This window comes from Paraburkholderia sp. SIMBA_054, assembly GCF_046534875.1.
Taxonomy (GTDB): Bacteria; Pseudomonadota; Gammaproteobacteria; order Burkholderiales; family Burkholderiaceae; genus Paraburkholderia; species Paraburkholderia hospita.
Map to the genome: position 1 here is coordinate 57,312 of NZ_JAWRXV010000019.1, position 57,671 is coordinate 114,982.

Consider the following 57,671-nt stretch of genomic DNA (forward strand, 5'->3'; position numbering starts at 1 on the left):
ATAAAGCGCCCGAAGCAAAGGAGACGATCGTCCTGCAACGAGCGCCCGTCTTGCAAACCGATCGCGAGTTGGGCATGGGAATCGCCGAATTTCCGCCCAATGCATCCAAGCCGCGCCACAAGGCGACGGGGCCGGAACTCTGCTACGTGCTCGAAGGCGAGGTCACCGTGCAGATCGACGGCAAGGCGGCGCATGTGTATCGCGCGGGAGAGTCGTTCGCGCTGGCGGCCAATCTCGTGCATGTCACGAAGGCCGGCCCGTCCGGCGCGAAGGTGCTCGCAAGCTGGGTCCATACGCCGGGCAAGCCATTCAACGTCCCGGCACCGGATTGACCGATCGATACGATGGGCGTAGCGGTTATCGCGTGCACACCGTATCGATTGCTTCGAGCATCTTGCCGAAGAACGCATCCGCGAACTTCGAATCGAGCCAGCGCACGATCAACGCGATCCGCCGCTCCGGCTCGATCCACATGAACGAGCTGCCCGCACCGACGCCGAAGTAGCTCGTTTCCGGCACGCCCGGAAACACGCGGCGACCCGTGTTGAGCCACACCAGATAGCCGTAGTACGGCGCGAGCGCGCAGGGCGTTTGCATCCGCGAAATCCATTCCGTCGACAGCACGCGGCGTCCGTTGGCGACGCCGCCGTCGAGCAGCATCTGCGCGACTTTCAGCTGATCGCTCGCGCTCACCGACATGCCGCCGCCCCAGTGCGAACCACCCGGCACCGACTGCACGCGCGTGCCGTTGATGTCGATCCACGCGTCGTCATAGCCGACCCATTGCCAGTTCCCGCTCGCACCGACGGGCCGCATGATGGTCTCGCGAAACACCTCGGGCAAGGGCTTGCCGAACAGATGCAGCAGCGCGAGCGACAACTGGTTGATACGCACGTCGTTGTATTCCCAGTACGTGCCGGGCTGCTGCAACGGGCGCAGATCGCCCTTCTTGCCATTGGGCGGATCGCCGAAGGTCACGGCGCGATAGTGATCGGCCTGATCGGTCAGGCTGAAGCACTTGCCTTGCCATTCGCTCGTCTGTTGCAACAGCTGCGTCCAGGTGATGGACGCGTTGTGCGAGTCGTCGAAGCCGATACCGGGCACACGCACGAGTACCGCCTCGTCGGGATCGGGCAGCAGGCCGCGATCGTGCGCGACGCCCGCCAGCAGCGCGAGATAGGTCTTCGCGATGCTGAACGTCAGGTCGGCGCGATCCGGCTCGCCCCATGTCGCGAGCAGCCGGCCATCGACGGCCACGGCACCCGACACCGGCCCGCGGTCATGAATCGGCCCGAGCAGCCGGTTCCACGGCGGCGGATCGTTCACATGCACGCCGAACTTGCCGTCGGCGTTGCGATCCCACTGCGATTCGTGGTCGATCGAAAACTGGATAGCCTCGCGGAGTTCCTGCGGCAAATCGTGTTGCATAGGTGCCTGTTCCTTGCTTGTGAATTCGATTCAATGTGATTCGATTCAATGTGCGTTCAGCCGCGCCCGCGCCCAGACCAGGGTCAGCAGGCTCAATACGGCGGCCATCATCAGATAGAGGCCCGGCGCGAGGTTGTTGCCCGTCGCCGCGATCAGCGATGCCACCGCGAGCGGCGTGAAGCCGCCGAAAATCGTCGTGCCGATGTTGTAGCCGAACGCCATGCCCGTGGTGCGCGTGCGGGGCGGAAACAGCTCGGCCATCAGCGCGGGGATTGGCGCGAAGTAGGTGGCCTTCAGCAGCGCGACCCAAGTAACGGCGGCGAGCAGCGTCGGCAGGGACGGGTGGGCGTTCATGAACATGAACGCCGGATAAACCGTCAGGAAAAACAGCGCGCCTGCGCCGAGCATGATGCGCGTGCGGCCCACCTTGTCCGACCAGTGTCCGACGATGGGCGTGAGCACCGTGACGATCAGCCCCGCGATCAGCGTCGCGATGAAGCCGGACGAAGGCGCCAGACCGAGTTGCCGCGCTGCGTAGGTCGGCATGTAGAGAATCATGTAGTTGGCCGTCGTGGTCAGCACCAGTACGCCGATCGACGCCAGCACGCGCGACTTCTGCGTCGCGAGCATTTCGCGCACGGGAGAATGGGCTTTTTCGATGCGCTCGAATTCGGGCGTCTCGTCGATGCGCCGGCGGATGTACAGCCCGACAGGCCCGATCAGCATGCCGAACAGGAACGGAATGCGCCAGCCCCAGCCTTCCAGTTGCGGCTGCGTCAACATGCCCGTCAGCACCGCGCCGAACGCCGACGCGAGCAGCGTGCTGGCGCCCTGGCTGGAGAACTGCCAGCTCGACATGAAGCCGCTGCGCTCTGGCGCGTGTTCGATCAGGAACGCCGTTGAGCTGCCGAACTCGCCGCCCGCCGAAAAGCCTTGCAACAGCCGCGACACGAAAATGCCGATGGGCGCGAGTAGTCCGATCGTCGCGTAGGTGGGCATCAGCGCGACCATCCCGGTGCCGACGGTCATCATCGCAATGGACAGCGTCAGCGATGCCTTGCGGCCCTTGCGGTCGCTGTACGAGCCGAGCACGAGCGCGCCGACGGGCCGCGCGAGGTACGACAGCGCGAAGGTGCCGAGCGTCAGCAGCAGGGAGATCGTCGCGTTGTGCGCCGGAAAGAACAGCTTCGACAGCGTGGTCGCGAAGTAGCCGTAGGCGATCAGGTCGTAGAACTCGAGCGCATTGCCGATCGATGTCGCGATGATCAGGCGCGAGACGCTCTTGCCCGAAATCGGCTGCGTAACCGCTTCATGCGACGAATGACCCGGATGATGCGCGGTGACGGAATCCATGTTCATTGCGACTTCCTTATGCAAGGGTTGTCGAAGCATGCGGTGCGGGATTGGTTGCGGTGGTGTCCTGCGCGCCGAGATCCCAGAAGAGTCCAGCCATGATGCGGAGTCCGTCGCGCACGACGGGACCAAGCAGATGCTCGTTCGGCGCGTGCTGCGAGCAGCCGGGATACGAGTGCGGCACCCATAGCGTCGGCATGCCGAGCACGTCGGCAAAGACGTCGTTGGGTAGCGTGCCGCCCAGGTTCGGCAGCAGCACGGGTTCGTCGCCCGTTGTCTGACGCAGCGAGCGCAGCGCCCACTGGACCCATGCGTTGTCGGGATCGACGCGCGTCGCGGGCGCGCCGCGCTCAACCTCCAGGTCGACCATGGCGAAGCCGTGTCGGTCCAGATGCTCGCGGACGACGGGTTCCAGCTTCTGCCAGTCCGTGCCGACCACGAAGCGGATCTGCATGAACGCGACGGCCGACGGCGGAATCGCGTTGACGGGCTTCTCCGGGTTCCCCGTGCGAAACGCGAGCACTTCGAGATTGTTCCAGCCGAACACGCGCTCGGTCGGCGTGAGGCCGGGCTCGCCGTAGTCGGTATCGACGGTGGGTTCGCCGGGATTGCCGCCCACGGCGATGCCGGCGAGCGCGCGCCGCACCGAGTCGGGAATGGGCGGCGGGCGCAGCCCTTCGACGAGTATCTTGCCGTTCGCATCGACCATCGACGCAATCGCATTCGCGAGCACCACGCCTGGATTGCGCAGCAGGCCGCCCCAGTTACCCGAATGATGGCCGCCATCGCGCAGCGTCAGTTCGAGCTTGAAATTGACGAGGCCGCGCGAGCCGAGAAAGAGCGTCGGACGATGCGCGGACAGGCGTGGGCCGTCGGAGGCGATCAGCACGTCGGCGGCGAGTTCGTCGCGCAGTTGCGTGCACAGTACGTGCAGACCGGGCGAGCCGACTTCTTCACCCGTTTCGAACAGCAGCTTCAGGTTGAAGCCGAGCTTGCCGCCGCGCGCGTCGAGCACGGCCTTCAACGCGGCGAGATTGATGCTGTGCTGGCCTTTGTTGTCGGCGGTGCCGCGGCCGTACCAGCGCTCGCCGTCGACGGTCACGTCCCACGGCGTGAGGCCGTCGCGCCATTGCGCGTCGTAGCCGCGTACGACGTCGCCGTGGCCGTAGCTGAGCACCGTCGGTAGCGCGTCGTCTTCGTGGCGATGCGCGATCAGGAACGGGCCCGCGCCCTTCGCCGGGTTGTCGACGACGCGGCAGGTGAAGTCCCATTGCGTGAGCAGCGGCGTCAGTTCGTCGTCGAGATAGCCGCGCAGGCGCGCGCCGCTGTCGGTTTCCTGGCTCTCCGTGCGATACGCGACGCGGCGCCGCAGGTCGTCGAGGAATCGGCCGGAATCGTACTGGCTGGCCGCGTTTTGAATGGCGATGTCACGAGTCAACTGAGCACCTATTCCTCGCGCGCGGTGGTATGCGCGCATTCGTGGGGTAGTAGTCGAATCGATCGTGCGGTCGCCGATATTTCTGCACAATTACAATATTTGCCACGAATCGTTGCCGAAACGGCAAAGCGGACATGGACAACACTGCACTGCGTTACTTTCTGGAAGTGGCCCGCAGTGGGTCGCTGAGCAAGGCTTCGGAGCGGCTCTTCGTCGCTGTGTCGGCGTTGAGCCGGCAGATCGGCAAGCTCGAAGAGGAACTGGGCACCCCGTTATTCGAGCGGCGGCCGCGCGGCATGGTGCTGAGCGATGCGGGACGGCTGCTGGCCGACTATGCGCGGCGCAGCCTGCTCGAAACCGAGCGTGTGGTCGGCGAGATTCGCGGGCTGGCCGAGGAGGGCCGCGCGACGATACGCGTCGCCAGTTCCGAAGGCGTCGCGCCGCATTTTCTGCCGCAGGTGTTTGCGCATTTTCTGAAGACATATCCGTCGACGCATTTTCAGCTCGACGTCTCCGCGCCTTCCGTGGCGACGCAGCGAGTGAGGGAGGGGACGACCGATATCGCCGTGTGTTTCAGCCTCGCGCCGGAGAAGGAGATCAACGTCCACTATTCGCAGCGCGCGCCGATTTTCGCGCTGGTGCGGCGCGGTCATCCGCTTGCCGCGCGCGAGTCGGTGTCGTTGAAGGATCTCATGCCGTGGCCGCTTGCCATGGACAACCAGGGCGTGACGATCCGGCAACTGTTCGATATTTCATGCAGCCTCGAAGGGCTGATCTTCGAGCCGGTGTTCGTCAGCAACTATCACGCGGCACTGCAGAGCTTCGTGCGGCACACGGATGCCGTGACGCTGACGGGCTATCTGACGGTGCGCAGCCGGCTCGACGTCGATGGGCTTGCCGCTGTGCCGATTACGAATGCGGAATTGCATCAGCGGACGCTGCAGGTTCAGACGATGGCGGGCCGTACGCTGCCGCATACGATGCAGGCGTTTCTCGAGCTGTTGATGCGGGCGATCGAGGCGCCGGAGGTGGTGGATTGAGCCATCGCGTCAGCTCAACACACCCCACAACACCAGCGTCCCCACCAGCCCAACCACCGACACGATAGTCTGCAAAATCGACCACACGAACACCGTCTGCTTCAGTTGCAGCCCGAAGTATTCGCGGACCATCCAGAAGCCCGCGTCGTTGACGTGGCAGAAGAACACCGAACCCGCACCAATGGCGAGCGCCATCAACGAATTGTGCGTCGCCGACAGCCCCACCACGACGGGCGCCACGATGCCCGCCGTCGTCGTAGTGGCGACCGTGGCCGAGCCCGTCGCCTGACGCAGCGCGACGGCAATCAGCCACGCGAGCAACAGCAGCGGCATGTGCGCGCCGACGGCGATCTTGCCGATCGTCGTGCTGATGCCCGCGGCGACGAGCGTCTGCTTCAGGCCGCCGCCCGCGCCGATGGTCAGCAACAGCGCCGCGATGGGCGGCAGGCTCTTGCGCAAGATGCCGCCAACACGATCGCGCGACATCCCGCGTGACCAGCCGAGCGCAACGATCGCGAAAATCACCGTCAACCCAAGCGCGATGATCGGCTCGCCGAGAAAGTCGAGCGTGTCGAACAGCAGCGTGTCTTTTGCAAGCGCGAGTTTCGCCACCGTGCGCCCGAGCATCAGCACGACAGGCATCAGAATCGTCACCAGCGATATGGCAAAGCCGGGCAGTTCGGTTTGCGTCGACCCTGCGCGAAACAGCTTGCCCATTTCTTCCGGTTCGGCGATCTGCATGCGCTTCGACAGCGCGATGCCATAGAGCGGACCCGCGAGGATCACCGCGGGAATCGCGACGATCAGCCCAAGGCCGAGCGTGATGCCGAGATCGGCATGCAGCGCGCTCACGGCGATCAGCGGACCCGGATGCGGCGGCAATAGCGCATGCAGTGTGGTCATGCCGGCGAGCGCGGGAATCGCGATACGCAGGATCGGCTGCTGCGAGCGGCGTGCCATCACGAAGATGATGGGCACCATCATCACGAGACCGACTTCGAAGAACAGCGGCAAGCCGATGATGATCGCGACGAGCGCCATCAACCAGGGCAGGCGACGCGGCGTCGAGTGTTCGAGGATCGTCGACACGAGCCGGTCGGCCGCGCCCGAATCGGCCATCAGCGCGCCCAGCATCGCACCGAGTGCAATGATGATGCCGACGTCGCCGAGCAGCGCGCCTGCGCCTTTGCTGAAAGAGCTCGCGACGACTTCGAGCGGCAGTTGCGCGGCGAAGCCCGCGGCGAACGTGCCGATCAGGATAGACAGGAACGGCGCTAGCTTGAGCGCGCTGATGAAGACGATGATGAGCGCAAGGCCGAGCGCGCACGAGAGAATGAGGCGTGTGTCGTGGGCGGACCACGGAGTCAGGGCAGCGGTGGGATGCACGGGATGTCTCTTTCTGGTCGAGCGTAGGTGATGTTGTTAGCGGAATCGAAGGTGCGTGCTGGAAGCACGGCGGCTGGCGCAGAGCGACCGATGGTAACAGCGGCTGCTTTCAGATGCCTGCTGGCGGGCAAAGGCGTTAAGTATCGATGAGCGCAATGTCTTGATGCCAGGAAAAAATCAATACGTGGATTTATCAATTATTTATTGACCGATTTAAACTGGATTGAAATGTGGCGATCCAATTGCATTGTCTTACCATTATAAGAATGGGAAAGATAAATATGCAACTCACAGCTTGCGACTTTAACAGTTGATCCCATAAAATCCGCAGGCCTGTATTCCGAGAACAGCTAGAATTGGGCACTTGGGGTGCATCCGCGAGAGGGATGCGCCCCATTTCATATGAAGTACTGCATCATCAAAATTACCAATGCCATTACAGGGAAGATTGAGAAAGCATTTAAAGGGTGGTTTAAACACAACGACAAAGTCGCAAAGCCGATTCAATCAGATATTCTCCGCGCCACGATAGCATTCGTTATCGAAAAATGGAGAAAAGATGAAAAAGCTCGTACTCTCGACCCTCTCGCTCGCATTGTTCGGCACGGCCGGTGCCGCGCACGCTCAAAATTCCGTCACGCTCTACGGCCTGCTCGATACGGGCCTGACGTACTCCAGCAATTCCGGCGGTCATAGCAACATCCAGCAGGCCAGTGGCATCCTGAACGGCAACCGCTGGGGCCTGCGTGGCTCGGAAGATCTCGGCAACGGTCTGAAGGCGATCTTCACTCTGGAAAGCGGCTTCAATCTGTCGACTGGCAACATGGGCCAGAACAGCCGCCTGTTCGGCCGTCAGGCATTCGTTGGCCTCGCGAGCAACCAGTACGGCTCGGTTACGCTCGGCCGCCAGTACGACAATCTCGTCGACAACCTGGGCCCGCTGTCGCTGAACGGCACGCAATACGGCGGCACGCTCGCTTCGCACCCGTACGACAACGACAACCTGAACAACTCGTTCCGCGTCAGCAACTCGGTCAAGTATCAGAGCGTCGATTACGCGGGCTTGAAGGTCGGCGCGATGTATGGCTTCTCGAACGAAGCGGACGGCTTCTCGGACAACCGTGCGTATAGCGTCGGCGCGACGTATACGTTCGGTGGCCTGAAGGTTGCGGCGGCTTACCTGCAACTGAACGGCGCAGGCACGAGCAACTCGAGCGGCGCCGTCAGCAGCGACGCGACCTTCACGGCTTCGCGTCAACGCACGTATGGCGCGGGCGTCAGCTACGCGTTCGGCCCGGCTAACGTCGGCTTCGTGTTCACGCAGACGCAGCTCGCGAATGCGACGTCGATCGGCGCAACGGCGTCGGGCACGTCGAGCGGCTTCACGCTGAACGGCACGGGCGCGCACTTCACCAACTTCGAAGTGAACGGCCGTTACGCGCTCACGCCGGCATTGACGCTGTCGGGTGCGTACACGTACACCGATGCAAGCCTGCAAGGCGTCGATCCGAAGTACCACCAGCTCACGCTGCAAACGGATTACGCACTGTCCAAGCGCACCGATGTGTATGCTGAAGCGGCGTATCAGCACGTCGGCAGCACGGGCAATTCGGGCATTACCGCGCATATCGTCGGCGTGAGCGCTTCGTCGACGGATTCGCAAGTGGTTGGCACCGTCGGCATCCGTCACCGCTTCTAAGGAGCAACGTCCAGGCGAGATTCGCTGCGCGCGATGCACGGGACGCCGTGATATTGCGCGCCGGGTTTCGCCGGCCGATCTGCGAACGCGCGTCCCGTGTAGAGTGGGGCGCGCGTTCTTGCATGTTGGGTGGGCAGCCGAACGGATCTGCGATTGCTCAGGGCACGCAGCTATAATCGCGCTCGACCGTCGCAAAGGAAGCCCCGCTCGTGAAAAAAATCCATGTCGTTGCGCTCGCCGCGCTCGTGCTCGCAGGATGCTCGTCTGCCGAAAAGGAGGCGCGCCAGGCCCAGGAGTACTCGCACAACGAAACCAGCCTTGCCGCTGCGCAGCGCAATGCGGCCGTCAATTGCGACGGCGCGCAGTGCGACACCGCGTGGGTGGCGACGAAGCGCTACGTCGAGCAGCATTCCGATACATCCGTCACGCGCGCGGACGCCGTGGCGATCGAAACCGATGTGCCCTACAGTTCGGGCAAGGTGTCGTTCTCGGCGACGCGCGTCGCGAGACCGGGTGGTGCGACGCTCACGCTGTTTGCGCAGTGTCGCGGGATGTATGGTCCGGACAACGCGAAGGGCTCGGACTATGACGACTGCGCAACCAAGATCCTGAAAACGCAGAATGGGTATGTCGCGTTTATCAGGAAGCAGCTGTCGGGGCAGTAAGTCGCGCTGATCCGGCGGCGCGCGCAGGCAGCTGCGGCATGTCGTCGAGCTCGGCAGGGCAGGTAAGCGGACAGCGCACGCGTCGCACTCACAGTTCTTCGCTGTCGCCGAAAAGTTTGTGGCGCATCGCATAGCGCACCAGCGCCGCGGCGTGCGGCATGCGCATCTTCTCCAGGATACGCGCCTTGTAGGTGCTGACGGTCTTCGTGCTCACGCATAGCTGGGCTGCAATCTCACCGATCGTTTCGCCCGCCGTGATGCGCCGGAATACGTCGAGTTCGCGGTCGCTCAAACACTGATGCGGCAGCGTATCGGGTGGCTCATGAAGATTGAGTGCAAACCGCTCGGCCATCGCGAGACTCATGTATACGCCGCCGTGCGCGATCTTGGTCAATGCGCTCACGAGTTCGCCGCTCGCGCTTTCCTTGGTGAGGTAGCCGGATGCGCCGGCCTTGAACGCGCGGACCGCGTACTGGTGCTCGCCGTGCATCGTCAGCACGAGAATGCGCAGCGTGGGTTCGATGTCCTTGATAACGCGGATCACCTCGATGCCATTGCGGTCCGGCATCGACAGGTCGAGTATCAGGATCTGCGCTTGCGTCGAACGCACCAGCTCGATCGTGCCGGCGGCATTGGCCGCTTCGCCGACAACTTCGAAGCTCGAACAGCTGTTCAGGATCTGGCGAAGGGCTTCGCGTATCAGCGCGTGATCGTCGGCGAGGAGGATGCGGATCATGGTGCGCCTCATCGGATTGCAATGCGATCGGAGTGTTGCACTGCCGCCGGGCCTGGCAATGTCATAGCGGGGCGTCGTCGGGCACGGTTGCGAGCGTTGCCTCCCACTCTTCGCGGGACAGTGCCGGGGTCACGGTAAATCGGACGAGATTGCCATATCTGGCGATCTGCACCGCGATATCGCGCGCGTCATCGGCTTCCACGATTCCGACGCCTTCGGGTTCACCAACCGCATACCATGCGTAAAGTACCTTCAACCCGGCGGGACGTTGCGCCGCGACTTCCTTTCTTCGTTGGTCTGATTCGAACAGTGTCACACCCGGATTTCTGACCCAATGCACGATGAATTTCATGGCGTCGCTCCTGGTCGGTGTCCGCGTCATGTGGCGCGGCGCGCGCGTTGTTTCCTTTACTTTAGTACTTCGCGCGGCGCAGATCGACGGGATGCCAGTTCAGACGCTACCTCACCAGGATCTGACCGCCGGACGATGACCACGCACGCCAATGGTGAGTGCCCGGCGGCCGCTTCGAACCGCTCGTCAGTTCCCCTTGCCCAGATCACGCAGACGCTTGCCGGCCATCAGGTCGTTACCCAGCTTCTCGAGCGAGACACCGCGAGTCTCGGGCACATAAAAGAACACCACGATCGCGAAGATCACGTTGAGGACGGCATACAGCACGAAGGTGTTCGCTTCGCCAACCGTGGACAACAAGCTGAGAAACGTGGCCGCGACGGCCATGTTGGCCACCCAGTTGACCAGGGTTGAGACAGCGATGCCGAAGTCCCGTCCCTGCTGGGGTTGAATCTCCGAGCAGAGAATCCACACGAGAGGACCAGCGGACATGGCGAAGCCTGCGATGAAAAGCAGCAGCGCCGCGACGGCCAGAATCTGTGCCGTGAGACCCGCCACACCGGCATGCAACAGAAACCCGAGAGAGCACATTCCGAATGCCATGACCGCGCATCCCGCATAGAGAATCGGCTTGCGGCCCCAACGATCGACGAAGGCGATCGCGCCAAACGTTGCCACGACGTTGACAAGGCCGACGATGACGGTAGCCCACAATTGCTGCTCATGAGTGCCGAAACCGGCCAGTTCGAAAATGCGCGGCGCGTAGTACATCACGACGTTGATGCCGGTGAGCTGCTGGAAGACCTGCAGCACGATGCCGAGCAGCACGGAACGACGAAAGTTCGGGTTCTTCCGCAGCAGGTTCCATCCCCGCTGGGGTCGCGTGTTGTCCTCGGTGACCTGTTCGAGTTCGGCTTGAACGTCAGCCGGATTGCCGTGGAGGCGCTCAAGGACGGCGCGAGCTTCCGCTGCCCGGTTGCGCTGAAGCAGCCAGCGCGGACTGTCGGGGAGGGCGAGAACGCCGGCCAGGAAGAACGCGGCGGGGATCGCGATAACGCCCAGCATCCAGCGCCAGTCGGCCACGTAAGAAAGCCCGATGTTCGACAGGAAGGCCGCCAGAATCCCGACTGTAATCATCAGTTGATAGGTGGAGATCATGGCCCCGCGCACCTGTCGAGGCGCCACCTCCGAAAGGTATAGCGGCGCCGTGAAGGACGCCATGCCGACCGCAAGGCCCAGCAGCAAGCGCGCTCCGATCAGATCGGTCGGGCTGCCCGCGAACCCCGACCATAGCGAGCCCACGATGAACAGTATTGCCGCCAGCGCAAGCGCGTAGCGGCGGCCGAGGCGCCACGACAGCCAGCCCGCACCCAGCGCGCCGATCGCCGCGCCGACCATCATCGAACTGACGATCCATTCCTGCGAACGGTCGTTCAGAACGAAATGCTTCGCGATAAAGGGCAGGGCGCCTGAAATCACGCCGATGTCGAGACCGAACAGCAGGCCGGCGAGCGCTGCCATGAGGCAGACGAAGAGGCCATAGCGTTTGGATCTCGAATGGGTGGGGGCGATGCTGTCAGCGAGAGTGCTCATTTGATGTGTCTCCAGGGTGCTTCTCATACCAGTCACGGTCACGGTCGGGCGCTTTCGCATCAATCGCCCATCTGTGTCCATGATCGAGTATGAGAATTAGCGCTGGATGAGGGCGCTGAATCCTTTCCGTCCTTCGCAATGCTCATTCGAAGCTAATTCACGGGACTTAATCTGCTTCACATCAGCGGTGCATGTGAAGCGGGTTCACCCACCCCATGTCATGTGCGCTGTGTCGGGTGGTGACGCAATACGGCGAACGCCGCCTTTTACACGACAAGGAGCACATCATGTTTGCACGTCTTTCCCACTTCCTCGGAAAAATGGTTCCCGGCCACGACGTTTCTTCGCACAGCGACTATCTCGCGTCGTCGAGCGATCTGGCTGATCTCGAACGCCGCATGCGGCAGGTCGATGAGGAAGACCACGCGTACCGCATGCCGTTTTGCGGAGCGGTATCTCGCGATCAGAATTCGTTTGGTTCGAAGCATTGAGGGCTGGAAATAGCGCATTTCCGTGCTTGCGGGAATCATTCGGTGCGTGCGGTTGCATGCGCTTGGCCAACTGCGACTGCACGTCGACGATGGCAGCTCATTGAGTCGTTGAAGTATCGCGGCTAATGCGGCTGAGAGGCAGGTCGAATCGTCCTCACGGCCGCGCCTCGTTAGCGAAGTTCGACGCGCGCTCCAGCGATGTGGTGTGGCGTTTGAGCGGGCAGCGTAGGGACGTCATCGCGAATCAATCGCTACGCCCAATCCGCTGCGCGTCAAGCGACGGTATTCGCACATGTTTGCTTCACGTTTTCTCGCGGCACGAGAAGGCGCGTCGCGAGCCAGCAGCCGATGCCCATCAACGCAATGACGTACGCCATCGGGCGGGGCGTGCCGTCCGCGAGGAAACCGATCAACGCCGACCCCGCGATACCGGCGCCATACTGTATCGAGCCGATCAGTGCCGAGACGGCGCCTGCGCGCGCGGGGCAAGCGCCAAGCGCACCCGCGATTGCATTGGCGTTGATGAACCCGTTGGTCGAGACGAAAAGGAAGAGCGGTAGCACGAGGCCGATCAGGCCGCCCCATCCCGATCCCGCATCAAACGCGAGGAGAGCACCCGCGAGCCCGGCTACGATTGCGCCAAAACGCATCAGGCGATCGCTGCCGAAACGTGCGACGAGCCGGGCGTTGATCTGGTTGGTGATCATGATGCCGACGATTCCCGCAGCGAACAGCACGCCGTAGTGCTGCGGTGACACGTGATGGTAGGTGATGTAGGCGAACGGCGTACCCGCAACATAAGCAAAGATGCCGCCGTAAAAAAATCCTGCGCTTACGGAGTATCCGAGCACGCTTCGATTGCGCAACAGGCTGGCATAACCGGCAACTGAGTTCCCGAGTGGGCCGCGAATGCGACGCTCGCCGGGCAAGGTCTCAGGGAGGCAGTAAAGCCCTGCGAGCGTCGCGATACCGACGGCGACGAGTACCCAGAAGATCGCCCGCCATGACGCAACGTGGAGAATCAAGCCGCCGACGCTCGGTCCTATCAACGGCACAACGGCCATGACGGTCATCAGGGTCGACATCATTTGAGCGGCGCGTACACCGCTGTACAGATCGCGCACCATTGCGCGGGAAATGACCACGCTGGCGCACGCGCCGACTGCTTGCAGCACGCGCCAGCCGATGAGGGTGTGTGCGTCCCCCGATATCGCGCAGCCAGCGGAGCCGAAGATAAAAAGAACAAGGCCGATCGCGACGGGTAACCGGCGGCCGTGACGATCGCTGACAGGTCCCCACAACAGCTGGCCCAGGCTGAAGCCAATGAGATAACCCGAGATCGTGAGTTGCAGCGTGCCGGGGTCGGAGTGGAGCGCATCGGCCATGGCCGGCAACGCGGGAAGGTACAGGTCCGTCGAGATCGACGCGAAGGCCATCAGCGTACTGAGGATCAGCAGCGTCCGCACGCGATGATGTTGCGCATCATGCTTCGCGGCAGCGGCGGTCGATTGATGGTCTGTTGGCATGATCGGAGGCGGTGGCGATATCCGGCAATAGTATGTGCTACATGAGAAGCGTGACGTGCCAGTCGCGTCCGTAAGTAAGCGGCGCGATGCTCCGGGCGTAATCGAATACCTCGGCAATCGCTGCTGACGGGCTCCGCACCTAGAGCGCCCGGCGACCTTCGACCGGGTAACCCGGATCGGTGTAGCCCGGCGTCGATGCGTGTCCAGGCGGCACCAGGCTATCGACGAACTTTTCGTCGTCGGGTCCGAGCTGCACTTTCAGCGCCTCGATATAGCTGTCCCAATGCGCTTCGGTACGCGGACCCGCAATCGCTGCACTGACGAGCCGATTCTTGAGCACCCACGCCAGCGCGAACGCGATCGACGTCGTGCCGCGCCCGGCGGCGTGCGCCGCTACCTTTTGCGCAATCGCCAGCGACTCCGGCCGCCATTCCGTCTGCTGGATGCGCTTGTCGCCGCGGCCCGCCCGCGTGTCTGAGTGCGGGGGAGCATCCACCGCATACTTGCCGGTCAGCACACCACGGGCGAGTGGGCTATACGAAACGATGCCCACGCCGTAGTGCGCCGCCGCCGGCAACTGTTCAACCTCGGCAGTACGGTCCACCATGTTGTAAAGCGGTTGGCTCGCAACCGGCCGGTCGATGCCGAGCTGATCCGCGAGCCGCACGATCTCGGCGATGCGCCAGCCACGGAAGTTCGACACGCCGAAGTAGCGCACCTTGCCCTGACGGATCAGATCGCCAATCGCACGCACGCCTTCTTCGAGCGGTGCATCGAGCAACGCGCGGTGAAAGTACAGAACGTCGATGTAGTCGGTGCTCAGGCGCTCGAGGCTCGCCTCGACCGACTGCATGATCCACTTGCGCGACTGTCCCTGTTCGTTCGGACCTTGTGTGGTCGGATAACCGAACTTCGTCGCGACTACCCAGCTATCGCGACGCTCGGCGATCGCACGGCCGACGATTTCTTCCGAGCGGCCGGCGTGATAGACGTCAGCCGTATCGATGAAATTGATGCCCTGATCGAACGCCTTGTCGATGATGCGTTTCGAAGTCGCTTCATCGGTTTCGCCGCCGAACATCATCGCGCCCAGGCACAAGGGCGAAACCTTGAGGGCGCTGCGGCCCAGATATCCGTATTCCATGCCGTGCTCCTTTTGATTTAACGGGCGTGTAGCCGCCATCGACGGCGAGCGCGTGACCGATCACGAAACTCGCGCCTGGGCTGCATAACCAGAGCACTGCCGAGGCGATCTCATCGGACCGTCCGAGCCGGCCGATGGGTTGCTCCTTCATGAGTTCTTTCATCGCTTCGGGCTCGCGCTCAAGCATGTCCGCGACCATCGGTGTTTCGATGATGCCGGGGCACACGGCGTTGATGCGGATGCCTCTCGCTGCGTACTCGAGCGCGGCGCTTTTCGTGAGTCCGATGACGCCATGCTTCGACGCGTGATACACGCCACGGCCCGCAATGCCCACGAGCCCGCCGAGCGACGAGCAGTTGACGATCGCGCCGCTTCCCTGTTCGCGCATCTGCAGCAGTTCGTATTTCATGCAGTTCCAGACGCCGCGCAGGTTCACGCCGTTCACGCGTTCGAACTCGTCGCCGCTGGCGTCGGCCGTTTCGGCGACAGGGCTGTTGATGCCTGCGTTGTTGTACGCCGCATCGAGATGTCCGTAGGTAGCGACAGTCAGATCGACCATCGCTTTGACTTGCGTCTCGTCGGCAACGTTGCATTGCACGGCGAGGGCCTGGTGGCCCGAAGCGACAAGCCGGGCTGCTGCTGCTTTAACCGCGCCTTCGTCGATATCCGCGAGTACGACGGAAGCGCCTTCGGCGGCGAACGCCTGTGCTGCGGCAAGTCCCAATCCTGAACCCGCGCCTGTCACCAGCGCGACCTTGCCTTGAAACATTCCGACCATGTCCGTCTCACCTGAATGCTGACCAGGTGAAATGATAGGAATTGACGGTCTATCGATAAAGACCTTAAAACCGCAAGCTCTTATGCCTCTCATTCATGAATCAAGCGACCTTGCTCAGGGGCTGTAGCGGAGCGCGTCGATCACTATGTTCATCGCACGCGAGGACTGGCGGCGGCTTGCGTAATACGCATGGAGGCCGGCGAATGTCGGCGACCAGTCTTCGAGCACCCAGACAAGGCGGCCCGCCGTGATATGCGGCTGAGCGATGTCTGCCGGAATGTAGGCGAGTCCATAACCCGACAAGGCCGCGTCGAGCATTTGATAGGTGCCATTGAAGGCAAGCTGCCCTTCCACGCGCACCTGAACCTCCCGCTTTCCTTTCCTTAGCTCCCATGCGTAGAAGCCGCCATGTGTAGGTAGACGCAGATTGATGCAATTGTGAGCGATCAGGTCTTGCGGTGTCCTGGGGGCCGCGTGCTTTTGCAGGTAAGCGGGCGTGCCGACGACCGCCATGCGCATGTCGGGGCCGACACGGACGGCGATCATGTCCTTCGCGACCTGATCGCCGTTGCGAACGCCGATGTCATAGCGATCCGCGACGATATCGGAGAGACCGTAGTCCGTGATGATTTCGACCTTGATCTCAGGATAGCGGCGAAGCACTTTGGACAGTCTTGGCCAGAGGATGGTCTTGGTCGCGTAGTCGGTTGCAGTGATGCGGATCGTGCCTGTCGGCATGTCGCGAAGTTCGGTGACGGCGGCCAGTTCGGCCTCGATTTCCTCGAAACGAGGCGCGACGGTCTCGAGCAGCCGCTCGCCGGCCTCGGTCGGGGCGACGCTGCGCGTCGTTCGGGTCAGGAGCCGAAGACCGAGTCGCGTTTCGAGCGCCCGGATCGTGTGGCTCAACGCTGATTGCGATACGCCCAGTTGCGCGGCGGCGCGCGTGAAGCTGCGCTCGCGTGCGACGGCGATGAACGCAAGCAGGTCGTTGAAATTTTCGCGTGGCATTGATGAGCCCGTTTCATAGGTGTATGCCGATTTTATCGTCTAGTCAGAGGAGGTATGCCTGGATATCTTTGTAAGGTTCGTGTTGGCTCGAACGTCGACCGGCGACCGGCGTTGAATCCGGTGTGAGCGCAGGGAGCACAGTCGAATCTCTTGAAAAGCCCGCTGCCACGCGGGCTTATTGTCTAACGCTATGCGAGGTTCAATAACGTGCTGAATCTGTGCGCCTACGACGGGCTCAATTCGACGCGCTTGATATCCCTGACAATCACGAGATAACTGAAGATGGTTATCAGCGCGTTGACACCCACAAACGCGAGGGCGCCGTTGAACGATCCCGACTGGGCAACCAGATAGCCAATCACAATAGGCGTGACGATCCCCGCCATGTTGCCGAACATGTTGAAGATGGAGCCCGAAAGACCGATGGCCTCCTTCGGCGACGTATCTGCAACGACTGCCCGTCCCAATGCGCCCAGGCCTTTGCCAAAGAACGCCAGCGACATCAACGCGACCACCAGCCAATCCGTGTCGACGTAGTTGCATCCAATGATGCAGACCGACAGCAGCATGCCGCCGACAATCGGAACCTTCCGGGCGACGGTCAGTGAATGACCGTTGCGAATCATCGTGTCTGACAGAACGCCACCGAGCACACCGCCGAGAAAGCCACAGATTGCAGGCAGCGACGCGACGAGGCCCGCTTGCAGAATGGTCATGCCGCGCGCCTGCACGAGGTAGATCGGGAACCAGGTGAGGAAGAAGTAGGTGAGCACGTTGATGCAGAACTGCGCGAGATAGACGCCGAGCAACATCCGGTTGGTCAGCAATTGCCGCATGACAGACCAGCGTGCATGGCCACCACGTGAATCTGCCGCTGTCTGGTGCCCGTGAATCAGACCGCCTCCCTGCTCGATATGTTCGAGTTCGGACTTGTTGACGCCAGGATGATTGGCGGGGTTCTTCATCACCTTCAGCCAGGTCAGCGCCAGCAGGAATCCCGCGACACCCATCACGATATACACGTGATGCCAGCCAAATGCATGGGTGAGCCACGCCATCAATGGGGTGAAGATGACGGCCGCAAAATATTGCGCGGAGTTAAAAATCGCCGATGCCGTGCCACGTTCCTTCGTCGGAAACCAGCTGGCAACAACCTTCGCATTGGCAGGAAAGGCAGGTGCTTCGGCCGCGCCCATCACGAAGCGTAAGACGAACAGTGCCGTAACGGCCGCCGCGCCACTGCCGAGGACGCCGATCGTACTCTGCAGCAATGTGAAGAGCGACCACAGGAAGATACTCGCCGCATACACGCGACGCGCGCCGAAGCGATCGAGCAACCATCCGGCCGGCACTTGCGAGAGCACATAGGCCCAACTGAACGCCGAAAAGATGTAGCCCATCCGGATGGCGTCGAAGCCGAACTCGGCGCGCATCGCCGAGCCGGTGACTGACAGCGTCGCCCGGTCTGCGTAATTGAAGGTGGTGATCGCAAAGATCAGCAGCAGGATTACGTAGCGAACGCGCGTGGGTGCCGCGACGTCCGCCGGGTTCGCAGTACGGCTTATCGCCATGATGTCTCCTCTTGATTGCAGTGCGCGAGGCGCCCTGGCTGCCGGCTCATGCGGTAACCGTCGAGTGTTGCCCCGCGTGTCTCCTCCGCGAGCGCTTATTGCGCGCCGAGCTTGCGGATCAATGCGTCGAGCTGCGCGTGCTCTTCTTCAGTCAGGTCCGTAAGCGGCGCGCGCACGGGACCCGCATCGCGGCCAACGAGTTTGGCCCCCGCCTTCACGATGCTCACCGCGTAACCCGCACGACGGTTGCGGATGGCCAGATACGGCAGGAAGAATTCGTCGAGTAGCCGGTCAGTGGTGGCGTGATCGTTAGCGGCGATCGCGCGATAGAACTGCATGGCCGTTTTCGGAATGAAGTTGAAAACAGCCGACGAGTACACGGGCACGCCCAAGGCCTTGTAGGCTGCCGCGTAGACTTCCGCCGTCGGCAGGCCGCCGAGATAGGAGAAGCGGTCACCGAGGCGGCGTCGGATCGAAACCATGCTTTCGATGTCGCCCACGCCATCCTTGAAGCCGATCAGGTTCGGGCACTTGTCCGCGAGTTGCTCCAGCGTATCGGCGTTCAGCCTGGAATTGGCGCGGTTATAAATGATCACGCCCATGTCCGGAACCGACTTGCACACCTGTTCAGCGTGCTGGGCAATGCCTTCCTGAGACGCTTCAGTGAGGTAGTGCGGCATCAGCAGGATGCCGTTCGCACCTTTGCGCTGTGCCTCCTGCGCGAAGGCAATGGCGGTGCGGGTGGGTCCGCCAGCGCCGGCGAGAATCGGCACCTTGCCTTTGCAGACTTCCGTCGCCGTATGCACGACGTTCGAGTACTCGCTATGCGTGAGCGAGAAGAATTCGCCCGTGCCGCCCGCGACGAACAATGCCGATGCGCCGTAGGGCGCCAGCCATTCGAGGCGCTGCGCGTAGGTGTCGGCGCGGAACTCGCCGTTCGCGTCGAAGTCGGTGACGGGGAAGGAAAGCAGGCCTTCGGAAACAATCTGCTTGAGCTCTCGGGGTGTCGTCATGATCTTGTCTGTCAGAGTATGTTGTTAGACATGTTTGTCTGGATCGGCGGAGTGATCGTACAACTGTGAGCCGGTTGAATCAAACAAAATCAACGGTTTCAGGATATTTTGAGGGTTTACACGTAGCCACATATTTGACTTTTGTTGTACGATGACACCTAAAGTTGTTTGACGAAATATTGACGTCAAGCCGTTCGAGTTGAAGGCAATGAAACAGTCTCCGCTTTACATTCGCGTGCACCCCGATGACAACGTCGCGATCGTTGTCAATGACGGCGGTCTGGACAGTGGCGCCGTTTTTCCCGGCGGCCTGACTTTGTGCGAGCGTGTTCCGCAGGGACACAAGGTCGCGCTTCAGGATCTGGCTGAAGGCGACGCCGTCGTGCGCTACAACGTGGTCATCGGGTATGCGCTCAAGGCGATCCCGAAGGGCAGTTGGGTGAACGAGCACGTCATCCGGATGCCGACACCGCCCGCTCTGGACGATCTGCCCATTGCGACGATCAAGGCCCCCGACATGCAACCGCTAGAGGGCTACACGTTCGAGGGCTATCGCAATGCTGATGGTTCGGTCGGTACGCGCAACATCCTCGCGATCACGACGACGGTGCAATGCGTCGCGGATGTGGTCCAGCACGCGGTGACCCGCATCAAGGCCGAGTTGTTGCCGAACTACCCGAACGTGGACGATGTCGTGAGTCTCGGGCACACGTACGGATGTGGCGTCGCGATCGATGCACCCGACGCGATGGTGCCCATCCGCACAGTGCGCAACATCAGCCTGAATCCGAACTTCGGCGGTGAAGTCATGATGGTGAGCCTCGGTTGCGAGAAGCTGCAGCCCGAGCGCCTCATGCCGCCCGGCACGATTCCGATTTCGACCGTGACGGAAGAGGTCGCGGATATCGGTGATCTTTCGACAGAGTCGGGCAACGGCGACGTGGTCACCTTGCAGGACGAATCGCACATCGGCTTCCAGTCGATGATCGATTCGATCATGAAGATGGCCGAAGGGCACCTGAAGCGGCTCGACAATCGACGTCGGGAGACCTGTCCGGCATCCGATCTCGTGCTCGGCGTCCAGTGCGGCGGCAGCGACGCGTTTTCGGGACTCACAGCCAACCCTGCCGTTGGTTTCGCAACGGACCTGCTGGTTCGCGCGGGCGCTACCGTGATGTTCTCTGAAGTGACGGAAGTACGCGATGGCGTCGGGCAACTCACGGCTCGCGCGGCCAATGCCGATGTCGCGGCAGCCATCATCCGAGAAATGCAGTGGTACGACAGTTACCTCAAGCGCGGCGGCGCGGATCGCAGCGCGAACACGACGCCCGGCAACAAAAAAGGCGGCTTGTCGAATATCGTTGAAAAGGCCATGGGCTCGATCATCAAGTCGGGTAATTCGGCGATTTCCGGCGTGCTCTCGCCCGGCGAGAAAGCCACGCAAAAAGGCTTGATCTACGCGGCAACGCCTGCGAGCGATTTCATTTGCGGCACGCTGCAGGTCGCTGCCGGCATCAATCTGCACGTCTTCACCACGGGCCGCGGCACGCCGTATAGCCTCGCGGAAGTGCCGGTGATCAAGGTGGCCACGCGCTCGGACCTCGCACGCCGCTGGTTCGACCTGATGGACATTAACGCTGGCACGATCGCAACCGGCGATACAACGATCGAAGACGTGGGCTGGGAACTGTTCCACCTGATGCTCGAGGTTGCAAGCGGACGGAAAAAGACCTGCGCCGAAGCGCTCAAACTGCACAACGCACTGGTTCTTTTCAATCCCGCGCCGGTTACCTGATCGCAGACGCGACGCTAACGAGATGGATGCGCCGGCAACGTATCGGCGGTCCGCTCGAAGCACTACACGGATGGCCCCAAAAACTAAGCGTGTGCGTCATTGCGATCGATCGATAAACAGGAGGGCGCATGACGTCCCGTTATCGTAGTTGCCGTATTGCTCTTTTTCGCTGGCATGCTGAACTGTGCTGGCGAGCGCGCTAGCGGCGCTTGGCGCACTCGTGCTCTGGATCTCCGTGCGCGAGCGCAGCGTGTCACGGCTGAAAGACGCTACCGTCTGAATGTTTCGCAAGGGTCGTCGACCTCAAGCCTTCGTGATGAACACCGTTAATACGGATTTACCGATAACCACGATTCAAGGCGATATGCGTCACATTAAGGAGAATTCCACGAATCGTTGCCAGCGCCTGCTGCCCGTCCACGGTTGGGGTTGCCCGATTTATCGCCCAAAAATCAGGTGGCCGCACGCCGATCTGCCGGCACACTGATGACAGAAATGGCTTGCCGCCAGTGCGGCGCCATCGCCCCACGTCTTGCCCACTTTGGCATCTACCATAACCTGGTGTAAGCCAAACTACCCAAAACCTCAATCAGCACGCCAGATCGGCCCCTGAGAGACGCTTTCGGGAGGGTTATTCAAGGTGGATTTCTAGCGTTTCCGCAATCCTCGCGACGATACCTAGCCGACGCCACTGCAAATACTTTATGTAACACGTTTGAGCAGGAGGCATCCCTGCAGGAAGGTGATGCCAGCGTTCGTTCTGGGTAAGAACCCACAAAATCGCGTTCAGGACATCACGGGGATTCCGGGGGTATCGACCATATCGGCGAGCGTTATTTATCGGAAACAAATGAACCAAACGGTTCCAGTCTTCATCCGATAGCGGTTCAAAAGCGATGTCGGTTCTCGTTGATCTTAACCGGATTCGCCAGCGGGGCAGAGTCACGCAAAGGAGATGGGTTTTCCTTCGTCTGCGCATGCCCCGCGTCCAGCTGCAATGTTTCAGAACGGTCGCTCACGGCAACTATTGGCAAAGACATCGCCAGAAAAAATTCCCCAAGAATTGCTTTCGTAATCGGGACCAGATTGAGCTGCATCGCGGTTGTGCTTACTCTGGTAGAAAATGCTCAGGGCATTGCGCCGACTTGTGTGATCACCTTGTTGCGCAGCACTCCTATACCTTCGATCTCGACCTCTATGGTATCGCCAGGCTTGATCGGTCCGACTCCCGCCGGCGTACCCGTCATGATGTGATCGCCCGGAAGCAGCGTCATATACTTGCTAAGGTAGGCAATCAGCGCGGGCACGCCATACACGAGGTCGGCCGTGTTCCCGTTCTGGCGCACTTCGCCGTTGACGCGCGTGATCAGATGCAGGTTCGACGGATCAAGTTCCGTCTCGACCACGGGTCCAATGGGCGCGAACGTGTCGTAGCCTTTGCCGACGAGGAGGCAGCCGAACTCGCTCTCACGGCGCTGCAATATCCGGTCGCTTACGTCGTTCCCGCACGTGTAGCCGAATACATAATCGAGCGCATCGCTTTCGGAAACATTGCGTGCTTCCTTGCCGATGATCACCGTGAGTTCCCCTTCGAAATGAATGTTCTCTCCGTCGGACGGATACACGATGCTTTCTTCGTGGCCTATCACCGTGGTGCTGGGTTTCATGAACAGCACGGGGAGCGTTGGCGTTTTCTTGCCAACCTCTTGTGAGTGCGCGCGGTAGTTGTATCCAAGACCGAAGACTCGAGGCCGGTAAAACGGACTCAACACGCGAACTGAGTCAAGGCTGTCGATGTAGCCAGCAACCTGAAGTCCTTCAAGTGGCGATCTCTTGAGCCTTTCGATATCGCCACCACTCCGGAGGATGCCGTAGTGCCAATTTTCGTCAATCGAATATCGGATGATCTTCATGGAATCTACGAGATGAAAAGCGATGATTTGCTAACGTTAGCACTGCGCAACTGATGCGTCAATCACAATACTCACCGCGCGCCTGAGTTTGACGAGCCGCCCGAGTTGCTGCCGTAGTCTGTCTGTAGCCCGCGACGCCTCGCGTTCTCATCCTGTTGCGCTGCGAGCCTCGCTTCGGCCGCCTTGAGCGTGCCCGGATAGTCCAGGTCACTCCCTTCGATGGAATAGCCCGCTTTCTCCAGTTGTGCCAGTTCCGATTCCACCTGTGCACGTGTTACGGGCGTAGTCTGTTGTGCATTCGAGACGACGGGAAGCGTTATGGCGGCGACGATAAACACGGTTTTGACAAGCATCTTCATGGAGAGACCCTCGACTTGACATTGATTAGTTCAACTGGATTGATTGTTGCACTGCAACCATCGAGTCGATTATATGTCGCCGAGATGCTCTAGGGAATACGCTAATTGACAAATAAATCGTGAATTAAAATATGATTTGACATGCTAATCAAATAGAGCGAGAGCAACTGCGATTGGCGATCAACGCGTCGTTGGGCGTGGCTCATCACGGCCAGCGAAAGAGCTGGCCGTGAGGCAATCCTGCATGGACCGGAAAGCATCTGCGATGCAGTTGCCTTCCCGGTCGCACAGCAATGCTAGTCAGGGAAGCACGACATAGTTGCTAAATCCTCCGTCGCGGTCCTTCAACCCGGAGATGGCTTCGTTGACACGTTCAAGCGGGAACTTGCGATGTTCGAGATACGACAGGTCGATGGCCCCGGTACTTACCATGTCGGCCATTTCCTGCCCCTGCGCAGTCGTGAACCAGTTTGAACCGATGATCTGCACCTGTTCATCCATGAGCCACTTCACGTCGATCGGCAGGTCTTCAGCCACGCCTCCCACGTTGACTACCTTGCCACCGCGTCGAACGCCCTTCATTGAATCCAGCATCGTCGCGGCAGGTGCCTTTGCACCGAGAGCGCTGATCACAAAGTCGGCGCCTTCACCGCCCGTCAGCGACTTCGCCCACTCGCCCGTCGAGCCCTCGCCGAGTTGCATCACTTCGATGCGGTCTGGTGCAAGCGCCTTGACGCGTTTGAGCAGCGCCTCGTCGCGCCCCGTGCCGAGAATGCGCGACAGGCCCATGGCGAGCCCGAGCACCGTTGCAGCCACGCCGAGCGTCCCAGTGATTCCGTCAATCAGGGCAACCTGGCCCGGACCGGCAGCGGCGTTTTTCAGTGCGCCGTAAGACGTGCCCATGTACCCGAATCGGCCGGCCTGTTCAAAGGTCATGTTATCGGGGAGATTGACGATAGCGTACTCGGGGGCTGTCATGTACTCACTGAAGCCGCCATACGGGTAAAGATCAAAGATGCGTTGGCCGTCGCGACTCGTACTGAAGTAACCGTTCAGCGTGTAGTAGCGGCATTCACTGCGTCGGCCGGCGCGACATGCCTTGCACGACCCGCACGAACGCAATGGGCTCACATAGACGCGGTCACCCGGCTTGACGTTGAGGACTGCTTCGCCGACTTCTTCTACGACCCCTGCGGGATCAAGGCCGAAGATGGCGGGAAATTTCGGCAGCGGCTGATGCGGAAACCAGGTCGGCCAGTTGTTGATCACGTTCGCCATATTCGGCACGATGCCGCACGCCTTGACCCGTACAAGAACATCAGTCGGTCTCGGCTTCGGCACCGGGATCGTATCGAGCGTCATCGGGGTGTGGAGAGCATGCAGCCGTGCTGCAACCATCGTTCGTTCCATACATTCCTCTTTCTGGGTGATAACTTCCGCGTTACCCGCCATGTACCGACGGAAGTACTACGCATTGCATTTGCCAGCGGCCAGGTGGTATCCGCCCAGCCTGTTTGTCGAAGTCAATCCGGATCGCTGTCCCCGATCTGGACTGATGATCCATCAGCGATAGCTCTCCTCGAGTTCGATCCCGAGCGCGCCCATGATGCGCACGCCGGAGTTGTACCAGGCAATGTTCAGTGCCAGCTCGACCCGTTGCTGATCGTTCAGGAACGGCACGACCCTGTTCCAGGTTTTGTCGCTCACCGCGACCTTGAGCGTCGACTCCCTGGCGACCGCCATGACTGCACGTTCCTCTTCGTTGAAGAGGGCCGACGTTTCGAAGTCCGGGATGGCCTTCAGTTGCTCGGGGCTGATGCCGGCCTTCAGGCCGTGCGACTGATGATGGGCAATTTCGTATTCGGAGCCGGTGCAATGTCCCACCGTCAGGATCGCGAGTTCACGCAACTTCGGGCTGATCGACGACGCCCGGATCGCGTTCGCATACGACAGGAACTGGTCGAGAATGTCCGGCGCATGCGCGAGCGCCCGGAAGATGTTCGCAGTGGGTACCTTGCGTTCGCGTTCGAGCCGGTCGAAAAGGGCGTCGTTGACGCCTTCGACGTCGGAGCGCTGAAGATATTTGACGCGTGCCATATTCTTTATTCCTTCCGTTATCAGCTCTCTGCAAGCCGGTTTTGAATGTAGGTCTCGAGCGTAGTGGGGCGCGGTTTGTTGGCTGTCTCGAGCAGTTCTGAGCCTTCGAACCGCGAGGCCTCGAAGTACCAGCGGTGTTCTGCCGGCAGACCCCAGCGCACGCTCGTACTGAGCGAAGCGGCATCCCAGCGGACTGGTTCAATCTCGATGTCGATGGTCTGGTAATGGCCGTCACACAGTTCGATGCGATGGCCATCCGGGTCGCGCAGATAAACAAACAACATGCCGCCGGGGCCGTGGCGGCCCGGCCCGCGTTCTACTTCGTGCGAATAGCCATAAATGCCTGCGAGGTCACACGCGGTGAAGATGTTGTGCGATTCGGGCACGATGTACGCGAAGTGATGCATGCATGGTCCGTCGTTTTCGACGATAGCCAGATCGAGGCATGTCCCTTTGCGATACATGAACGCGCCGAGCAGCCGGTCTCCGTGTGCGAGATATTCGGAGTTGCGAAAGCCGAGTCTGCTGTAAAACACACAGGACTGGTAGGTGTCCGGCGAGAAGATCTGGAAGTGATCGATCCGCTGTGCGTGCGCGCCCTTGAACAGGTTGCGTTCGAGATAGAGGCGAGGGCTCGTCTCCATTTGCGCGCACAATTCTATCTTCGTGCCGAATGGGTCGGACACGTGCAGCGTTCTTCCCTGATGCGCGACTTCGACCCATTCGGCGGGAAGGCCTTCTTCCGTGAAGAACTGGTGGGCGAGGTCGAGGTCTTCTTCGAGGAAAACGCGAAAACCAATGCGCTTGCAGACGGGGGCGCCCTTGTCGGCCTGCACCAGAACCAGGCTGTGGTGGCACGCTTCGGACAGGCCACGCAGATAGCACGTGTCGGCTGTTTCTTCCGTCACGACCAGGCCGACGATGTCGACATAGAACGCCCGGCTTTTCGCCAGGTCGGAAACGTTCAGTACGATGTGGCTGGCGCGCGTGATATTGAAGGGCGGCCGATGGTTGACGGCGGGCAGCATGATTACCTCTCGATTGTTGATGGCGAGCTAGCCGGCATGACGATGCGGATGTTGCGAGACGTACCGCGTCGACAGGCAGATGTAGTCAGGTCTTGCTCGGGGAAACGCATTCGATATCCTTTTTGCGACGACACGATCACGATTTAGAGTGGGCGGTCAGTGAAAGGCAGGGCGGACCATCCGCAGAAGCGAGCTTGCGGTCCCAGCGCTTCCTCGATTCGCAATACTTCGTTCCATTTGGCCATCCGTTCGGAGCGCGAAAACGAACCGACCTTGAGCTGTCCCGCGTCCCAGCCGACGGACAGATGAGCGATGGTGACGTCTTCGGTTTCGCCGGAACGTGCAGATACGATCGTGCCGAATCCTGCCGTCTTGCCGGCCTGCAGGGCCTCATGGGCTTCCGTTACCGTGCCTGCCTGATTGGGCTTGATGAGCACGGCATTCAACGTACCTTGCGATGCCGCGGCTTTGACCCGGTCCGCATTGGTTACAAGAAAGTCGTCGCCGATGATCTGGCAACGCGAACCATATGATTGCGAGAAGTGCCGGAAGCCTTCCAGGTCGTCTTCCGCAAGCGGATCTTCAATCGACAGGATCGGGTAAGTGTCCAGCCAGCGCCCCAGCATGTCGATCATCTGATCCGTGCCGAGCGTCCGGCCATCGAGCGCGAGCGTGTAGTGTCCATCACGTCCGAATTCAGACGCGGCGATATCGAGCGAGATGCCGACCTGCTTGCCGGGTTGCAGTCCCGTATCGGCGATGGCCCGCATCAGCGTGTCAAGGGCGTCTTCATTGCAATCGAACGCGGGCCAGTAGCCGCCTTCGTCCGCCACGCCCTGAAGCTTGCCCGCATCCTTCATCAATGAACCGGCTGCCCGGTATACCTCCGCCGTCCACTCCAGCGCTTCGGTGAAGCTGCCAGCAGCGGGACACATGATCATGAAGTCCTGCACATCGACACGGCGCGCCGCGTGCGCGCCGCCCCCGAAGATCTGAATCTCCGGCAGCGGCAGACGCACGGGGCGGTTGCCGGCGAGATAGCGCCATAACGGCTGCCTGCTGGCTGCAGCGGCAGCATGCAGGACAGCCATCGAGGTCGCGACGATCGCATTGCCCCCAAGACGGCTGCGGTTGGGCGTCCCGTCCAGGGCAACCAGACTGGCGTCGATGGCAGCCTGATCGCGTGCATCGCGTCCTTCGAGCGCTCTCGCGATCTCGCCGTTGACATTCGACAGCGCGTTAGTCACGTCGAGACCGCCGAACGCGGTGCCGCCGTCGCGCAGATCCAGTGCCTCTCCGCTGCCGGTCGAAGCGCCAGCCGGCGCGATGGCGCGACCGCTCATGCCGCTGTGCAACGTGACCTCGACTTCTACCGTCGGCCGGCCGCGCGAGTCCCAGACGCGTCGGCCGTGTACTTGGGCGATCGTTGAATCAGTCATATGGATTGTCTACCTCGTCTATTCAGGTGATAGCTGTCAGTGCAGCGCGGGATGGTGGAATGGTCGAGCCCGAGGATTGCGGCCCGGTAACCCATGCGTATGGTGTTCATTCGCTCCTGCGCGCTCCGATCAGCACGAAGGCCAGTGTTGTGGGGCGGTCGCTCCTGTTTCGCCACGCATGGCGGGTTCCGTTCTGCACCACTACGTCATGTTTGCGAAGCAGTTCCGCACGCCCCTCGTCGAGTTCAAGCCAGATTTCACCTTCGAGCACGATGCCGTAGTCGATGGTTGGCGTGGCATGCATACCGTCCGCTTCGAAGAGTTCAGCGAGTCCCGGACTGATCGCGAAGTTTTCGGCGACTGCGGCGTGGCCATCGAAGCCGGGTGCAAAAAACACGCTGTCGGGCGGGAATGTCACCACGAGAAAGCGCGTGCCCGAAACCGTGGGGACGAAGCTCGAGACACTCGAGGTCGGGTCCGTGCCATCAAAAGGAATGGCCTGCGCCGGTTCCGTCGACCAGACCAGACGGGACACCATGCCGGGGATATGCCGGTACGCGTCGGAGCGCGGAGGTGGCGAATCGAGGGCGACTGTCGAGGCACCGCTCGTGTCGTGACCGGTGACGACGCGGCGAAGCGCTACCGGCACCTCGCCTGGGATTGAAGTATCAGATGCCATTCTCAGTGTCTCCCCACAAAGTCGAACCGGAGTCGCGCGGCATTTGCAGGCTTCACTATGCTCCTGCTTTGCTAACGTTCGCATAGATTGTGGCAAACGGCGATCTCCCTTGTCAATAGCGGATTTACGGAAGTTTTACGACGAATCGATCCGTACCGTGCCTAAATGATCAGCTCGCGACCGCTCTAAAAAGGCAAACGTTAGCAAGCCGGGAGGTACGGCAGGGCGTTGGGGTGTTCTGTATCACGCCGATCGGGCGCGCCCCGCGATTTGCGGGTTGCGCCACCGTCCCTTCACCGCATCAACCGCATGCCCGGCAGAGGTCGAAAGCCGGAATGACCCAACAAGCTCTGCGAGCTTGAGTGCCTGAGCGCGCATCAGGCGCGACTCGTTTTCGGCATGCTCTGCGAGACGCGCGTTCTGAATGGTCATCGCTTCCATTTGCTTCACTGCATCATTGACCTGACCTATTCCTAGGCTCTGTTCCTGGCTTGCCATCGAGATATCGCCCATGAACGCGATGACGCGTTCGACCGATGTGACGATATCCGTGATCGTGCCGCTCGCATCGTCGACGAGCTTGCCACCCGTTTCGACGCTGGCCACAGAATCGCCGATGAGCGTGGCGATTTCCTTGGCGGCGTTCGCGGAACGACGCGCGAGATTGCGCACCTCGCTGGCGACGACTGCAAATCCGCGCCCCTGTTCCCCCGCGCGCGCGGCTTCCACTGCCGCGTTCAGCGCCAGAATATTGGTCTGGAACGCGATGCTATCGATCACACCGATGATGTCCACGATCTTGCAGGAACTGTCCTTGATCGATCGCATTGTGCCGATGACCTCGCTGACGGCCCGCCTGCCGTCGCCGGCAATCTCGGACGTAGCCGTCGATAGCGCGTTCGCCTGCCGCGCGTTCTCCGCGTTGGCCGTTACCGTATCGATCAGTTCGCGCATGGATGCGGCAATCTGCTCGAGCGAAGCGGCTTGTGCCTCGGTGCGCGCAAACAGATCTGCGTTGCCCGTGGCGATCGTCGTGGCACCGTCGTTGACGAGGTCCGTGGTTTCCTGGATCTGCGACACGAGAAGCTTCAGGTTGATCTGAAGAATGCGTAACGCGTGTAGTACCTGAGCGATTTCGCCGTCGCGATGGGTTTCGATCGCATTGGACAGGTTGCCTTCGCCCATGTCGTTGATATAACGATTCAGTTGCGCCAGCGGATTCGTGATTCCGCGCTGCAGCAGGGCAGGTGAAATCAGGCAGAGGGCCATGCCGATCGCACACGATGCGAACTGCCAGACGCGAGGCGGGCCGCTGTCGAAAGCGAATGCTGCGAGGTTCGCTGCGAAGATCGAGGTGGCAAGCGCTGACAGTGCGTTCATCCGCGCGGCGAACGAGAGGTGTGTGATAGTCCGAAATACCCGAAAGACCGGGCGTTTCACGATCCGCCCTTCATTCAGCTCAAGGTCTTTGCGCCCGCCATGCATCGCCGCATATGCCTGCTCGGCTTCGCGGATCGTGTCGGGTGTTGCCTTGCATCGTATCGTGATGAACCCGACAATCTCGCGCTCCCTGAAAATCGGGGCTGCCGTCATGTGAACCCAGAAGTAGTCGCCGTTCTTCCGGCGGCCTTTGGTTACGCCAGTCCAGGTCTTGTTTCCTTTGACTGTCCGAAGGAAGTCCTCGAATACCTGACTGGGTGTTTCCCCATCGGCCAGGATGCTTTGCGGCGCGCCAAGCACTTCGTCCTCGGTGTATCCGCTGACCTCGACAAAATCCCGATTGACGTAGGTAATCTTGCCCTCGAGATCGCCTTTTGAAATCATTGCAACGGATTCATCGAGCACGTATTCAACGTCGGTGGCGCTCCGCTCTGGCCGCATCGTTGCCTGTCTCCTGTTCTTTATTGTTTGCCGCCGTCCTCGATGACGCTTTCGAGTGTATCGGTGTCAGCGTGTACGAGGGTGTTCCTGCTACGGTTCAAGCCGGTCGAGACTGAATCTGTTCCTCGAATGCCTCTGCCACCTGATACAGATAGCCGGCCGGCTGCAGCAGCAACCGGGTGGCCACCGCTCGAACGTGATTGCGTTGCGCCTCGTCGGTCAGATATTCCACCGGCGACTTGCCGTCGACACGCGCGAGCAGCAACGCAGGCAACAATTCAGCGGTTCGTGCTTCGAGCGTTGCGCGCAGTTCCCAGTCTGCTTCGTCGAAATAGGCTTCCGTCAGCGCCTTGAACGAAGCGATCAGCGCTTCCCGCTGACCAGGACGAACCAGACATTTGAGCAGCAGATGGTTCAGGCAGAATGCGAGGTCGAAGGCCGGGTCGCCAAACCACGCGCATTCGGCATCGAGCAATACCGGTCCTTTGGGACCGACAAGAATGTTCTTGGGACTCACGTCGCCGTGTACGAGCGCAGTTCTTATGCTCGCTGTTCGCTGCGCCAGATACTGGAGCCTCGATTCGAGTGCTGGGTGACGTTTCGATGCGGCGATCAGATACGGATCGAGACGCAGTGCCTGAAAGTTATCGAGCGTGTCGAACCTCTCCCGCAGTTCGCCATTGTCGGCACTGACCGCGTGCAGGCGGCCTACGAGCCGTCCGACAGCGCGGGCTGTCTGGGGCTCGACCTGGCCATCCATCAATTGCTGCTTCCAGACGGGATGCGCGTCCGGCGCAAGAAACGACATCGCGAACACGCCGAGCTTCGCGTCGTGTGCGAGAGGGGTCGGCACGTTGTCGGGACAGTGCTGTGCAGCAAACTCCATCCAGGCCCATTCATCGGCGTTGCGTGACACGGGTGCTTCCCAGCATGCCGATACCTTGAGTGTGGACAGGGCGCGCTTGACGCATAGTGAGCGCGTCGCGAGATCGACACGCCATATGTCGGACGACACGCCACCAGTGAGAGGGTGCCAGCTGGCTGCCTCATCCTTGCGCGCGAGACCGTGCTCGACGAGAAACGCATTGAGCTGCGGGTCAGGGCTATTCGATTGCATCATCATGAGTTGTTGGGAGTAGGGCGGTTGAAAGCGGTTACGCTGGCGACAGATTGCATGGGTTGTGTGGTGCTTCGCCGCGTAGTACCCGCACCACCTCCTCAGCCGCTCGTCTACGAAGCTCCAGCAACGATGCGTCAGACGAAAACGCGACATGGGGCGTCAACATGGCGCCGCGCTCGCGCAGCAATTCGCCCGGTACGACTGGCTCGGATTCGAGTACGTCCAGCGCTGCCGCTGACAGTTGACCGTTCTGTAGCGCTTGGATAACGGCGTCGGTATCAACGATGCCGCCACGGCTCACATTGATCAACAGGCTGCCGCGCCGCATGCGCGCAATTCGCTCGCGGTTGATCAGATGCCGGGTGCCGTTGGTGAGTGGAGCGTGCACGATCACGATGTCGCTATTCGTCAGGAGTTCATCGAGTTCAACGGCTTGCACGCCCGCTACGTCATCGCGCAGAAATGGATCATGAGCGAGCAGTTGGCAGCCGAAGGCGCCAAGCTTGCGGGCCGTTGCGCGGGCAATGCGACCGAAACCGACGAGTCCGCAAGTGAGTGCGCCTAACCGACGCAGTCTGGCATCGGCGGGAGACCAGTGCCCAGCGCGGACCTCCCGATCGAAAAGGACCAGTCCGCGTGTCCATGCGAGCGCAAATCCGACGGCGTGATCGGAGACTTCTTCGACACAGTAGTCCGGCACGTTCGTGACGAGAATGCCGCGCGCGGTGGCAGCGTCCACAGCGATGTTGTCCAGCCCCACGCCAAGCCTTGCAACGATCTGCAGCCGCGCAGAGGCCTCGACGGCGTTGGCCGACACGGGTGCCCAGCAGGTGAGGATTGCAGACGGGCGGTGTTCTCGCACCATCGCTTCGATTTCAGACGCGGGCAGCGGAGCGGCCGGTCCGCTTACCAGCTGCATGCCGGCGGATTCGACGATATCTCGCTCGACGCTGTCGTCGGGCCACGCATAGTCGGTCAGGAAAACGGTATCGCTCATGGGAATTGAACCTGATGTTGGTTGGACATGCGACTGACTGCAGCCGTTCGCGTCGGCAAAAAACAGGGGCGCCCACGAACAAACCGCTCGAAGTTTGCAATAACGTTAGCACGACATGTTAAAGATTCCAAGCAGGCAATTGTGCGGGAGAGCGGCCTTGCATATGAAGAATTTGCGTGTAAACCCTTTGAAAAGGCGCTCGAAAACCCGATTGACACATAAAAAAACCGCAACTAGACTCCGCTCATCAGTGCTAACGTTAGCGCTGAAGTTGGAAAAATTTGCACATGACGTGAATTGCCTGCTGGGGAGCTCCAGCCAATCAACAGCGAACGATTAGTACGACAACGACGAAAGGAAACAGCGACGTGCCAAAAAATTCCATGTTTGAAATCATGTGACGTGGCTGTGCGGCGCTCGATGCCGCTCCTTGAAGGTGTAGCACCCCGGAAAACAACCTAAATATCACGACTGGCAGGAGACAAACGAATGAAGAGGCTTCTTGTACCCGCAATTTGCGGCTGCATAGGTGTAGCAGCACATGCACAGAGTTCCGTCACGCTCTATGGGCTGATCGACAATGGCGTGTCGTACGTCAGCAATCAGCGCACGGCAAGCGGCGCGGGTCACAGCAATGTCTTTGCTTCGTCGGGAAACATCGTTGGCAACCGGTGGGGGGTGACGGGTAGCGAGGATCTGGGCGGTGGCCTGCAAGCGATCTTCAAACTCGAAAACGGCTTTACGGGAACCAACGGAGGTCTTCAGCAGGGGGGGCGCCTGTTCGGCAGGCAAGCGTGGGTTGGCATGTCGAGTACCTACGGCGCGGTCACGCTTGGCCGTCAATATGACTCGGGGGTGGACTATCTTGCTCCGAGAAGTCTCGCGCAGAGCTTCGTTGGCGGTCTCGAATTCATGCATCCGATGGACAACGATAACTTCGGCGACTTCTTCAGACTCGACAATGCCGTCAAATACGCGAGCCCCGATATCAACGGGTTGAAGTTCGGCGGGTTGTACGCGTTCTCGAACAAGGCGGGCGATTTTGCGGACAATCGCGCGTTCAGTGCGGGGGCGACCTACAACCACGGCCCTTTCACCCTGAGCGCAGCGTATATGCGCATCGACAACCCGGGAGATGGTGCAACCGGAGCACTCGACGGTTCATCGACTTCGGGCGATGCGACGTTTCACGCGGCACGCCAGCAGGTGTGGGGTGTCGGCGCCGCGTATGTGATCGGTCCGGCGACGTTGGGGCTGGTGTGGAGTCACTCGCGCTTTGACGATACGACAGCCGTGTATCGCGGCAGCACGCTTGCGCCGGCGCCCACCGGATCGCCCACCGACCTGAGCTTCGACAACTACGAAGCGAACATTCGCTATCTGCTTACCCCGGCGTGGGTGGTGGCGGCATCGTACACATTTACGGATGGATCGTATTCGAATGCGTCCATGCACGCGAAGCCGCGCTGGAACCAGTTCAACCTGATGACATCCTACTCACTGTCCAAACGTACCGATGTCTATCTGATGGCTGAATATCAGCATGTGACAGGGGCGGCGGGAACGATTTTCAGTGGCGCGTTCATTGGTGGCAGCGGCGGCCCTTCGTCGACCAGCAAACAGTTCCTCACAAGCGCGGGGTTGCGCGTGAAGTTCTGAGTGCTGCGCTGCGGGCGGGTGGCTTCCTCGAATGGGCTACCCGTCGCGGACACCCCCCCAGCAGAACCACCTGACGCAAGCACGGTCACTCAAGCCCCATTGGTTTCCGGTACTGCTCTGCCTGAGTGGTGATCCAGTCGCGAAACACCTTCAACGCCGCGTTGTCGGCCTTGCGCTCGGGATAGATGAGGTAGTAGGCCTGATTGCTCAGATGCTCGTGGGCCGCCGCCTGGATCAACACGCCGCGCTGCAGTTCGTCTTCGATAAGCAGGCGAGGGATGAGGGCGATCCCAATACCGTGAATCGCTGCTTCGGCGAGCATCGAAAACAGTTCGAACCTCGGACCCGACATATCTCCTTCGACCTGCATGTTGTGCGAAGCAAACCAGTCACGCCACGCATATGGACGCGTGCTCTGTTGCAGGAGCGGGTAACGCCGCCAGTCCGCCGTTGCGAGCCTGGTGCGTGGTGCAAGCAGTTTTGGGCTGCATACGGCGATCAGCCTTTCGCGCATCAGGAAGGTGCCTTCCGTTCCTGGCCATATCGCTGCTCCAGCGTGAATCGCCGCGTCGAAATCTGTGTCGTCGAACAGGAACGGGCGCGTGCGAACCGTGAGATTGACGGTAACGTCCGGATACTCGCCGATGAAGTCGGGTATTCGGGGTAACAGCCACTTTGTCGCGAACGTCGGGACGACAGCCAGTTCGAGCGAACCGCCATGGCCGCCCTTGGCCATGAGCTCCAGTGTGTCCCTCTCCACGTCATCCAGGCGCGACGCAACCTTGCGGCTATAGACAACTCCGGCCTCGGTGAGGCTGACTCCGCGCCGGTCGCGTCGAAACAGTTTCACACCCAGGAATTCCTCCAGCGAGCCGATCTGACGGCATATCGCGCTTTGTGTCACGGCCAGTTCGTCTGCCGCCTTGGTGAAACTCTGATGGCGAGCGGCCGTCTCGAATGCAGATAGCGCTGCCGTCGAAGGAATTTTTCTGCGCATGCTTGTGACTCGCATTGTCGTGGATTGACGTGTGCGATTTTCGCACAGGTCAGTGCGAACAAATCGTTTGAGACCCTGGAAAAGTGGCTGTAAATTCACTTCATGCCAATTTTATTTTGAGTATGAAATGAGCGTACAGCACAAATCGCCGTCGTTTAAGTGGGACGATCCACTGCTGCTGGATCAGCAGCTGACGGAGGAGGAGCGCCTTGTGCGCGAATCGGCCCATGCGTATTGTCAGGAACGGCTCGCACCGCGTGTGCTCGATGCCTTTCGTCGTGAACATACGGACGCCGACATCTTCCGCGAGATGGGCGAGCTTGGACTGCTGGGCGCGACGATTCCCGAAACCTACGGTGGCGCTGGTCTCAACTATGTTTGCTATGGGCTCGTCGCGCGCGAAGTGGAGCGGGTCGATTCCGGCTACCGCTCGATGATGAGCGTGCAGTCGTCGCTCGTCATGGTGCCCATCAACGAGTTCGGCAGTGAAGCCACCCGGCAGAAGTATCTACCCAGGCTGGCGAGAGGCGAATGGATCGGATGCTTCGGCTTGACCGAGCCGAATCACGGTTCCGATCCAGGCAGCATGATCACACGTGCAAAGAAGGTCGACGGTGGCTATCTGCTGACGGGCAGCAAGATGTGGATCACGAACAGTCCCATCGCCGATGTGTTCGTCGTCTGGGCCAAGGACGACGAAGGCGCGATCCGGGGATTTGTGCTCGAGAAGGGATGGAAGGGACTTTCGGCACCTGCGATCCACGGCAAGGTCGGCTTGCGTGCGTCGATTACCGGTGAGATTGTGATGGATGATGTGTTCTGCCCGGAAGAGAATGCGTTCCCGGACATCCGTGGTTTGAAGGGCCCGTTCACCTGCCTGAACAGTGCACGCTATGGGATCGCCTGGGGCGCGTTGGGCGCGGCTGAAGACTGCTGGCATCGCGCGCGCCAGTACGTTCTCGATCGCAAGCAGTTCGGCAAGCCGCTCGCGGCGAACCAGTTGATCCAGAAGAAGCTGGCCGACATGCAGACGGAAATCACGCTTGGTCTACAGGGGTGTTTGCGCCTTGGTCGCATGAAGGATGAGGGCACGGCCGCCGTCGAGATCACGTCGATCATGAAACGCAACTCATGTGGCAAAGCGCTCGATATCGCCCGTGTTGCGCGCGACATGCTGGGCGGCAACGGGATCAGTGACGAATTTGGTGTTGCACGGCATCTGGTGAACCTGGAGGTGGTCAATACATACGAGGGTACGCACGACGTCCACGCGCTCATTCTCGGCCGCGCCATCACCGGCATTGCAGCGTTCTGATCCGCCATGAACGGGATACCGAATCAAGGGGCGCTCGACGGGCTGCGCGTACTCGATCTTTCTCGCGTGCTGGCCGGCCCATGGGCGAGCCAGTTGCTGGCCGATCTCGGCGCTGACGTGGTCAAGGTCGAACGACCGGGCACGGGCGACGATACGCGTGCCTGGGGGCCGCCCTGGCTGAGCGATGAAGACGGCGAGCCGACTGGCGAGTCCGCTTACTATCTCTGCGCCAATCGCAACAAGCGGTCGGTGACGATCGACCTGAGTGAACCGGATGGACAACGGCTCGTGAAGGAACTCGCCAGCAAGGCAGACGTGGTGATCGAGAACTTCAAGGTCGGCGGACTCAGCCAATATGGTCTGGATTACGCGAGCCTCAAGGAACTGAATCCGCGCCTTGTCTACTGCTCGATAACAGGATTTGGCCAGACGGGACCCTATGCCGCACGTGCCGGTTACGACTTTCTGATCCAGGGCATGGGCGGGCTGATGAGCCTCACAGGCCGTGCGGATGGCACGGAAGGGGAAGGCCCGTTGAAGGTGGGCGTCGCGCTGACGGACATCACGACGGGACTGTATGCAACGGTGGCAATCCTTGCTGCGCTTGCGCGTCGCGAACGGTCCGGCATAGGGCAGCACATCGATCTCGCTTTGCTCGACGTGCAGATTGCCTGCCTTGCCAACCAGGCGACGAATTACATCGTGGGCGGCGTGGTGCCTCGCCGCATCGGCAACGCGCACCCGAACATCGTGCCGTACCAGGATTTTCCGACGGCCGATGGTCACATGATCATCGCGGTCGGCAACGACAGTCAGTTCACCAGTCTCTGCACGGCGCTCGGCAAACCGGAATGGGGCAAGGACGAACGCTTCGCCAGCAATCCGCGGCGCGTGAAGAACAGGAACGAGCTGATTGCGATGATTTGCGGCATCACGGTATCCCGTGCGACTGGGGATTGGATAGCCGCGATGGAAGCCGCGGGCGTGCCGTGTGGTCCGATCAACAATCTCGACCAGGTGTTCGAAGATCCGCAGGTGCAGTCGCGCAACGTGCGCATCGAGATGTCGCACCCGTTGGCGAAACACGTGGCGTTGGTTGCAAATCCGATCCGTATGTCGGAGTCGCCGGTGCAATACCGGCAGTCCCCGCCGACGTTGGGGCAGCACACGGGTGAGGTCCTTCAAGACTGGCTCGATATGGCCGCAGCCGATATCGATGAGCTGCGCCGCACGAAGCTTCTGTAGATACCAGCGCATCGGAGAACTAACCGATGCCGAACGCGCTGTGAGCGGGAGCGGCGCAGTCAGACTGGAACCTTGAGAAATGAATCCCCCCGAACTTGGCGGCTCGCGCGAGTCGATGGAATACGACGTGGTGATCGTCGGCGGCGGCCCGGCGGGGCTTGCTGCTGCGATCAGGCTCAAGCAGCGCGCCGTGGAGAAAGGCGTTGAGATCGGCGTTTGCGTGCTTGAAAAAGGTTCGGAGATCGGCGCGCATATTTTGTCGGGCGCGGTGATGGATCCGCGTGCGCTTTGTGAGCTGATTCCTGATTTGAAAGACAAGGGCGCGCCTTTGAACGTTGAAGTGACTGAGGACCGCTTTTTGTTCCTCTCGCAAACGGGCGCGAAATCGGTGCCGAACTGGGCGCTACCGGACAATTTCAAGAATCACGGCAACTATGTGATCAGTCTCGCGAACGTCACGCGCTGGCTGGGCCAGCAGGCCGAAGCGCTGGGCGTGGAGATTTTTCCGGGCTTTCCGGCCGCTGAAGTGCTGTACAACGAAGATGACTCGGTCAAAGGCGTCGCGACGGGCAATCTCGGCATCGGCAAGGACGGCGAGCCGACCGAAAACTTCCAGCCCGGCATGGAACTGCACGCAAAGTACACGCTGTTCTGCGAAGGCGCGCGTGGGCATCTCGGCCGGCAACTGTCGGACAAATTCAAGCTGCGCGACGGCGCCGATCCGCAGGTCTACGGCATCGGCATCAAGGAACTGTGGGAAATCGATCCGGCGAAGCACAAGCCGGGTCTGGTGATCCACACGGCCGGCTGGCCGCTCGATACGCGGACTTACGGCGGCTCGTTCCTCTATCACATCGACAATAACCAGGTGATGGTGGGCTTTGTCGTCGGCCTCGGTTATTCGAATCCGTATCTGTCGCCGTTCGAAGAGTTCCAGCGCTACAAGACGCACCCATCGATTCGTGCATTCCTTGAAGGCGGCAAGCGCGTGTCGTATGGCGCGCGGGCGATTACGGCGGGCGGCCTGATGTCGCTGCCGAAGCTCGCTTTCCCGGGCGGTGCACTGGTTGGTGACGACGCAGGCTTCCTGAACGCGTCGCGGATCAAGGGTTCGCATGCTGCAATCAAGACAGGCATGCTCGCCGCCGACGCCGCGTTCGATGCCGTACAGGCTGGCCGCCACAACGACGAACTCAGTGCGTATCCCGAGTCGTTCAAGACTTCGTGGCTGCACACCGAACTCTATCGCGCACGCAACTTCAAGCAGTGGATGAGCAAGGGCCTGTATCTCGGCACGTTGATGGTCGGCATCGAACAGAAGCTGCTGGGCGGCAACGTGCCGTGGACGCTGCATCACCAGCATTGGGATCACGAGATGCTGAAACCGGCATCGCAGTGCACGCCAATCGAGTATCCGAAGCCGGATGGCAAGCTCACGTTCGACCGTCTCTCGTCGGTGTTCATCTCGAACACGAATCACGAAGAGAATCAGCCTGCGCATTTGACACTCAAAGACCCAACGGTGCCGGTGAAGGTCAACCTGCAAACCTATGCAGGCCCGGAAAGCCGTTACTGCCCCGCAGCTGTCTACGAGTTCGTGAAGAACGACGACGGTAGCGAGCGCCTCGTCATCAACGCGCAAAACTGCGTCCACTGCAAGACCTGCGATATCAAGGACCCGACGCAGAACATCGTGTGGGTGACGCCCGAAGGCGGCGGCGGTCCGAACTATCCGAACATGTGATTGAAGGGGAGATATGCAAACGATCGGAATTGTAGGTGCCGGACAGATGGGAAGTGGCATCGCGTTGGTTTGTGCAACAGCCGGCCTCAACGTGATCCTCAACGATCTCGACGAGCGCGCGGTGGAACGCGGCATCGAAGGCATTTCGGCCAATCTTGGGCGGATGGTGTCGAAGGGAAAAGCGACTTCGGACGAAGCGACGGGAGCGTTGGAGCGGATCAAGGGATGCGCAGTGCTGACTGAACTCGTCGAATGCGATCTTGCGATCGAAGCCGCGACCGAGAACATTCAGGTCAAGGAGGAGCTTCTGAGGAAGCTGGATGCCATCGTCCAGCCAGGCGCGATCATCGCGACCAACACTTCGTCGGTATCCGTCACGAGACTCGGTGCGACGCTCGCTGACCCGCGTCGCTTCATCGGGATGCACTTCTTTAATCCCGTTCCCGTAATGGCACTGGTCGAAGTCATCCGTGGGCTGCAGACCAGCGATGCCACGTTCGATACGACTATTGCCCTTGCGAAGCGCATCGGGAAGAGCACGATCTGCGTGAAGAATTCACCGGGCTTCGTCGTCAATCGCATCCTGATACCGATGATCAATGAGGCAGTGTTCGTCCTGCAGGAAGGTCTTGCTGGCGCCGCAGAGATTGATGAGGGCATGAAGCTCGGCGCAAATCATCCGATCGGACCGCTGGCGCTGGCGGACCTTATCGGGCTCGATACGACGCTCGCGATCATGAACGTGCTGTACCGGGATTTCAACGAGCCGAAGTATCGCCCGGCGCCGTTGCTCAAGGAAATGGTGGACGCGGGTTACCTCGGGCGAAAGAGCGGGCAGGGTTTTCACACCTACTAACCACTGCTCGATGCGAACTCGGGTCCAATAGACGTGGAGTGTCCGGCGGCGGGCTCCCTTTCGATACATCGAATTACGTCGAGCAGATCTCGGCGGAGACGATCGTTTAATGTTGAGGATGAGATATCTTGAAGATCATCGTTCCTGTCAAGAGAGTAGTTGACTACAACGTGAAGGTCCGCGTGAAGTCGGACAACACGGGTGTCGACATTGCGAATGTGAAGATGTCGATGAATCCGTTCGACGAAATCGCCGTCGAAGAAGCTGTGCGTCTGCGCGAAGCGGGCGTGGCGACGGAAGTGATCGCCGTGTCGGCGGGCGTGACGCAATGTCAGGAAACGCTGCGCACGGCGCTGGCGATCGGCGCGGACCGCGCGATCCTGATCGAATCGGGTGAAGACCTGCAGCCGCTGGCTGTGGCGAAGCTGCTCAAGGCGCTGGTCGACAAGGAACAGCCTCAACTGGTGATTCTCGGCAAGCAGGCCATTGACGACGATTCCAACCAGACGGGCCAGATGCTCGCTGCGCTGGCCAATCTGCCGCAGGCGACGTTTGCATCGAAGGTTGTGGTGGCGGATGGCAAGGCGACGGTGTCGCGTGAAGTCGATGGTGGTGCGGAAACGTTGTCGCTGACATTGCCCGCAGTCATCACGACCGATCTGCGCCTGAACGAGCCGCGCTACGTGACGCTGCCGAACATCATGAAGGCGAAGAAGAAACCGCTCGAAATCGTGAAGCCCGAAGACCTGGGCGTCGATGTGACGCCGCGTCTGAAGACGCTGAAAGTCAGCGAACCGCCGAAGCGCTCGGCTGGTGTGAAGGTGGCCGATGTGAAGACGCTGGTCGAGAAGCTGAAGACCGAAGCCAAAGTGCTTTGATCGACGGACACGCGGAGACGAATAAATGACGATTCTGGTAATTGCTGAACACGACAACGCGGCGCTGAAGGCAGCGACGCTCAATACGGTTGCTGCCGCGCAGAAGATTGGCAGCGACGTTCATGTGCTGGTTGCAGGCCACAACGCGCAAGGCGCGGCTGATGCCGCTGCGAAGGTGGCGGGCGTGGCGAAGGTGCTGCTCGCTGACGCGCCGCAACTGGCAGCAGGCCTCGCGGAAAACGTCGAGGCAACGGTGCTGAACATCGCGAAGGATTACTCGCACATCCTCGCGCCGGCTACGGCTTACGGCAAGAACATCGCGCCGCGCATCGCGGCGAAGCTCGACGTCGCGCAGATCAGCGAGATTACGGCTGTGGTCAGCGCCGATACGTTCGAGCGCCCGATCTACGCAGGTAACGCAATCGCTACGGTTCAATCTGAAGACCCGATCAAGGTCATCACAGTGCGTGCAACAGGCTTCGATCCCGGCGCAGCAGAAGGTGGTAGCGCATCCATCGAGAAGATCGACGCAGCGGCTGACGCAGGCATCTCGCAGTTCGTGAGCCGTGAAGTGACGAAGCTGGATCGTCCGGAACTGACGTCGGCGAACGTCATCGTGTCGGGCGGTCGTGGTCTGGGCAGCGGCGAGAACTACACGAAAGTGCTGGAGCCGCTGGCCGACAAACTCGGCGCGGCCATGGGCGCATCGCGCGCAGCCGTCGATGCTGGCTACGTGCCGAACGACTATCAGGTCGGTCAAACCGGCAAGATCGTTGCGCCACAGCTTTACATCGCGGTCGGCATCTCCGGCGCGATCCAGCATCTCGCCGGCATGAAGGACTCGAAGGTGATCGTCGCGATCAACAAGGACGAAGAAGCGCCGATCTTCAGCGTCGCGGATTACGGTCTGGTCGGCGATCTGTTCACACTAGTGCCCGAGCTCGTCGACCAGCTTACTGAGGCTCATCCTTAGATGCATCAGTGAATCTGCCAGCACGACCACCGGGCATGACGGCCCATCAAACCGTGGCTCCACGCATCGAAGCGCGCGTTGATGTCTTCGCCACGGGCCCAGGCTTACGTGTAGTGCCGCGCAAGATGAGTGTCGCGGGCGAGATCGACGTGTACGGGGAAGCGCTGGCCGAATTCTGGCGGATGTGATGGACAAACCAGAGCCCGCAGGCAGTGGCAAGGTCGTGTACGGGCAGCCCGACCGTGGTGAGTCCCGGTCCCCACCACCGGAACCCAAGTTCGTCGCCGAACCCGACGACCGACAGGTCATCGGGAACCCGCACGCCTTGGGCCGTCAGTTCTTCCAGGATGCCCTGGGTCATCTGGACCGAACCGGCGACGATCGCCGTCGGACGCTTGGGCAGCGATAGCAGCTCCCGGGTCGCGCTGCGGCCGAAGTCGGCCTCGCTGGGCGCGCCAAGTTGCACGAGGGCGGGGTCCACGGATTCACCGCCGGGGAGCGCCTTGTGATAACCCTTCAGCCGTGCCGAACCGGTAGGCAGCTCGTCGGTGCCGCCGATGTAGCCGATCCGGCGATGACCTAGCTGCACGAGATGACTGGTCGCCTCGAAGATCGCCTGCGTATCGTCGATGCCGAACCATTGGTCACCGATCGTAGGATGTCTGCGCAGCAGTTGCACGTGCGGCGATAGCTTGAGCAACCGGACCGTTTCCCGGTGGGGCTTTGCGGTCGGCACGATGATGATCCCCGCGACGTTCGCGCTGGCGAGTTCACGTACGTTGTGTAATTCGACCATCCGGTCATCGTCGGTTTCCGACAGCGCCAACTGATATCCGGCTCCCTGCAGGCACTTCGACAGCGCATGGGCGATAGTCGCGTAGAAGCCGTTCCTGATGTCCGGCAGGACAAAGCCGACGAGGTTGCTCGAGACGCCGCGCATCATCCGCGCAGCCAGATTGGCCACGTAACCCATTTCATCTGCCACTTGAATCACCTTCTGTTTCGTGGCTGCGCTGATTCGTGGGTCGTCGGCGAGCGCCCGTCCTACCGTCGAGGGCGAAACCTGCAGGCGAGCAGCGATGTCTTTGATCGTGATCATAAGATGTCCATGGAAGGCTTTTTTATAACGATAGCACAACGTTTGCGTCCTACCGACCAAACCCCCGCCTCGCTTTGCTGGCCGCACACTGCGACGCGACTTCGCTCGGCCTTCCGGAACTCATGGCAATCCTGTCGCGCTGAATCAAAGGCCGAATCAATGGAATGATCAGTCAATTTCCACCGAATATTTCTGCCCTTGAATGCTAACGTGAGCGCCTGCCGAATAGATATATTTATTTGACGATCGTAGAAAGCGACACTATCATCGTGCTAACGTTAGCGCAGTAAGAGCGAGGCAGTACGTGAACACCGGCAGCGGCCATCGTCGAAGTCGTGTCGCCATTGGCTTTCTTTACTTGAGCAGAGATGGCGTAGGTGGATTCGCACCGGGTGCCCGTCGAACGCAAGTGATCGATTGGGCTGCTTGTGAAGAGGAGATGGACGCGATGTTTGAAGAAGGGTCCTTGCGGTTTCATGTCGAAAAGTGGTTCGGGCGAACAGCTATTTCGTCATTGGAAGTCAGCCGCGTCTGGCCTGAGAGGCTGGGACGAAGCCGATGTGTCCGGGTCGTGTCGTCGAATTCGCGCAGCACCGTGACGATCTTTTTCTTCCAGCACGGCGACGGTAGATGGAGTGTCTCGCCACCCGATATCAGACGCGCAACGTTGGCGATTTCAAACCGCTAGCGCCATGTGCGGTAGCCCCTGGCAACGCAGCACTGAACCACGACTAAACAAATGCAATACATGGAGACACCACAATGAATGCACCTCGACATGACGTCCGCCGCGAGCGCAGGACACTCGCGCTTCTCGGCATCGGGTTTGGACTGGTGGGCTTCGATCGATGGCTGCTGGCTCCGCTTTTTCCACACATCATGCGCGAGCTCGGGCTGAACTATTCGCAGTTGGGCAGCCTCGTGGGCATACTGGGCGTTGCGTGGGGCCTTTGGTCGATCGCGATGGGTCCGCTTGCAGACCGCATCGGTCGAAAGAAGATCCTGGTGACGACGATGATCGCTTTCTCGCTGCTGTCCAGCCTTTCCGGATTGGCAACGGGCTTTATCAGCCTGCTGCTATTGCGGGCGGCAATGGGCGTTGCCGAAGGCGCATTTACGCCAGCGAGTATCGCAGCGAACAGTGAGGCTTCGCTGCCGGCGCGTCGCGGACTGAATCAGGGGATTCAGATCAGCATGATTCCTTTGATGGGTCTCGGCTTTGCGCCTATCGTCGCCACACAGTTGCTTCAGGTCGTTCCGAACTGGCACTGGGTGTTCACGCTGTCGGCGGTTCCCGGATTGATCGTTGCAGCGCTTATCTGGCGCTACGTGCGTGATCAGGTTACGTCGACGGTACGCATGTCGCACGAACCTGTCGAACGGCCGCGCTGGACTGCGCTCTTTGCCAACCGGAACGTCACCGTCGCGACGATCGCAATTCTGTGCGCGATGAGCGGGATCTTCGTCATAGGCGCGATGGTCCCGACGTACCTGGTTTCTGTCGTCCATCTCGACATGCGAAGCATGGGATTCGTCGCCTCGGCAGTGGGATTTGGCGGATTCATTGGGTGCTTTGCGCTGGCCGGCTTGTCGGACTTCATCGGTCGCCGGCCAACGGCCTTGATCGGATTCGTCTGTGCGGCCGCTCTTTTGTATCTGTTCTCGTGCACGGGTCCCAATCCCGTCTTGCTGTTCGTTTTGCTGTTTGGTGTCGCAATGTTCTCGATGGGTCTGTTGAGTCTGCTCAGCGGTCCCGTCGCGACGGAAGCTGCTCCCGTCGGACTCATCGCGTCGACGATCGGATTCGTGTCGGGCGTGGGCGAGACGTTTGGCGGCGGTGTCGCCCCCGTCATCGCAGGATTCATTGCGCAGCATTTTGGTCTTGCACGTACGCTTGATTTCGCGCTTTACAGCCTGGCCGCAGGTGCAGTGGTCGCGTTCTTCCTCATCGAAACGGCACCGCGCAAGCGCCGTGACGGGAATGCACAGACGCAGCCTGCGCAGGACAGTATCGGAGTCGTCATCGCACGTAACGGTGACGCATGATTCGCCCCAGCGAAACGACCACTGCCATGCTTCCCGTCCTTGTCAATGTTTCAATTGCTCAATGCATTCCGTTTCCCGCGTTGTCGATCGGCACGCATGCACTCGCGTTAGCCCATTGGGCGCATGTTGGCTTGCGCGGGACGGGGTGTATCGATACCTTCTTGCGCGAGTGGGAGGCAAACGCACCCTCGCTCAAGCAGATCTGCGCTGACCCCGCGACCACCGACGCGATCGTAAAACTTGGCGTGCCGCTCTCGAACTTTCGAGTGCATTCCCCAGTAGCGCCCAGGCAGGTCTATTGCACGATCGGCAACTACCGCGACCAGCTTCTGCAAGCTGCTCTCGATGCCGACGATGGACCGGACGGTCCGGGCGCTGCCGCACGCCGCGAAGCGGCGCTGAATTCCATTGAAGCGCGATGTCGCAATGGCGCGCCATACATCTGCCTCAAAGGTGCAGCGTGCGTGTCAGGACCTCACGATCCCCTGGCTATCTCGCGCGATATCGAGACGCTCGACTGGGAAGTGGAGATCGGTGTCGTGATCGGTAAACGCGCAGCGCATGTCCGGGTTGAAGATGCGCTCGATTGCATCGCGGGCTATTGCATCGTCAACGACATCACATTGCGCGATCGCGTATTTCGTCGGGATACGCCAGCGATGGGGACGGACTGGCTGCAATCGAAATCACGTCCGGGCTGGCTCCCTGCCGGGCCCTGGATGGTTCCCGCATGGAATGTCGTCGACGTGACGCAACTCCGGTTATGGCTTCGTCTGAACGGGTCCTTGATGCAGGACGGCCTTGTCAGCGACATGCTCTTCAGCATTGGCGAGCAGATTGCCTGTCTTTCGAACTCGACACGGCTGGAGCCCGGCGACCTGATATGCACTGGCACGCCGGCCGGCATTGGCAGCCACTATGGGCGTTACTTACGTCCGGGTGATGTTGTCGAAGCAGGTATCGAAGGTCTTGGTTCCCAGCGTGTGATGTGCATCGGGCAGTCAAACGCTTGATCAACGCGTAGCCGAGTAAAACAGGTCTGGTGTCCTTCCAGGCCTGGAACTCTGTAGTTTGTTGAAACCTACAACATACATTTCATAGAGGAGATCACCATGCGGAAAGGTTCACGACATTGGGTCGCGGCGTTGCTGATATCGGCGGTGCCGCTCGTCGCGGAAGCACAGGGGGAGATGGCGAGTGCGCCAGCGCAGTCGAAGCCGGATACAGCGACGGCGTCGGCGAGCAGAGCCGATAGCAAGGCACAGAAGCAGGCGCTCAAGGAGCAACAAAAGGCTGAGAGAAAGCAGGCACGTCAAGTCAGGAATGCCGAACTGAAGAACCTCGAGCGAAACGGTTATGGGCCGCAGGCAGCGCCTGACCAGTATCCCGAGAACCTTCTTAATGCTGAGCGCAAGTCCGCCCCTCAGAAAGCGATCCCCGCGGGGCCAGCATCTTCGAACTGATCATCTCTGGCAGCATCACTTCGTAATAGATCCAACATGCCTACATCGGCGGACCTTGAGGCAAGCGCCTGTCCGCTCGCCGCCAAAAGGCTCCGCTTAGCCCCGGCGAAATAAACCATCAAGGAGTTGAAATGGAAAGGAGACAATACACGTCGATCGCGAAGGTTCTCCACTGGACGATGGCCGTAGTGATCATCTGTGCATGGATTGCGGGGTATTACTCCAGCACACTGAGCTTGCCGCAGAAAATCCAGGCCGACAGCATCATGCTGCACAAGTCGATCGCGACGATCACGCTATTTCTGCTGGCAGCGCGGATTCCCTGGCGGCTCATTCACGGCGCGCCGGAGGCGTCGTGCGGCGTTCCCTCGCTAGAGCGCGCAGCAGCGCGTTTTGGGCACTTGCTCCTGTATATCTGCATGCTTGTGCTGCCAGTTTCGGGGTGGCTTTGGAGTTCGGCGGCAGGATTCAAGATTCCGGTTGCCGGCCTTTTCTTCTTGCCGCCGCTGATGGACAAGACGCCTGCGCTCGCACCTATCTTCAAACAGATGCACATCTACCTGGCATACACGATTGCTGTCCTGGTCTGTGGGCATGTATTCATGGCGTTGAAGCACTACTTCGTCGACCGCAGCGATTCCCTCGAATCGATGCTGCCGTCCTGGTGCAGTCGTCGGAGAGAGAACAGTGAGCAGAAACATCAATCGTCCACTGGCTAGATAACGGTTTCAGCAAGGTTTGTGTGAGAAACAGGCGAGCAGAAGCGGTGTAGAGATGGCGATATCCTTGCCGGTTCGGCAAGAGATTCATGCGTGGCGTAGCCGATACAACAAAGCGAGCCTGTAGCCAGACTGACTTCCGTCCCATTCGCGCGCGAGAGCGCGAATTTTTGCCCGGCGATCGCCGGGTTCTTTTTTTTTTGCGAGCAATGCATCCAATTTGCCCTTGGTCCTGGATACAGTACTAGTACCTCTTTCTTATACTTTGCGGAGTAGCGTAGGGGTCATCATTCGACGAGTGAACATGATCAGCCTTGATGTGAGCCCATCGCTCCTCAACTGCGGCATTCACGGAATCTAACGCGGCACGGGCAATATTGTCGGTCGAACTCGTCTGGATTCACGCAAAATATCAACACCGACAATGCGGAGATAGGCGTGGGCGTAAACTTCGACCTGAACGACTTGCAGGCGTTTCGAGCCGTTGTGGAACTGGGAAGCTTCCGCAAGGCCGCCGATGCGGTCAACATTTCTCAGCCGGCCTTGAGCCGCCGCATCGACAAGCTCGAGGCGGCACTTGGCGTGCGCCTCTTCGAGCGCACCACGCGCAGCGTCACGCTCACCACCGTCGGGCGCGTGTTCGCCCCGAGCGCGGAGCAACTGCTCGACGATCTCGACGTCGCGCTGCTTGGCATCCGGGATGTCTCGTCGAGCCGCCTGGGCCATGTGACGATCGCCTGTGTACCGTCGGTGGCCTACTATTTTCTGCCAAATGTCGTCGCGAGCTATCACAGCCGCTTTCCGCGCATCAGGGTCAAGCTGCTGGACTCGAGCGCGAACGAGGTGCTTGGCGCCGTCATCAGCGGCGAAGCCGATTTTGGTGTGAGCTTCATGGGCAGCCAGGAGTCCGAGGTCGAGTTCAAGGTCCTGTTGCAGGAGCGCTTCGTTGCTGCGTGCCGTCGTGACCATCCGCTCGCGCACAAGAAGCGTGTGACCTGGAACGAGCTTTACGAGCACGAGTATGTGTCCGTCGACAAGACCTCCGGCAATCGCCTGCTGCTCGATCAGGCGCTCTCCGCCGTGGCCCCGCGCGTGCCGAGCGTCTGCGAGACGCGCCACGTCACTACCATGCTCGGGCTGGTCGAAGCGGGGCTCGGCGTCGCGGCGGTGCCTTCGATGGCCATGCCCGGGCGCGATCACCCCATCCTCACGAGTGTGCCGCTGGTCGATCCCGTGGTGAAAAGGCGCGTGGGAATCGTGACGCGGCGCGGACGGCCGCTAACGCCGGCCGCGCAGGAGTTTTACCGGACGATCATTGAAATGAAGCGCGGCGTTGTCGTGAACGGCGATGTCAAGGGCAGTGGTGTGAACACGAAAGAGAAGACCAGAAGGAAGACAGCATCGTGACGTTGGCAAGGCCACTTCGGTTGCTTTACGTGCAGGTCCTGCTGGGCATGGCGCTCGGCATGAGTTTGGGCCACGTGTGGCCACAAGCCGGCGCTTCGCTCAAGCCACTCAGTGACGCGTTCGTCGGTCTGGTGCGGATGATGATCGCGCCGATCGTCTTCTGCACTATCGTCTCAGGTATCACGTCGCTCGCAAGCGGCACAACGATCGGACGCACGATCCTCAAGGCACTGGCACTCTTCTATTTCCTGACGGCCATCGCGCTCGTGATCGGCCTTGCAACCGCATACGCGCTGCGCCCCGGTGCAGGCATGCACATCGACCTGCATCATCTGGACACGAGCCTCCTCGCGCAATTTGCCGCACGCTCGCAGCCGCGCGGTGTCGAGGAGTTTGCGTTGAGCATGATTCCCGAGACGCTCGTCGGCGCATTCGTGAAGGGCGAAGTGCTGCCAGTGCTTCTGCTTTCTCTGCTCTTCGGCTTCGCGCTGAACGCGAACCCGCGTGCGGGGCGGCCGGTGCTCGAACTCATCGACGGGGTCGCCAGCATTCTCTTTCGCATTCTCGCGATGATCATGCGGCTTGCTCCCGTCGGCGCGTTCGGCGCGATGGCATTCACCGTGGGCCGCTTCGGCATCGGCTCGGTCAGCTCGCTCGGCATGCTGATGGTGTCGTTCTATCTGGCGTGCCTGCTGTTCGTCGCACTGGTCCTTGCGCCGCTCGCACGGCTGCACGGCTTCGCGCTCTGGCGATTGCTACGCTACCTGCGCGAGGAGCTCGCGATCGTTCTCGCAACCTCTTCGACGGAACCCGTCCTGCCGCGACTGATCGTGAAGCTGGAGGCACTTGGCTGCGACAAGGGGATCGTCGGCCTCGTCCTGCCCGCAGGCTACTCATTCAATCTTGACGGCACGGCGATCTATCTGACGCTCGCTTCGGTGTTCATCGCGCAGGCGTGCGACGTACCACTTACCTGGCCGCAGATTGCGACGATGCTCGCCGTCATGCTGCTCACTTCCAAGGGCGCGGCGGGCGTGTCCGGCAGCGGGCTCGTCGCGCTCGTCGCGACGTTGACCGTGATTCCGGATTTGCCCGTCGCCGGGGTGGCGCTGCTGGTGGGGATCGACCGGTTCATGTCCGAGGCGCGCGCCCTGACAAGCGTGATCAGCAATGCCTGCGCGGTAATCTTCGTTTCGCAATGGGAGGGTGCTTGCGACCGGGTGCGTCTTTTCCAGATGCTGCGCGGCCCAGCGCCGCGCGACGCGGACGACATCGACGCCCGCGCCACGAACACGCCTGGCTGACCGGCAGGCGGCTTATGGCACGCATTCCGGTTCGCCGTATCAATGCATAGTGACGGAATCGAGCCCGGTCGATTTCACTTCGGGCTGCACTTCGGGCGAAGCGAGATAGTCGAGGAGAGTTTTCGCCTCCTTCGGATGCTGTGCGCCGATGGGGATGCCGGCAGCGAAACGCGTGACGGACTGCAGGGACTCGGGAATCTTTCCGACGTACGTCGCGCCCTTGATGGGCAGCAACTCGCTCACCTGCTGGAAGCCGATTTCGTAGTCGCCGTTTGCCACCACCGACGCCACCGGAATCCGCGGGATCATTTTCGCCTTCGGCTTGACCTGATCCTCGATGCCGAGCCGCTTGAAGAGCTCACGCTCGATATAGACGCCGCTCGCGCTATCCGAGTAGGCGATCGACCTGGCGTGGAGCAGGGCTTGCCTGAGCGCCTCGACCGAGCCGATGTCGGGCTTCGCGGCGCCTTCGCGCACGACCATGCCGATGCGCGAATCCGCCAGTTCGACCCGCGATCCGGGGACGATCTTGCCTTCCTTGATCAGATCGTCGAGCGCATAACCGACCATGATCACGACGTCGGCGGGCTCGCCGCGCTCGAGGCGGTTGGGAATCGCCTCGGGTGATTTGCCCATCGAGGGCCCAAGCGCGGTGTCGAGCGTATTGCCCGTAGCGGACGCGAATCTCGGGCCGAGCAACTTATACGCGGCGGTGAAACCGCCCGAGCTCATGACGTGCAGGTCGGCGGCCTGCACGTTCGCTGCGGCGGTCGACATTGCCACGAGCGCTACGGTGCAAAGTTTCAGAAGCAGGTTTTTCATGGATGAATGCGTATCGGGTTGCGTGTTCAGGAGTATGCGGGACGAGAGCCGCATCAGTGCGCTGGCGTCAACGTCACTGCGCGGCGGCGATAGAGCGCGAACGTCGCGCACAGGGCGCAGACGGCGGCGAAGCTCATCCAGTAGCCGGGTGCGGCCTTGTCGCCGGTAATGTGAATGAGGGCGGTCGAGATCGCGGGGGTGAAGCCGCCGAACACAGCCGTCGCGAGACTGTAGGCCAGCGAGAAGCCCGCGACGCGCACTTCCACTGGCATCACTTCCGTCAACGCGACGACCATCGCGCCGTTGTAGATGCCATACATGAACGAGAGCCACAAGAGCACGAGCAGCATGTTGACAAAGCTCGGCGCGTGAGCGAGCAGCGACAGTGCCGGGTAAGCGGTCGCGATGGCGAGCGCCGTCATGGTGAACAGCAGCGGCCGGCGGCCGATCCTGTCGGAGAGCGCCCCGCCAATCGGCAGCCAGACGAAGTTCGACACGCCGACGCACAGCGTCACGAGCAGGCTGTCCGCGGTGCTCAGGTGCAGGACCGTCTTGCCGAAGGTCGGCGCGTAGATCGTGATGAGGTAGAAGCTCGTGGTGGTCATCGCCACCAGCATCACGCCGGCGACCACGACGGCCCAGTTCTGGACCAGCGTGCGGAACACCTCCTTCATGGTCGGGCGATGCTGGCGCGCCTTGACTTCTGCGTTTCCTCGAGATTGCGGCGCAGCATGAAGATGAACGGCACGATCATGCAGCCGACGAAGAACGGCGCGCGCCATCCCCATGCCGCGATGGCCGTCGCGTCCAGCCATTGATTGAGCGCGAAGCCGAGGCCTGCGGCCACGACGATCGCCACCTGCTGGCTCGCGGACTGCCAGCTCGTGAAGAAGCCCTTGCGGCCGGGCGTGGCCATCTCGGCGAGATACACGGACACACCGCCCAGCTCCGCGCCCGCGGAGAAGCCCTGCAGCAGTCGCCCGATCAGCACCAGCGCCGGTGCCAGGAGGCCGATCGTGGCATAGCCCGGCACGAATGCGATCAGGATGGTGCCGCTCGCCATGATGGAGAGTGTGACGATGAGGCCCTTGCGGCGGCCGACGTCGTCGATGTAGGCGCCAAGCACAATCGCGCCCAGCGGCCGCATCAGGAAGCCGGCGCCGAAGACCGCGAAGGTCATCATCAGCGAGGCGAATTCGCTCGCGGCGGGAAAGAAGACGTTGGCGATCTGCGTAGCGTAGAAGCCGAACAGAAAGAAGTCGAACTGCTCCAGGAAATTCCCGGCCGTCACGCGGAATACCGCAGCGGCCTTCGAACGTCCGGGCGAAAGGGTAGAGGACGAGGGGTGCATCGAGGTGTCTCCTGAAATCCTGTAAATGCGCGGTGATCCGGCGGATTGTCGTTTCGGGAATGTTCGCCCGGAACCGGCAAAACGATAAGTGCAATGTTCTGAACGATTGATGTTCACTGGTTATCAATCGATGCCGTGGCGGCGCCACGCCTTCCATTGCAGAAGCGCGTGGCGGCGGCCCTCAGGGGCCTTTCGGTCAGGCCACGAAGCGGCACTGCGAAGCGGCCGTGCGCGTGTCCATGTTGCGTCCGCGATTGAGGTGATCGTCGATTTCCGCGGCGCAGCCGAGCATGCGCGGATACAGGAAGATCGTGAATGCGGCGGTTTCGAGGTCCGCCTCGCTGAACTCCCCGCGCCGCAGCGGCTGCCATAGCATCTTCAGCAGCAGCGCGGCGATTACCGCATCGACGTTGACGCAATAGACATTGCGAGACACGCCCGCGTCGAACAGCGCTTGCACCAGCGCACGGTAGTACGCATGAAACGCGTTGTATTCGCCGCGCCCTTCATACAGATTGGCGATGAACACCTCGCGCGGATCGTGGTTCACCGGCTTGTCCTTGAAGACCGGGTGATTCACGCCCGGAAGCTTGGCGATGTCGAGGCTGCCCGCATGCTTCTGGCGCGCCTTGTATTGCGCATACCGCTCGGCGGATCGCAGTGCGAGCGCTTCGAGGTCCACGCCGTGTTTCGGGTCGGCAGGATCGTCGAGGCCGCTGTCGCGAAACGCGTCGTTGAGGAACGCGATGCCTTCGTAGCCGTTGCCTCCATGCGTATAGCCGGTGTGCGTGAGAAAGCCGGCCAGCGCCTTGTTCAGTTGCACCCGCTCGGGGCTCTCGGGGCCGTCGGCGGATACCGCGCCCTTCGCGCCCTGCGCCGAGATTGCGCCGGGTCCGTTCGTGAGCAGCAGGCCGACGAGGGTCTTGAACGCAAACAGGTCGTCCGCGGTAGGTCTGCGGTTGAGAAGCGCCGCGAAGGCGATCTCGGTCAGCGTGCGTTCGCCGAGCAACGCTTCGGCGCCGACGCCGCAGAAGCTGTCGGGGCCGTGACGCGACGCGTCTGCCGAGGCGCCGATCAGCGTGCCGAAAAGCTTCGTCCACCACGGCAGGCTCTCCGCCGTCAGACGCGAGATGCGTTTGCGCATGAGCGGGCCCCAGGCGAGGGTCGTCGTGATCGCGGCGAGTACCGCGTCCGCACGCGGATGGCCAGGGCCGCACGCCAGCCAACGAACCAACGCCGAACTCACGCCGCGCGCAGCCAGACCCGCGAGCAAAGCTTCAGCCTTCGGGTCGCTTGCTTCAGAGAAGAGCGCTTCGCTGCCGGTGGTATCGACGGCTTCGACATCGAACGTCACGTCGAATGCGTTCGTGAGCTTCGCCGCCGCGAAGCGGTCGATCATCAGCTTTGCAGCTTCGCGCGCCGCACGCTGGCGATTCGGCCCGACAATCGCCGCCGCCGCCGCGAGCACCGCGTTGGGCGCATTGCCCGCCTCGCGTGCGGCCTGCGCCGCCGCCAGTTCGGGCGTGCCGTGCAGGTTCACCGCTGCGCCGACGGCCACATTGATGAGCTTCTCGTCGTTTGTTCCACCGAACTCGTGCAACAGCGCGAGGCAGACGTTCGCTTCGAGCGAACGCGTCGCCGCTTCTAGCATCGATGCGCCGTGCAGGCTGCTCACCTGCGTTTTCGCGTCCATCTGCGAGGCGCCCGAGGCGTCCTTCAGCGTCTGGCGCGGCGGGATCGCGCCGATCTGGCCGTTCACCCGCGCCACCTGCTCGTTGTAGGGCGCGACCGCTTCCACCACCGGAAGGGCGAGTTCGTCGGGCAGTTCAAGCCCTTGGTCCGAGCCGAACCACGGTTTGAGCGCGAGGCTGCCCTCTGGTTCGAAGTCGGGCATCGTCGCGTTGGCGCGCATCACTGCCGTGAGCGCGGCGGGAATGTGCGCGATGTTCGTCACCACCGCGCCCCTGGCCGAGCAGCACGGATCGTCCGGTGTAAAGAGCCGCTCGACGCCGAACTTCTCCATGAACCAGCGCTCCTTGGCAAGCGCATCGTCGGCGCCGCCCGCCATCGCGCCCGCATGTCCGACCGCGCGCGTAAGGCGGCTCTTCCAGCGGCCCACCACGCACGCGACCACCGGCTTGGTGAACGTGGCGTCGGCCTCGTAGTAGCCGCCCGGCTCGCAGTACAACACGGCAGCCTTGCTGCGCGCGTCGTTGGCGAGAGCGAACGCGAACTCCGGCGCGGCGTAGTGGATGTAGACATCCTTGCCGCTGGAAATGACGGTTGACGTACCCCAGCCGCTCATCCGGAGATACTGCGCGATGGTGGTGCTGAAGCCGCCTGAGTTCGAAAAGATTGCGATCGAGCCCCGGCGCAATGTCGCAGCGGGATCGTCGCCGCCGAGCGCGCCGCCGATGCGCACGCTCTGCCACGAGTCCGCGACACCCAGCCCGTTCGCGCCGAAGATGTCAATGCCCGCCTGCTGGCCCATCGCCCGGATCTCACGAGCGTCGTGCACGGCGATCTTCTCCGTGATGATGAAGATCTTGCGCAGATCGGGATTCACGCGGATCAACTCGGCCACACCGTCGCGCGCAGCCGACGGCGGCAGGTACACGACGCCGCAATTGAAACGGTGCCCGGCTTCGAGGCCTTCGCGCACGTTGTTGTAGACCGGGATGTCGCCGGAGGGCGTCGCGAGCACCTGGCCGCCTTTGCCCGGCGCGGTGCCGAACACGATATTCCCGCCGGAGAACGCATGGCTTACGGGTGTCACATCCGACGATTCACCACCGAGGATATTGAGCACGCACACGCGGTCCTCGCGCGTGGCGATCTGCGCGAGCGACTGGATGCCGACGAAATACTTGAAATGACTGCTGTCTTGCCTGTACATGTCGGTCTCCTTACGCCTGTGCTGTTTCTGACTGCGCCTCGCGTGCGCCGATGCGCACCGCGACCTGCGCGCGCCCGCCCGATTGCATCCACGCATCGGCCTTGCGTGCGTACTGGATGACTTCGCTGATGTCGGAATCGAAGCCGAAGAGGCGATAGGGGAGGCCGAGCGAATCGCAGGTATCGCGCAGCGCCGACATGCCACGCACGAGGTTCGGACCGCCGCGCCCGAGGACGACGTAGAGTGGTGTCGGGCCGTGCTCGCTGAAATGCTCGCGCAGTGCGTCGGACATCGCGCGCAGTGTCTCGTAGATATCGGTGTTGTTGGATTTGCCACCGATGATGAACAGCACATTCGACTGCTTCAGCCAATGCCTGAAGCAGATGCGCGCCACTTCTTTCATCTTCTCGTAGGGGGGATTGCCGCCGAAGTCCGACGAGATGACGGCGGCGTCGCCAAGCATCTCCGTGACAAGTGAGTTCGCGCCGCCGCCGAAGGTGGGCGCGAGGATCGTGCCGCGGTCGTTGATCACGTACACATCGCTTTGGCCCTGATGCGTGCGAAGCTGGTTGATCTCCTGCTCGAAGTCCGAGTAGTCGGCGGCGAACAGATGCGCTGGCAGGCCGAGGCGCGAGAAGCGCGGATCATCGCGATCGAAGCCGCATTTGAAGTCGCACGCCACGGGCGTGAGACGCCCTTTCTTGTCTTCGCGCATGCGGATCGGATTGAGTTCGAGCGTCGTCATGCCGAAGTCGTGAAAGAGCTCCCAGAGTTTCGGCAATTGCTGCACGAGCGGCGAGATGATCTCGCGCGGCGCGCCGATCTCGCTGAGTGCGTTTGCGACGACGAACGCCTTCAGCCCGGTCAATGCATCGAAAGGCACCATCGCGACGTGCTTCGGATCGACTTCCTCGATGTCCATGCCGCCCATGTGAGAGAGCGTCATCGTGGGGGCGCGAAAGCGGGTGGAGTCAGTGATCGAGAAATAGACTTCGTGCCTGGCTGGCACACCCGCTTCGAACGTCACGCCGTTCGCCTTTGCCCTCATGTGGCCCACGACGTGCTCGGCGAAGTAGAGCCGCTCCTTTTCGGCGAGGGCCGTCTTGAGGTCGGACGCGCGGCCGAGCAGGCCGGACTTGCCCTTTTTGCCGACGCCGCCCTTGAACACGGGCTTTATAAAAACCTGGCCGTGACGGTCGATCAGCGACTTGATCTCTTCTTCGCTCGCGCCGGGGCCCAGCACTTCGCTGGCCGGGAATCCGACGAATTGCAGCAGGCGCGCGCCGTCCAACATTCCGGTGATCTGCATGTGAGTGTCTCCTGAATTTTCAAGGCAATGACGAATGAAGTAAGTACTCGGAATTCATCTAGCTCGCTGCGGCAGGCGCAAAAAGCACCGCTGCCCTGGGCGCGCTCGAAGCGGCGGCAGAAATGACCTAGCGAAGTGTTGTGATGCGAGACGCGCGTCGGTGACGGGTCGCGGTGCCCATGACCGGGCTCGCGCTGGAATGCGGCGAAACGCTGTTCACGTTTCGAGCCTGTCTCCGATACGTTCTTCTGTAGATGCGTTTATGAACCTCTTGAGCACCGATATTTGCTCAAGACGTCCGAAACGAGAAGTGCGATTTTTGGATGCATTGATGTTCAATGGTTATCAATGCGGGCTTGACCTGCTGTGCCTAAATCCAGTTAGCGACGTTATCTGGATGACTTGTTAAATTGAAGTGGGATTGATTCAGGATGGTTGGTTGCAGCGTCGAACTGGATCCGTTCGAGCCTTTCGGATATCGAAGCTTTCTTGCTTGCTGGTTGGCCCGTCATCGTGCGGTCCGGCTCAGTTCTGGCCACATTCAGCCATTCTGCACCGCCTCCAAAATCGTCAACCATCAATCAACGCGCATCCAGTAGCCCACGTTACCAGGGCACGTGCATTCCAGCCATTGCTCAATTCAACCGGCGACACGCACAGCTTTTCCAATTCACTCGTTTACTTGACAGGGCACTTGCACCATTCTGCAATGTACATGTTGCGTTTTTCACCGGATAGCGAGAGCCTTTTACGGCAATCGTGCGCTGGGCGAACGAGGTTTCCGTGCTGCGCCAAGTGTGTCATGACGCGCTTATGGACAGCCGCAAATGGTCCCGCGTGTCGCGGAGGTGTGAATCCGATCTTCGAGGAGTATCTGTAACCATGTTCAATATTCTCCTCGTCCCGCTGGACGGCTCACCCCAGACTGTCCACGTCGTCGAGCTGGCCGGCCGTGTGGCGGCACCCGGTACGGCAACCGTACACCTTCTATGCGTTGTCGACCCATCCTACGCGTTGCCTCCCGGTTGCGAGGACGGTGTCGCGCCCGATGGCCTGACC

Annotated in this window: 50 protein-coding genes and 1 pseudogene (2 of these 51 cut by a window edge); 20 read left to right on the forward strand and 31 right to left on the reverse strand. The window is 61.0% G+C overall.

Annotation, left to right across the window (positions count from 1 at the left end; translation table 11 throughout):
- Positions 1–332: the 3' portion of a cupin domain-containing protein gene (locus SB822_RS23185; protein ID WP_079499673.1), read on the forward strand. The gene continues 76 nt to the left of window position 1, outside the view; the window shows 332 of its 408 coding nt (coding positions 77–408); its start codon lies off the left edge, out of view; it ends in the stop codon at positions 330–332.
- Between the two features lie 25 nt (positions 333–357).
- On the opposite strand, the gene SB822_RS23190 is transcribed toward SB822_RS23185, so the two are convergent.
- From SB822_RS23190 to SB822_RS23200, 3 genes are read right to left on the reverse strand one after another with little or no spacing between them, the layout of a single operon-like run.
- Positions 358–1,428: a serine hydrolase domain-containing protein gene (locus SB822_RS23190; RefSeq protein ID WP_086915734.1), complete on the reverse strand. Its 1,071-nt coding sequence runs from the start codon at positions 1,426–1,428 to the stop codon at positions 358–360.
- A 45-nt stretch (positions 1,429–1,473) separates the two neighbouring features.
- Entirely contained in the window at positions 1,474–2,787 is a 1,314-nt protein-coding gene (locus tag SB822_RS23195) for an MFS transporter (RefSeq protein WP_103153680.1), read from the reverse strand.
- A gap of 10 nt (positions 2,788–2,797) precedes the next feature.
- A complete protein-coding gene (locus SB822_RS23200) occupies positions 2,798–4,219 on the reverse strand; it encodes a M20 family metallopeptidase (protein WP_090837897.1) in 1,422 nt (473 codons plus the stop codon).
- A gap of 134 nt (positions 4,220–4,353) precedes the next feature.
- Between SB822_RS23200 and SB822_RS23205 the strand changes: the two genes are divergently transcribed.
- Positions 4,354–5,259, forward strand: a complete 906-nt coding sequence (locus tag SB822_RS23205; RefSeq protein WP_079485358.1) for a LysR family transcriptional regulator — start codon at positions 4,354–4,356, stop codon at positions 5,257–5,259.
- A gap of 9 nt (positions 5,260–5,268) precedes the next feature.
- Here SB822_RS23205 and SB822_RS23210 read toward each other — a convergent pair whose 3' ends face one another.
- Positions 5,269–6,645, reverse strand: a complete 1,377-nt coding sequence (locus SB822_RS23210) for a gluconate:H+ symporter (protein WP_007583719.1) — start codon at positions 6,643–6,645, stop codon at positions 5,269–5,271.
- Between the two features lie 559 nt (positions 6,646–7,204).
- Here SB822_RS23210 and SB822_RS23215 point away from each other — a divergent pair.
- Together SB822_RS23215 and SB822_RS23220 are read left to right on the forward strand one after the other, a co-directional pair.
- Positions 7,205–8,344 (forward strand): porin, encoded by a 1,140-nt coding sequence (locus SB822_RS23215; RefSeq protein WP_007583720.1) that lies wholly within the window; start codon positions 7,205–7,207, stop codon positions 8,342–8,344.
- Positions 8,345–8,553: 209 nt separating this feature from the next.
- Positions 8,554–9,009, forward strand: coding sequence for a lipoprotein (locus tag SB822_RS23220; protein ID WP_090837843.1), 456 nt, complete (start codon positions 8,554–8,556; stop codon positions 9,007–9,009).
- Between the two features lie 88 nt (positions 9,010–9,097).
- Here the strand turns inward: SB822_RS23220 and SB822_RS23225 are convergent, their stop codons facing one another.
- The 3 genes from SB822_RS23225 to SB822_RS23235 all read right to left on the reverse strand — a co-directional run bounded on the left by SB822_RS23225 (position 9,098) and on the right by SB822_RS23235 (position 11,690).
- Positions 9,098–9,745, reverse strand: a complete 648-nt coding sequence (locus tag SB822_RS23225) for a response regulator transcription factor (RefSeq protein WP_086909834.1) — start codon at positions 9,743–9,745, stop codon at positions 9,098–9,100.
- A 61-nt stretch (positions 9,746–9,806) separates the two neighbouring features.
- Positions 9,807–10,097 (reverse strand): DUF3303 domain-containing protein, encoded by a 291-nt coding sequence (locus SB822_RS23230; RefSeq protein WP_086915738.1) that lies wholly within the window; start codon positions 10,095–10,097, stop codon positions 9,807–9,809.
- A gap of 186 nt (positions 10,098–10,283) precedes the next feature.
- The gene (locus SB822_RS23235; RefSeq protein ID WP_090837841.1) at positions 10,284–11,690 is read right to left on the reverse strand and encodes a sugar porter family MFS transporter; all 1,407 of its coding nucleotides are present in this window, start codon (positions 11,688–11,690) and stop codon (positions 10,284–10,286) included.
- 287 nt (positions 11,691–11,977) lie between these two features.
- Here SB822_RS23235 and SB822_RS23240 point away from each other — a divergent pair, with 287 nt between their 5' ends.
- Positions 11,978–12,181 (forward strand): DUF3563 family protein, encoded by a 204-nt coding sequence (locus SB822_RS23240; protein WP_007742663.1) that lies wholly within the window; start codon positions 11,978–11,980, stop codon positions 12,179–12,181.
- A gap of 272 nt (positions 12,182–12,453) precedes the next feature.
- On the opposite strand, the gene SB822_RS23245 is transcribed toward SB822_RS23240, so the two are convergent.
- The 6 genes from SB822_RS23245 to kdgD form a co-directional block, all read right to left on the reverse strand.
- On the reverse strand, positions 12,454–13,707 hold the full coding sequence (locus SB822_RS23245; protein WP_090837839.1) for a multidrug effflux MFS transporter: 1,254 nt from the start codon (positions 13,705–13,707) through the stop codon (positions 12,454–12,456).
- A 139-nt stretch (positions 13,708–13,846) separates the two neighbouring features.
- Positions 13,847–14,851 (reverse strand): aldo/keto reductase, encoded by a 1,005-nt coding sequence (locus tag SB822_RS23250; RefSeq protein WP_090837837.1) that lies wholly within the window; start codon positions 14,849–14,851, stop codon positions 13,847–13,849.
- Positions 14,766–15,629 carry a glucose 1-dehydrogenase gene (locus SB822_RS23255; protein WP_244144668.1) on the reverse strand — a complete coding sequence of 288 codons (864 nt, stop codon included), beginning with the start codon at positions 15,627–15,629 and terminating at the stop codon, positions 14,766–14,768. The genes SB822_RS23250 and SB822_RS23255 overlap by 86 nt, the downstream gene beginning before the upstream one ends.
- A gap of 114 nt (positions 15,630–15,743) precedes the next feature.
- Entirely contained in the window at positions 15,744–16,637 is an 894-nt protein-coding gene (locus SB822_RS23260) for a LysR family transcriptional regulator (protein WP_079499661.1), read from the reverse strand.
- Positions 16,638–16,861: 224 nt separating this feature from the next.
- Positions 16,862–18,208 (reverse strand): MFS transporter, encoded by a 1,347-nt coding sequence (locus tag SB822_RS23265; RefSeq protein WP_410855740.1) that lies wholly within the window; start codon positions 18,206–18,208, stop codon positions 16,862–16,864.
- A gap of 95 nt (positions 18,209–18,303) precedes the next feature.
- On the reverse strand, positions 18,304–19,221 hold the full coding sequence (gene kdgD, locus SB822_RS23270; protein WP_103153682.1) for a 5-dehydro-4-deoxyglucarate dehydratase: 918 nt from the start codon (positions 19,219–19,221) through the stop codon (positions 18,304–18,306).
- 208 nt (positions 19,222–19,429) lie between these two features.
- Between kdgD and garD the strand changes: the two genes are divergently transcribed.
- The gene (gene garD, locus SB822_RS23275) at positions 19,430–21,016 is read left to right on the forward strand and encodes a galactarate dehydratase (RefSeq protein ID WP_090838747.1); all 1,587 of its coding nucleotides are present in this window, start codon (positions 19,430–19,432) and stop codon (positions 21,014–21,016) included.
- Between the two features lie 631 nt (positions 21,017–21,647).
- Here garD and SB822_RS23280 read toward each other — a convergent pair.
- The 12 genes from SB822_RS23280 to SB822_RS23335 form a co-directional block, all read right to left on the reverse strand.
- Positions 21,648–21,995 (reverse strand): transposase, encoded by a 348-nt coding sequence (locus SB822_RS23280; protein ID WP_407671755.1) that lies wholly within the window; start codon positions 21,993–21,995, stop codon positions 21,648–21,650.
- Positions 21,904–22,113, reverse strand: coding sequence for a hypothetical protein (locus SB822_RS23285; RefSeq protein WP_167449572.1), 210 nt, complete (start codon positions 22,111–22,113; stop codon positions 21,904–21,906). The genes SB822_RS23280 and SB822_RS23285 overlap by 92 nt, the downstream gene beginning before the upstream one ends.
- Before the next feature lie 30 nt (positions 22,114–22,143).
- Positions 22,144–22,929, reverse strand: coding sequence for a fumarylacetoacetate hydrolase family protein (locus SB822_RS23290; protein ID WP_090838745.1), 786 nt, complete (start codon positions 22,927–22,929; stop codon positions 22,144–22,146).
- 71 nt (positions 22,930–23,000) lie between these two features.
- On the reverse strand, positions 23,001–23,288 hold the full coding sequence (locus SB822_RS23295) for a DUF4148 domain-containing protein (RefSeq protein ID WP_007577916.1): 288 nt from the start codon (positions 23,286–23,288) through the stop codon (positions 23,001–23,003).
- A gap of 300 nt (positions 23,289–23,588) precedes the next feature.
- Positions 23,589–24,698 (reverse strand): alcohol dehydrogenase catalytic domain-containing protein, encoded by a 1,110-nt coding sequence (locus SB822_RS23300; protein WP_007577917.1) that lies wholly within the window; start codon positions 24,696–24,698, stop codon positions 23,589–23,591.
- A 153-nt stretch (positions 24,699–24,851) separates the two neighbouring features.
- Positions 24,852–25,385 (reverse strand): carboxymuconolactone decarboxylase family protein, encoded by a 534-nt coding sequence (locus SB822_RS23305; RefSeq protein ID WP_007742677.1) that lies wholly within the window; start codon positions 25,383–25,385, stop codon positions 24,852–24,854.
- Between the two features lie 20 nt (positions 25,386–25,405).
- Positions 25,406–26,413 carry a VOC family protein gene (locus tag SB822_RS23310; RefSeq protein WP_086909842.1) on the reverse strand — a complete coding sequence of 336 codons (1,008 nt, stop codon included), beginning with the start codon at positions 26,411–26,413 and terminating at the stop codon, positions 25,406–25,408.
- Between the two features lie 143 nt (positions 26,414–26,556).
- Positions 26,557–27,852, reverse strand: coding sequence for a phosphopyruvate hydratase (gene eno / locus SB822_RS23315; RefSeq protein ID WP_007577920.1), 1,296 nt, complete (start codon positions 27,850–27,852; stop codon positions 26,557–26,559).
- 106 nt (positions 27,853–27,958) lie between these two features.
- On the reverse strand, positions 27,959–28,531 hold the full coding sequence (locus SB822_RS23320) for a cupin domain-containing protein (protein ID WP_090838742.1): 573 nt from the start codon (positions 28,529–28,531) through the stop codon (positions 27,959–27,961).
- A 243-nt stretch (positions 28,532–28,774) separates the two neighbouring features.
- Positions 28,775–30,412, reverse strand: coding sequence for a methyl-accepting chemotaxis protein (locus SB822_RS23325; protein WP_090838740.1), 1,638 nt, complete (start codon positions 30,410–30,412; stop codon positions 28,775–28,777).
- A gap of 97 nt (positions 30,413–30,509) precedes the next feature.
- The gene (locus SB822_RS23330) at positions 30,510–31,535 is read right to left on the reverse strand and encodes a phosphotransferase family protein (protein ID WP_090838738.1); all 1,026 of its coding nucleotides are present in this window, start codon (positions 31,533–31,535) and stop codon (positions 30,510–30,512) included.
- Between the two features lie 31 nt (positions 31,536–31,566).
- A complete protein-coding gene (locus tag SB822_RS23335) occupies positions 31,567–32,529 on the reverse strand; it encodes a C-terminal binding protein (protein ID WP_090838736.1) in 963 nt (320 codons plus the stop codon).
- A 489-nt stretch (positions 32,530–33,018) separates the two neighbouring features.
- Between SB822_RS23335 and SB822_RS23340 the strand changes: the two genes are divergently transcribed.
- Positions 33,019–34,188 (forward strand): porin, encoded by a 1,170-nt coding sequence (locus tag SB822_RS23340; protein ID WP_090838734.1) that lies wholly within the window; start codon positions 33,019–33,021, stop codon positions 34,186–34,188.
- Between the two features lie 85 nt (positions 34,189–34,273).
- On the opposite strand, the gene SB822_RS23345 is transcribed toward SB822_RS23340, so the two are convergent.
- On the reverse strand, positions 34,274–35,185 hold the full coding sequence (locus SB822_RS23345) for a LysR family transcriptional regulator (protein WP_007742689.1): 912 nt from the start codon (positions 35,183–35,185) through the stop codon (positions 34,274–34,276).
- A 127-nt stretch (positions 35,186–35,312) separates the two neighbouring features.
- Between SB822_RS23345 and SB822_RS23350 the strand changes: the two genes are divergently transcribed.
- From SB822_RS23350 to SB822_RS23375, 6 genes are all read left to right on the forward strand, one after another.
- Positions 35,313–36,500: an acyl-CoA dehydrogenase gene (locus SB822_RS23350; RefSeq protein ID WP_007577934.1), complete on the forward strand. Its 1,188-nt coding sequence runs from the start codon at positions 35,313–35,315 to the stop codon at positions 36,498–36,500.
- A 6-nt stretch (positions 36,501–36,506) separates the two neighbouring features.
- On the forward strand, positions 36,507–37,745 hold the full coding sequence (locus SB822_RS23355) for a CaiB/BaiF CoA transferase family protein (protein ID WP_090838732.1): 1,239 nt from the start codon (positions 36,507–36,509) through the stop codon (positions 37,743–37,745).
- A gap of 79 nt (positions 37,746–37,824) precedes the next feature.
- Positions 37,825–39,489 (forward strand): electron transfer flavoprotein-ubiquinone oxidoreductase, encoded by a 1,665-nt coding sequence (locus SB822_RS23360; RefSeq protein ID WP_103153683.1) that lies wholly within the window; start codon positions 37,825–37,827, stop codon positions 39,487–39,489.
- A 13-nt stretch (positions 39,490–39,502) separates the two neighbouring features.
- Entirely contained in the window at positions 39,503–40,345 is an 843-nt protein-coding gene (locus SB822_RS23365; RefSeq protein ID WP_086910310.1) for a 3-hydroxybutyryl-CoA dehydrogenase, read from the forward strand.
- Between the two features lie 128 nt (positions 40,346–40,473).
- Entirely contained in the window at positions 40,474–41,223 is a 750-nt protein-coding gene (locus SB822_RS23370) for an electron transfer flavoprotein subunit beta/FixA family protein (protein WP_079499643.1), read from the forward strand.
- A 25-nt stretch (positions 41,224–41,248) separates the two neighbouring features.
- A complete protein-coding gene (locus tag SB822_RS23375; RefSeq protein ID WP_090838728.1) occupies positions 41,249–42,196 on the forward strand; it encodes an electron transfer flavoprotein subunit alpha/FixB family protein in 948 nt (315 codons plus the stop codon).
- A gap of 46 nt (positions 42,197–42,242) precedes the next feature.
- Here the strand turns inward: SB822_RS23375 and SB822_RS23380 are convergent, their stop codons facing one another.
- Positions 42,243–43,295: a LacI family DNA-binding transcriptional regulator gene (locus SB822_RS23380; protein ID WP_086910592.1), complete on the reverse strand. Its 1,053-nt coding sequence runs from the start codon at positions 43,293–43,295 to the stop codon at positions 42,243–42,245.
- Between the two features lie 762 nt (positions 43,296–44,057).
- On the opposite strand from SB822_RS23380, the gene SB822_RS23385 reads away from it, so the two are divergent.
- The 6 genes from SB822_RS23385 to dctA all read left to right on the forward strand — a co-directional run bounded on the left by SB822_RS23385 (position 44,058) and on the right by dctA (position 50,234).
- The gene (locus SB822_RS23385) at positions 44,058–45,341 is read left to right on the forward strand and encodes an MFS transporter (protein ID WP_090838726.1); all 1,284 of its coding nucleotides are present in this window, start codon (positions 44,058–44,060) and stop codon (positions 45,339–45,341) included.
- 26 nt (positions 45,342–45,367) lie between these two features.
- Positions 45,368–46,354 (forward strand): fumarylacetoacetate hydrolase family protein, encoded by a 987-nt coding sequence (locus SB822_RS23390; protein ID WP_410855741.1) that lies wholly within the window; start codon positions 45,368–45,370, stop codon positions 46,352–46,354.
- Between the two features lie 99 nt (positions 46,355–46,453).
- Positions 46,454–46,804, forward strand: coding sequence for a hypothetical protein (locus SB822_RS23395; protein ID WP_079499640.1), 351 nt, complete (start codon positions 46,454–46,456; stop codon positions 46,802–46,804).
- Between the two features lie 131 nt (positions 46,805–46,935).
- A complete protein-coding gene (locus tag SB822_RS23400) occupies positions 46,936–47,523 on the forward strand; it encodes a cytochrome b (RefSeq protein WP_090838723.1) in 588 nt (195 codons plus the stop codon).
- Positions 47,524–47,961: 438 nt separating this feature from the next.
- Positions 47,962–48,930 (forward strand): LysR family transcriptional regulator, encoded by a 969-nt coding sequence (locus tag SB822_RS23405; RefSeq protein ID WP_090837463.1) that lies wholly within the window; start codon positions 47,962–47,964, stop codon positions 48,928–48,930.
- Positions 48,927–50,234, forward strand: coding sequence for a C4-dicarboxylate transporter DctA (gene dctA / locus SB822_RS23410; protein ID WP_090837466.1), 1,308 nt, complete (start codon positions 48,927–48,929; stop codon positions 50,232–50,234). Before SB822_RS23405 ends, dctA begins: the two co-directional genes overlap by 4 nt.
- Before the next feature lie 39 nt (positions 50,235–50,273).
- Here dctA and SB822_RS23415 read toward each other — a convergent pair whose 3' ends face one another.
- From SB822_RS23415 to SB822_RS23430, 4 genes and pseudogenes are all read right to left on the reverse strand, one after another.
- A complete protein-coding gene (locus SB822_RS23415; RefSeq protein ID WP_079499637.1) occupies positions 50,274–51,056 on the reverse strand; it encodes a substrate-binding domain-containing protein in 783 nt (260 codons plus the stop codon).
- A 53-nt stretch (positions 51,057–51,109) separates the two neighbouring features.
- Positions 51,110–52,407: pseudogene (locus SB822_RS23420) on the reverse strand (MFS transporter).
- A 196-nt stretch (positions 52,408–52,603) separates the two neighbouring features.
- Positions 52,604–55,303, reverse strand: a complete 2,700-nt coding sequence (locus SB822_RS23425; RefSeq protein WP_090837473.1) for a CoA-binding protein — start codon at positions 55,301–55,303, stop codon at positions 52,604–52,606.
- Positions 55,304–55,313: 10 nt separating this feature from the next.
- The gene (locus tag SB822_RS23430; RefSeq protein ID WP_090837475.1) at positions 55,314–56,612 is read right to left on the reverse strand and encodes an ATP-grasp domain-containing protein; all 1,299 of its coding nucleotides are present in this window, start codon (positions 56,610–56,612) and stop codon (positions 55,314–55,316) included.
- An 882-nt stretch (positions 56,613–57,494) separates the two neighbouring features.
- On the opposite strand from SB822_RS23430, the gene SB822_RS23435 reads away from it, so the two are divergent.
- Positions 57,495–57,671, forward strand: partial view of a universal stress protein gene (locus tag SB822_RS23435; protein ID WP_007577956.1) — the start only. 279 nt of this gene lie beyond the right edge of the window; the window shows 177 of its 456 coding nt (coding positions 1–177); it begins with the start codon at positions 57,495–57,497; the stop codon falls past the right edge of the window.

Coding starts and splice junctions, on each gene's coding strand:
- SB822_RS23190 (WP_086915734.1), bottom strand. CDS start 1,428: ATGCAACACGATTTGCCGCAGGAACTCCGCGAGGCTATCCAGTTTTCG.
- SB822_RS23195 (WP_103153680.1), bottom strand. CDS start 2,787: ATGAACATGGATTCCGTCACCGCGCATCATCCGGGTCATTCGTCGCAT.
- SB822_RS23205 (WP_079485358.1), top strand. CDS start 4,354: ATGGACAACACTGCACTGCGTTACTTTCTGGAAGTGGCCCGCAGTGGG.
- SB822_RS23215 (WP_007583720.1), top strand. CDS start 7,205: ATGAAAAAGCTCGTACTCTCGACCCTCTCGCTCGCATTGTTCGGCACG.
- SB822_RS23225 (WP_086909834.1), bottom strand. CDS start 9,745: ATGATCCGCATCCTCCTCGCCGACGATCACGCGCTGATACGCGAAGCC.
- SB822_RS23230 (WP_086915738.1), bottom strand. CDS start 10,097: ATGAAATTCATCGTGCATTGGGTCAGAAATCCGGGTGTGACACTGTTC.
- SB822_RS23235 (WP_090837841.1), bottom strand. CDS start 11,690: ATGAGCACTCTCGCTGACAGCATCGCCCCCACCCATTCGAGATCCAAA.
- SB822_RS23240 (WP_007742663.1), top strand. CDS start 11,978: ATGTTTGCACGTCTTTCCCACTTCCTCGGAAAAATGGTTCCCGGCCAC.
- SB822_RS23245 (WP_090837839.1), bottom strand. CDS start 13,707: ATGCCAACAGACCATCAATCGACCGCCGCTGCCGCGAAGCATGATGCG.
- SB822_RS23250 (WP_090837837.1), bottom strand. CDS start 14,851: ATGGAATACGGATATCTGGGCCGCAGCGCCCTCAAGGTTTCGCCCTTG.
- SB822_RS23255 (WP_244144668.1), bottom strand. CDS start 15,629: ATGGTCGGAATGTTTCAAGGCAAGGTCGCGCTGGTGACAGGCGCGGGT.
- SB822_RS23260 (WP_079499661.1), bottom strand. CDS start 16,637: ATGCCACGCGAAAATTTCAACGACCTGCTTGCGTTCATCGCCGTCGCA.
- SB822_RS23265 (WP_410855740.1), bottom strand. CDS start 18,208: ATGGCGATAAGCCGTACTGCGAACCCGGCGGACGTCGCGGCACCCACG.
- kdgD (WP_103153682.1), bottom strand. CDS start 19,221: ATGACGACACCCCGAGAGCTCAAGCAGATTGTTTCCGAAGGCCTGCTT.
- garD (WP_090838747.1), top strand. CDS start 19,430: ATGAAACAGTCTCCGCTTTACATTCGCGTGCACCCCGATGACAACGTC.
- SB822_RS23280 (WP_407671755.1), bottom strand. CDS start 21,995: ATGCGCAGACGAAGGAAAACCCATCTCCTTTGCGTGACTCTGCCCCGC.
- SB822_RS23285 (WP_167449572.1), bottom strand. CDS start 22,113: ATGCAGCTCAATCTGGTCCCGATTACGAAAGCAATTCTTGGGGAATTT.
- SB822_RS23290 (WP_090838745.1), bottom strand. CDS start 22,929: ATGAAGATCATCCGATATTCGATTGACGAAAATTGGCACTACGGCATC.
- SB822_RS23295 (WP_007577916.1), bottom strand. CDS start 23,288: ATGAAGATGCTTGTCAAAACCGTGTTTATCGTCGCCGCCATAACGCTT.
- SB822_RS23300 (WP_007577917.1), bottom strand. CDS start 24,698: ATGGAACGAACGATGGTTGCAGCACGGCTGCATGCTCTCCACACCCCG.
- SB822_RS23305 (WP_007742677.1), bottom strand. CDS start 25,385: ATGGCACGCGTCAAATATCTTCAGCGCTCCGACGTCGAAGGCGTCAAC.
- SB822_RS23310 (WP_086909842.1), bottom strand. CDS start 26,413: ATGCTGCCCGCCGTCAACCATCGGCCGCCCTTCAATATCACGCGCGCC.
- eno (WP_007577920.1), bottom strand. CDS start 27,852: ATGACTGATTCAACGATCGCCCAAGTACACGGCCGACGCGTCTGGGAC.
- SB822_RS23320 (WP_090838742.1), bottom strand. CDS start 28,531: ATGGCATCTGATACTTCAATCCCAGGCGAGGTGCCGGTAGCGCTTCGC.
- SB822_RS23325 (WP_090838740.1), bottom strand. CDS start 30,412: ATGCGGCCAGAGCGGAGCGCCACCGACGTTGAATACGTGCTCGATGAA.
- SB822_RS23330 (WP_090838738.1), bottom strand. CDS start 31,535: ATGATGATGCAATCGAATAGCCCTGACCCGCAGCTCAATGCGTTTCTC.
- SB822_RS23335 (WP_090838736.1), bottom strand. CDS start 32,529: ATGAGCGATACCGTTTTCCTGACCGACTATGCGTGGCCCGACGACAGC.
- SB822_RS23340 (WP_090838734.1), top strand. CDS start 33,019: ATGAAGAGGCTTCTTGTACCCGCAATTTGCGGCTGCATAGGTGTAGCA.
- SB822_RS23345 (WP_007742689.1), bottom strand. CDS start 35,185: ATGCGCAGAAAAATTCCTTCGACGGCAGCGCTATCTGCATTCGAGACG.
- SB822_RS23350 (WP_007577934.1), top strand. CDS start 35,313: ATGAGCGTACAGCACAAATCGCCGTCGTTTAAGTGGGACGATCCACTG.
- SB822_RS23355 (WP_090838732.1), top strand. CDS start 36,507: ATGAACGGGATACCGAATCAAGGGGCGCTCGACGGGCTGCGCGTACTC.
- SB822_RS23360 (WP_103153683.1), top strand. CDS start 37,825: ATGAATCCCCCCGAACTTGGCGGCTCGCGCGAGTCGATGGAATACGAC.
- SB822_RS23365 (WP_086910310.1), top strand. CDS start 39,503: ATGCAAACGATCGGAATTGTAGGTGCCGGACAGATGGGAAGTGGCATC.
- SB822_RS23375 (WP_090838728.1), top strand. CDS start 41,249: ATGACGATTCTGGTAATTGCTGAACACGACAACGCGGCGCTGAAGGCA.
- SB822_RS23380 (WP_086910592.1), bottom strand. CDS start 43,295: ATGATCACGATCAAAGACATCGCTGCTCGCCTGCAGGTTTCGCCCTCG.
- SB822_RS23385 (WP_090838726.1), top strand. CDS start 44,058: ATGAATGCACCTCGACATGACGTCCGCCGCGAGCGCAGGACACTCGCG.
- SB822_RS23390 (WP_410855741.1), top strand. CDS start 45,368: ATGCTTCCCGTCCTTGTCAATGTTTCAATTGCTCAATGCATTCCGTTT.
- SB822_RS23395 (WP_079499640.1), top strand. CDS start 46,454: ATGCGGAAAGGTTCACGACATTGGGTCGCGGCGTTGCTGATATCGGCG.
- SB822_RS23400 (WP_090838723.1), top strand. CDS start 46,936: ATGGAAAGGAGACAATACACGTCGATCGCGAAGGTTCTCCACTGGACG.
- SB822_RS23415 (WP_079499637.1), bottom strand. CDS start 51,056: ATGAAAAACCTGCTTCTGAAACTTTGCACCGTAGCGCTCGTGGCAATG.
- SB822_RS23425 (WP_090837473.1), bottom strand. CDS start 55,303: ATGTACAGGCAAGACAGCAGTCATTTCAAGTATTTCGTCGGCATCCAG.
- SB822_RS23430 (WP_090837475.1), bottom strand. CDS start 56,612: ATGCAGATCACCGGAATGTTGGACGGCGCGCGCCTGCTGCAATTCGTC.